Raw genomic sequence first — 57671 nt, forward strand, 5'->3', positions numbered from 1 at the left:
GGGGGGCTACTTTTGAGAATTGGTGTGAAATAGATGAAAATGAGGGGGCGTAATCAGAAAATTACGCCATTTTGAAAATTGTTAGGACAGGTGTGAGTTTCTCCTTTCAATGTAACCGCAACTTTCGCCGATTTCAAGGAGAGGGGCCGCAAGAACAGCCGATTTTGAAACCGCGCCGGATCTCCCGGGCGGCATGTCTTGCGGTTCTCTCACGGGAAGCCCGCCGCCTTAGAGCTTATCCCTAAATAAGCTCTTACTCCAGTGCAATGCTCTGAACCGTAAATTCCTGAGCGGGACGGAGGCGGCTGTCGCCGTCGAAGTTGCGGTAGAAGAAGAACAATTCTCCCCGCAGGTTTCGACTGGAGATATTGCCTGATTTCCGCAGTTCCTTCCCCAGGCGGAGCCGATAGGTATGCCACCGGCCGTCGCCGCGCAGCTTGATTTTCCCCGAATACTGTCCCGACCAGTCCTGCGAGGGCAAAAGCAGTTGAACCGAACCGGACTTCGCGCTCCGGATCCGCAAGACCAGATATTCCGGCGAACGTCCGATTTTTCCGGCATCGAAGGAAAGCATCGCCGCCGGGACATCGCGTTCTTTTGAGGCCGGAAAGACGACTTCCAGTGCAAGTTTCCCCCGGCGCCGGAGCAGGCGGGTTTTGCCGGGAAGGCTGGTGCCGCTCTCCTTCATATCGGAAAAGCCTCTGAATATATCGGGCGCCAGCAGGTCGGCCGCATCCGCCGGCAGCTCCTCGGCCGTCACCCCGATCAGAACCGGCACCGGCTCTTCGGCCGGAATATAATTCACCTTGCCGTCCCGCGCCGCCTGTGCAGAAAGAAAATCGAAGGAAGCGATCGGAACAAAAGGCCGCGGATTTTCCCACTCCATCACGAATGCGCCGACTTCGGCCATGATCGCGGACCGGCAGCGGATTCCCACCTTTGCCTCCGGCAGCTGGGAAACCGCCCACCAGTCGCCGATGTTGGTCTGGCCGCGCAACGGAACATCCACTTTCGTGCCGTCCGAGTAGTTGATCCGGTAGGCTCCGGCCGGACTGTTCGTCTTGCCCCAGCCTGCGGTATGCAGAAAGAAGAGCCGGGAGGCCCGTTTGCCGATTTTGATATCGCGGATTGCCGCCGGAAAACGCGGGCGGGCCGAACCGCGCAATACCAGGCAGGAACGTCCGGAGTTTTCGGCCGGATCAAGAATATCAAAGAGGATGCCGCCCGCCGTCTGCCGTCCGAGCGGAACCGTTCGGAAATCATTGCGTCCCTGGTCGAGCCAGCCGCCTTCGCCGTCATTGTCGACCTCATCGGCGAATCCCCGATTGGCGTATGGAGCCAGGTCGACAGGCGACAGGCGCGATTCGACCGCGGAATATTCGCGGTTCTCCGCTTCGACGAGCGGCCGCGCCTCCGCCCACAATACCGGAGTCGCCGTTGCGTATGCAATCAGGTTGCCGAGGTAGACCGCAGCCGCACTGTCGCTGTTCCGGCAGAGGACCGCATTCAGCTGCGACAGCACAATCCGGCCTTTTCCGCTGGTTCCTTCGACGATCGCGTTGGAGATCAGGTCGGTTTTATTCAGGCCCGGTCCCCGGACGGCGATGGCATTTATGGTATGCGGCGCGAAGGAGCCGCTGACCACATAACCGTGATCCGGGTTGTTCCAGGTATCGAATTCATCCCGCGAAAGCCCCCGGAACACCGGATGGCCGGGGACGACCAGATCAATGAAATTATTTCCCTTGCTGAATACTTTCTGCCCTCCGGGCATGGATGAATCCGGGTTCTTCTGCTCAAGAACCAGAAGTATGCCGCCGCGTTTCCTGACAAGGTCGTCCACTTCCGACGACAATCCGGGATTTACGGTCTGCGGTTCAGGGTATTCCGCCGGCACGATCAGGCAGCCGCCGTCGGGGACCGAGGAGGCGGATGCGACGACCTGATGCGTTATCCCGAAGCCGTTCAGGATATTCCGCAGCTCCGCCACATTGCGGGGAGCCCTGGTGTCGAGTACGCATACCGGCCGGACCGGGTCGATTTTCCGTGCCGATACGGCACGGGGCGCGACGAAAAGATCGAACCAGTTCTGTCCGGCCGTCTCCCCCCGGTCATTCAGGAGCGTCAACCGCAACTGGGCTTTGCCCTGCGGCAGTTCCGGCAAAGTAAGTTCATATGGCGTAACCGCCTTGGCCAACGGTGCAATTTCGGGAATTTCCGTTTCGCCGCAGGGATAACTTGTCCCATCCGGCAGCACGACCGAGAACTTGAGCTTCAGGCCGGCGGCCTTCTCCGGGGTGCCGTTTACGACCGAAAGATTCCACCGGCTGGAATCGCCGGAGAAGAGGTTCTGTGGAAAGAGCCCGTTGTCCGAATGCAGCACCGGCAGCAAAGGCTGCGTCCAGACCGTCGCGACCGGATTGGACTCGAACCAGGGCGCAAATCCGGCATAACGGTCGTCGAGCCGGTAGAGCGTAAAAACCCGTTTGCCGAACCGGGCCTGCGCCCAGGGGCCGAATCCCGGCGCCAGCGCCTGTTCCAGCGGGGCGCAGCCGATGAAGCCGATCCCTTGCGGATCTCCCCAGCTCGGCGAACGGCCCGCATATTGCATATATTGATCGACATCGCCGGGCCGGAATCCCGGTTCGGCCTTGATTCCCCAGCTGAAGCCGACCGTTTCCCAGCTGATCAGGGGATGTGCCAGACGTCCCCGGGGATTGCGTCCGTAAACTTTGCATTCGCCGTCATAGTGGTAATCGGCCCGGTCGCGCCAATGCACCCACGGCTCGTGCAGCGCGGTGTATTCGTGCCGGTCGTGCACATCGGTATCGAGCTTCGCATCGCCGAAGTCGTGCCACTGGGCAGCGCCGGAGAAAGTGCTCACCGGGCGGTTCTGCCAATCGTGCCGCCGCATGAGCCCGACCTGCCGATTCATGAACTCCTGCACTTTCGGGCGGCCGAAGTGGGTCACTTCATTGCCGAGACTCCACATCACCACCGACGGATGGTTGCCGGTGGCGTTCAAAAATTCCAGCAGCTCCGGGAAATTGTTTTTTTCAAACTCATCATTATCGAGAATATTGGTGAAGCACCAGGCCCATTCATTGTAGATCATCATGCCGAGTTCGTCGGCAATTTCGTAACCGGCCGGCAGCAGCGGCATATGCGCGGTGCGCACGATGTTGTAGCCTTCGGCTTTCAACTGCTTCAGATAGTTTTCGATTTGGCGCGGAGCATTCTCCAGGTCACCCGGAGCACCGCCGTAATTACGGGAAGTGATATTCTGGCCGAAAAGGTAAATCGGCTTCCCGTTCAGCAGGAATTTCCCGTCCGCAATCCGGAAGTCGCGGAAGCCGAACCGTTCCGTGGCGCAGGCGAGCGTTTTTCCGCCCGCGTTGACCCGGAAGGTCAGAAAATAAAGATACGGCTGATCCGGCGTCCAGCGGCGGGGTGCGTCAAGAGGAATCTCCAGACGGCCGGAATTCCGGCCGGGCTTCAGCAGCAGCGACAGAGGCGAATTTTCGCCGGTGCATTGCTTCTCGTCACCGCGAATTGCGGGCGAAACCCGTCCGGTCAGTTCTGCTTTCACGGTTTTTCCGGTATGGTTTTCGAGCTCATAGAGGACGATCAACCGGTCGGATTTCAAGTCGGGCGTCAGGCGAAAGCTGCGGATTCTGATTTCCGGTTCAAGCGACAGGGTGACGCTTTGCCATAGCCCTCCCTTGATGTCGCCCGGTCCCCACAACGAACCGTAAGCGTGAGTCGGTTTGTATCTGGAGCCCTCCTTATTGTGCCAGAGTCCGAGGTGGTCCGAAAGAACGCGGAGCGCAAGAACATTGCGTCCCGCCTTGGCGGCGGCGGTTCCGTCAACCTCGAACCCGGTGAAATCGCCATGGTGCGAGCCGATCGGAACGCCGTTCAGGAAAACCTCCGCCCGGTAACCCGCCACATCGAATTTCAGAATGACCCGCCGTTTTTTCAGGTCGTCGGGCGAGAGTTCGAAGCTTGTCCGGTAATACCCCTTTACGAACGGCTTTCCGGCGTCTTTCACATTCGGATATTGCCGGTACCAATCCAGGGGGACCGCGATGGCGTCCCATTGGGAATCGTCGAATTCAGGAGCCGAGAATTTACGGTCAAGCTCCGGCGACTCGGCAAAGGGGGCGTCGGAGGTTTCCAGCCCGGAACACTTCCAGGTTCCATTGAGCGAACGCCGTTCCGCGGCGGCCCGGCCTGCAAAGGCCGGACCATGTGGAATTTCCGAAACGGAAATCACTCCGATCCGATCCGCCGGACGGGGCGGAGGAGCATATGGCTCCATTGCGGACAAAGTCCGCGAAAAGGCACATAACACCCCTAAAAACAACAGACTGCGCATAACAGATATCTTTTCCTCAATCACTGGCGTCCCCAGTAGTTAATATCGCATTCCTGATCATAGGAACTCCGTGTCACGATTCCCGAATTCGCATCCATCGCGGACACATGACCATCCAGCCAGACGACATTGGTCTTCGTGCCGTGACGGAATGCCAGAGTGGACCATCCGCCGCCCTGCTTGAATCCCCAGCCGCCGGTTCCGAGCATCGGGGACCAGTGCTCATCGTCGTTGTAGCGGGGATCGTCCTTCCCGATATATTTGTCCCCGACAAAAACAACCGAGGAGGGCTTTTTGAAATGGCCATATTTGATATACTTATTATAGTCGTTCCTGTTGCCCAAATTCGGGTCTGTCTGAATGCTCAGGTATTGCGCGTTATGACCATAGCCGAATTCATCCCTGATGTTCGGACAGAACATGGGTTTATATTGCCTGGAACTCTCAATATAATAACCGGATGCGTCCGCCGATGTGGGCAGCCCGAGATAAGAGCGTAATTTTCCGGGCCACAGGTTGACGTGCCGCATTTTGTCTTCCGAACTCGACCCGGCATCAGTGGGGGCCATGGTGGGGACGGTGCAGCCCTCAAAATCATCGCCGTATAAAGTTCCGGCAGTACCGATCTGTTTCAAGTTTCCCGAACAACTGATCGCATACGCCTTTTACCGAGCCTGATTCAGGGCGGGCAGCAACATACCGGCCAGAATCGCAATAATCGCAATTACCACCAACAATTCAATTAATGTGAATTTTCTTTCCATAATGATCCTTTCCGACTGCTATTGAGCCTTGGTTGTTTTACGTTGAATCAGTTCCGCAGGAACTTCAAGCCGAACCCGGTAATCCGGCTGTTCAATCAATTTCTGAATGGCTTCGGCCGCAAGGCGGCCGATTTCAAAATCATCGACCACGATGGTGGAGACCCAGCCCTTTTCGCTTTGAAAGCTGTAACAGGAAACCACTTCCAGATTATCCGGCACCCGGTATCCCGCCGCCGCCAATACTCCGATCGCCTCCTCCGCCATCGCATAATTATAGCTTAAAATCGCGGTCGGCGGCAACGGCTGCCGGAAGCGTTCCACCGGTAAATCTTCACATTTCCGGCTGATATCCACCCATTCCAGTTTCAGGTCCGGCCTCTGTTGTTCCATTTCCCGCACCGCAAGATCCATCTGTTCGACCAGAAAGCGCGCCTTGCCGGTTTCGCGTAAATACATGATGCGCCGATGGCCGCGGTCGAGCAGCAATTGCAGCGCCCGCCGGGCGCCTTCGCGCGTCGCGTTGATCACATAGTTGAACGGCGCTTCCGGTTTGCCCGGCAGCGTGACGGCAAACACCACCGGCAGGCCGGCTTCGACCGGCTCGCGCCAGTACTCCTCATCCGGCTGCGCCCCCCAGACCAGCAGTCCGTCGATATCCTGGGAGCGGATCAGCGACATGTATTCCCGGTTCTCCTGAAACTGCTCGTCGTTGAAGATCAGCAGCAGCCGGTATTTGTTTTCTCCCAGCCCTTCTTCGATGCCGCTGATCAGCCGCCGCAGATGGCCGTCCTCGAAAATATGCATTTTCATCTGTCTGTAGGAGGGAACCAGCAGCCCGATGATCCCGGCCCGGTGGCTGAACACCCGGCGCGCATTCGCGTTCGGCACGTATTCCAACTGCCGGGCACACTCCTGTACCCGCTTATGCACCTCCGGCGGAATCGTTTTCGCTTTCTCGTGATTGTTCAAGATCCGCGACACCGTGCTGATCGACACGCCAGCCAGCGCTGCAACATCGCGGATCGAACATTTCTTCAAACTCATATTTTCCTCGCAGAGTTTAACTCGTTATGGAAACACGTTTCCTGCCTATATTATACCAAACTTTCCACTCAATGTCAATATGCGGAACAAAAAAAATTGAAAAAGAATCAAATTCCGATTTTTCCCGGAATCCCATTTGCAAAAACAGAATTTCCGGTCTATAGTTAACTTGTTATCCAACGATGTGAAACAAGAGGTTCCATGATGAAAACCATGCTCCCGGCCGTCGCCGCCGTGCTGTTTTTGCTCGCCGGATGCGCGACCGCCCCCCGATATCAGAAGATGCTCGTCGTGGGCGACAGCCTCACCGCCTGCGCCCCCCTGCCCGCCCTCGGCTGGAATCATGACTGGGGCCTCGCCGCCACCGCTCGCGAAAACGACTTCGTCCACCGGCTCCATGGGCAGCTCAAGAAACACTCCCCCGATCTCCGGCTCGCCGTCGACAGCATCATGTATCAGGACGAAATGACCGGCTGGGTCCACCTGATCCCCTGCGACGCCGACCTCGTCGTGATCCAGCTCTCCGAAAACTATCAGGGCGGCATCTCCCTTGAAGAATACCGTGACGCCTACGCCCAGATGATCGACGAACTCCGCGAAGGCTCCCCCAAAACCATCGTCTGCCTCGGTCCCTGGAAAAATACGCAACTCGAACCCGTGATCGCCGAAGCCGCCAAAAGCCGCAACGCGATTTTCGTCTCCCTGCGTGAAATTTACGACGATCCGGCCAACCACGCCGCCTCGGAAGGCGTTTATCCCAAAGCCGGAGATTTCCCCGGCGACCGCGGCATGGCCGCGATCGCCCGCGCCATTCTCGCGGCGCTGTAGCGCAGCAGGGACTTGCCTCCGGCGGCCGGGGGCGCTTCGCCCCCCGGTCCCCCCGACCGGCAAGGTGCCGGCGCCGGATACGGTTTCGAGCTTTTTGCTGCGCAAAAAGCTCAAAACCGGGGGATTAATAATAGGTAGCGAGAGGTCTGCCAGCAGTATACGCCACCGGGTGCTACCCGGTCGGGGTCAAGGGGCGAAGCGCCCTTGTCGTCGAAGACACTTGTGCGCTACAGCGCCCAGCTACCGGTGCCTGATTGAAAATCAGGCCGCGTAGCGCACAAGGTCTGCAAACCGCAGGGTTGCAGACCCGCCCGCCGCGAAAGCGGCAGGGCTTCCCCAACGGGAATTGGCCTCCGGTAACCGGGGTGAAGTTCCATAACACAACATAACTCAGGAAAGGTAAGAAAGATGAAACGGATTGCACTGCTTTTGACGGCGGTTCTGTTCTGCTGCGGAGCCCGCGCGGAAGAGATTCGCAAGGTGCTGGTGATCGGCAACAGCATTATGAAACACGGGGCGGCTCCGCAGCTCGGCTGGAACACGGACTGGGGCATGGCGGCGACAGCGGAAGAAAAGGATTACGCCCATTTGCTGCACAGGAAGATCAGCGAAACGGCAAAACAGGCCAAAGCGCCGGAACTGCAGCTCGCGCGGATTGCCGATGAGAAACACATGCTCGGCTGGGACAAACTGAAAAACAGCGGAGCCGACGTGATCGTGATTCAGGTTTCGGACAACTACCGGGGCAAACAGACCAGAGAGGTGTTTCAGAAAAACTACGAACAGATGATCCGCGATCTGCGCGGCGACGGAAATCCGATCATCGTCTGCGTGACCAACTGGGGCGGACCGACCAAACTGACGCAGATGATCCGCGAAGCGGCGGCGGCGAACAACGTGCTGTTCGCGGACATCGCCACGCCCGGTGCGCTCCCGGAGAACCGGGCGGGCAGCGAAGGGCACTTCACCAACGGCGGCGTGAACTGGCACCCCGGCGACCGCGGCATGGCGGTCATCGCGGACACGATCTACGCCGCAATCGAACCTGCGCTGAAGCAAAAACTGGCCAGATAAGATATTCCGCGCCGGCACGTTGCCGGTCGTGATCCAACGGCGAAAGCGTTGGCCGTCGGAGACACTTGTGCGCTATGCGCCCAGCTATTGGAGCCTGATGGAAAATCAGGCCGCGTAGCGCACAAGGTCTGCAACCCGCAGGGGGGCAGCCCCGCCAGCCTTCAAAACGGCAGGCTTCCCACGCGAATCGCCTCCGGCGGCCTGATAGATTGTTAGCGGCACAGAAAAGCGCCGAGAATGGCGGAAACCAGCAACAGATACATAAAGGAAATGCGGGTTTTCAGCATGACCACAGTCGTCGCCGCCGCAATCAGCAATGCGGAAATCCGCAGGTGAAAGCCGTGAAAATCCACCGTCGCCCCGGTCAGCCACTGCCAGATGCCATGCCACGGGATATCGGCGGAAAAGACCGACAGCTCCGCGAAGATCACCGCCGCCGACAGGATCAGCCCGAAGGAGGCCGGTTTCATCCCCGCCAGAAAGCCCTGCACCGGAAGGCTCTGTTCGTACCGTTTCAGGAGTTTGATCGCGAGAATCACCAGAATCAGCGCCGGAGTGATGATTCCGGCGGTCGCCAGAATCGAACCGATCACGCCATGCTGGGTGAAGCCGACATAAGTGGCGGTGTTGATTCCGATCGGCCCCGGCGTCGCCTGCGCGATCGAGACCAGGCTGGAAAACTCTTTGGGAGCGAGCGGCTTGCCCGGTCCCACCAGTTCGGCGGTCAGCAGCGGTACAAGCATATAGCCGCCGCCGAAGCAGAGAAGGCCGAATTTGGCGAACACCAGATAGAGCTGCAGAATCGTCATTGCGCCGCTTCCCCTTTCTCCGGATGGATTTTCTTCAGGGCGGAACCAACTCCGACCTTGATCAATCCCGCCGCGATCGCCGCGACGATCAGCCACGCCGGACTGATCCGGAACACCGAAAGCCCGACGAAGCAGCCGATTGCGACGCACCAGCCGAATACGTTCCTGGCCGCCTTTTTGCGCATTTTGAGCGCAGTCACGACCACCATGCCGACGATGCAGGCGATTACGCCGATAAACGCCCCCTGCACATAAGGAGTCTCGATCACGTGCCGGATCGAATCCACCCCCGCCGCGATCAGCATGATGATGACCAGCGACGGCAGCACCGATCCGGCCAGCGCCGAAAGCGCCCCGCTGTATCCGCCGATCCGCCAGCCGACGTAGATCGCGGAATTGCACGCGAGAATGCCCGGCACGGTCTGGGTGATCGTGATCATTTCAACCACGTCGTCGTCGGTCAGCCAGCCGCGGCGGCGGACGAACTCCTCCTGCGCGGCCGCGATGATCGCGTACCCTCCCCCCAGCACCAGGCTGGTGATTTTGATATAGCTCCAGAACAGAATCCAGTTGCGTTTCAGCAGCGATTCCTGCCGGAACGCCTCCAGCGATTGCGGCGGCCGATCAGACATTTCAGCGGTTTTCCAGTAAAAATTTCAGCCCGTATTGGATATGCAGATCCCAGAAGCTCCACTGGTGGGCGCCCGGAGCTTCGAGATATTCGTAGTTCGGGAAGTTCAGCTCCCGCATATGGTCGCGGAAACGCAGGTTATCCTGATACAGGAAATCCTCCGTCCCGCAGACCGTCAGGATGCGCGGCGTCTCCGGCGCGTTCACCGCTTTCGCGGCCAGCTCGAACAGGTCGTTGCCGCGCGGAATCAGGTCTGAAGCCGAACCGAAAATATTGTTCAGTTCCCGGCCCATCGTCTTCCAGTCCGCCGACTCCATCCGCGCCCGGATGTCCGTCACCGACGACAGCCCCACCGCCCCGGCGTACCGGTCCGGGCGGCGCAGCGCCAGCTTCAGCGCCCCGTAGCCGCCCATCGACAGCCCCGCCGCGAACGTATCCTCCCGCCGCGGACTCACCGGAAACAGGTTGCATACGATCTCCGGCAACTCCTCCGACAGCATCGTCCAGTAGCGGTATCCCTCGATCATATCCGTATAGAAGCCGCGCTCCCCATTCGGCATCACCACCGCGACCTCGTACTCCGCCGCATACCGTTCGATCGAACTGCGGCGGCTCCAGATCGTGTGATCGTCGCTCAGGCCGTGCAGCAGATACACCACCGGATAATCCTTCCGGCCCGATCCCGAACTGGCCATTCCGATCTGCGTTTTCACCTTCTGCGGCAGAATCACGTTCATCGCACAGGCCCGGCCCAACACATCCGAATGAAACCCACACTGAATAAATGCCATCTTCTATTCCTTTTCCTTTAGGAAATTCATGTCACAACTGCCGGAATATCCCGTCTTCAAGCCTATGCCCGGCAGACGGGCAACCTTGGAGTGCGGAGATTCATCTCCGCTTTCCAATCGCGCATCCCTCTGCGGAGGCAAGGAACAAATTCAAACTTCCACGCCAATTCCTCAGAAGCTTTCCGGGAAAGCCCTGCCGCATTCGCGGCGGGCGGGTCTTGCGGCCCTTGGCCGCCGACCGGGTGCCACCCGGTGGCGGATACTGCCGATAAAACAAATAAACTTATAGATACTCTCCCCGGTTTTGAATTTTTTGCGTTGCAAAAAATCCAAAACCGTACCCGGCGCCGGCACCTTGCCGGTCGGGGGGGACCGGGGGGCGAAGCGCACCCGGCCGCCGGAGGCTGCCTCCCGTCAGAACCCGAATTCGGGTTGGACGATGCCGAATTCGTCGTCACCGTCCGGCGGCGGAACCTGAATGCGCGGCTCTTTAGGCACAGATGGCGCCGCCGGTTTGTGACGCGGTTTGCGCGGCGGCTCCGGATCGGCGGTCAGCACCAGCGGTTCATCGAAATTCGGCGGCTGTTCGACGCCGAAGTCGACCGGATGAACTTCGGGAGGCGGCAGTTCGGAATGGGGTTTCGCCTCGCCGGCTTTCTTCTTCGGCTTCGCAGGTTCGGGAGCCGCCACTTCTTTTTCCATCACGACAGTGGCGCCGTCGGCGGTATCCCACGGCGGAGCATCCTCCGTCACTTCCGGGACTTTTTTTGAGGGTGCCTGAGCGGATTTTTCCACAGTTTCCGTTATTTTCGCCGTCACTTCCGACGCCGGTTTCTCAATTTTTTTCACAGGTTCGGAAAGCTCCGGCGGATCGACCGGTTCGGCAGCCTGCGGCACCGCAGCGGTTTCACCGGAAGCCGTCCCGGCATTTCCGTTTCCGCCGCCGTTCGCCGACTCGTCGTTTTCATCCGTTATTTCGTCGTCACTTTCCGTTTTCAAGCTCAATGCAGCCAATTCCTCCGGCGTCAAATAACGGTTATGGGTGATTTTGACGATCGGTTTGGAGGAGATCAGAATGCCGCGCGCCTTCGGGGAGCGGGCGGGCAGTTCCATCAAATTGAGTTCAGTCTGCTGTTGCTTGCCGCGCGCTCCGGCGACAGTCAGCATATAGACGGCATCGGCGCGGGGAGTCAGAAGTTCCAGCTTGCAGCCGACCGGACAGAGATTGTACTCCTTGTCCAGAATAAAACCGCCGATGGCGGTGCGCTTGCCGTAATATTTGCCGCTCTTGGTTTCCCGGTAGATCACGCCGAATTCGGTCGCCGCGTCGTACTTGCGGAAATCGTAGAGCTTGCCGATGAAAAGCTTCTCCGGCGGCAGCGCGATCACTTTGTACGAACCGGATTTTTCCACACACAGAAAGCGGTCGAATTCGTTGCAGGCAAGAATGTCGTCGCTCTTGATCGAAGTGCCGACGTAACCGTTCTTGCGGTCCCAGCCGACCTTGATGTTGTTCAAAGCGGCCTCGCGGCGGTCAATCTTCTCGAAATGCTCGATCTCGGTGCGGCGCGGGAAATCTTTGCCGTATTTGTCGAGCAGTTTCCGCAGGTAGTTGATCGCGTACTTCTTCAGCGAACCGAGATTCTTTTTGATCTCCTCCATTTTGGCAAGAACCTCGGCCAGTTCGCGCTGGTTCTTCTCGATGTCGAAACGGCTGATCCGGCGCACCGGCAGCGCGAGCAGCTTGTCGATATCCTGATCGGTCACGTCGCGGCGGAGCAGGTGGCGGAACGGAGCCAGCCCGGCATGCACCTCGGTATATTCCTCCTTTTCGCTCTTGCACTCCTCGATCTTCTTGTAGATGCGGTTCTCGAAGAAAATCTGGGCCAGCGTCTTGGCGTGGAACAGGTCCTCCTGCTTGGCGAGGTCGATTTCCAATTCGCGCTTCAGGTATTCCAGCAGCTTGTCGGCGTTGCGGCGCAACACTTCGGAGACGCTCATCTGCACCGGGCGGTTTTCACGGATCACGGTCATATTCACCGAGATCGACACCGAGCAGTCGGTGTACATGTAAAGCCCCTGCATCGTCTTTTCCGGATCGTAGCCGCGGGTCGGCACCACCTTGATTTCCACCTTGTCGGTGGTGTAGTCATTCACGCTCGAAATCTTGATTTTGTTCTTTTCGGCGGCTTTTTCGATCGATGCGACCAGTGTTTCGGTGGAGGTGGTCGCCGGAATTTCACGGATGATCAGGTCGCGGCCGACGATTTCGATCTTCGCGCGCAGCGTGATCTTGCCGTTGCCGTCGTTGTACTCGCGCACATCCATCAGCCCGCCCTGCTGGAAATCGGGATAAAGCTCGAACTCCTCTCCCCGCAGCACCGCGATTTCGGCTTCGAGCAACTCGTTGAAGTTGTGCGGCATGATCTTGGTCGCCATGCCGACCGCGATGCCGTCGCTGCCCAGCATCAGCAGAGACGGGACCTTCGCCGGCAGCGTTACCGGCTCCACGCCGCGCCCGTCGTAGGTGTCGACGAACTCGGTGATGTCGTTGTTGAACAGCACCTCATGGCCGAGCGGCGAAAGGCTGCACTCGATGTAACGCCCCGCCGCAGCCGGGCTGCCGGTCAGGATGTTGCCGAAATTGCCCTGCCGGGTGATGTAATACTCCTTGTTGGCCAGCACCACCAGCGCATCCTCGATCGAAGCGTTGCCGTGCGGATGATAGTGCATGGTGTTGCCGACCACGTTCGCGACCTTGTGGGTGCGTCCGTCGTAGACCTGATAGAGCGCCCAGAGCACACGGCGCTGCACCGGCTTCAGTCCGTCGTCCACATCGGGAATCGCGCGGTCCTTGATCACATAGCTGGCGTATTCAAGGAAGTTCCGGTCCATCATGGTCCGGAAATAGTCGTTATTGCCGCGGTAGCGCTCGGCGGCAACGCTGTTCGGATCGCCGTTTTCCGCCGTATCGTCGTTTTCGGAAACGACTTCGGCGTCGAGCGGAACCGGCGCGTCCAATTCGTTCTTTTCCGGTTCGTCACTCATATTTGTGCACTTCCAGGTTGTTCATGATGTATTCGCGCCGTTTCGGAGTGTTGTTGCCCATGAAGAAGCCGAGCAGTTCCGGCACGTTGCGCATGTTTTCAAGGGTGACCGGCTGCAGTTTGATGTCCTCGCCGATGAACTGGCCGAACTCCTTCGGCGAAATTTCGCCAAGCCCCTTGAACCGGGTGATCTCCGCCTTTTTGCCCAGCTTCGCGGCGGCCGCGTCACGTTCGGCGTCGCTGTAACAGTAAACCGGCTTCTCTTTCGGCTTCTGCACGCGGAAAAGCGGCGTTTCCAGCACATACAAGTGGCCGGAGAGCACCAGCTGCTCGAAGAAGCACAGGAAATAGGTGATCAGCAGATTGCGGATGTGCAGTCCGTCCACGTCGGCGTCGGTCGCGATCACCACCTTGTCGTAGCGGAGGTTTTCGATATCGTCCTCAATGCCGAGCGCCTGCATCAGGAAAGTCAGTTCTTCATTGCTGTAGATTTTGTCGAACTTCTCGCCGTAGCAGTTCATCGGCTTGCCGCGCAGTGCGAAGATCGCCTGACTGTTCACATCGCGGCAGACCTCCAGCGACCCCGCCGCCGAATCGCCCTCGGTCAGGAAGATCATCGTATCGGATTTTTCCAGGTTGCGCGGCCATTTGTCGCCGATGTGGAACTTGCAGTCCTTCAGCTTCGGAATGCGCAACCGCGTCTTCTGCTGGGTTTCGCGCCCCTTCTTCTTCACTTCCTGAATCTGGCGGTGCATCTGCTCATTGCGGGCGACCTTGTCGAGCAGTATTTCGGAGACGTCCTTATTTTTATGCAGATAGTCCACGATCGCGTCGCGCACCGCCGCGACGATCGGCCCGCGCACGTCGGTATTGCCGAGCTTGTTCTTGGTCTGGGATTCAAAGACCGGGTCCTTGATCTTGATCGCGACCGCGCCGATCATGCCGTCGCGGATTTCGTCGGCCTTGTAGTTCTTGCCCGAAAACTCGTTGATTCCCTTGAGCACCCCTTCCTTGAATGCGGAGAGATGGGTGCCGCCGTCGTTGGTGTACTGGCCGTTCACGAAACTGAAACTGGTTTCGCCGTAATTGTCGCTGTGGGTCAGCGCGAATTCGATGGTCTTGGAACGGTACGCGATCACATTGTAGAGCCGTTCCTCGCCGGTTTCGGATTCGAGCAGGTCCTGCAGGCCGTTGGCGGAGAGATAGCGCTGGCCGTTGAAATAGAGCGCGAGGCCGCTGTTCAGATACGCGTACATCCAGAGCCGTTTTTCAATATACTCCAGCTTGAACGCATAATTCGGAAACAGCGTCGGATCGGGGATGAAACGGACGAACGTGCCGTTCTTCTCGCCGCACTCTCCCTCGTTTTCACCGGTCAGCACACCGCGCTCGAAGGTCGCTTCGTGAAATCTGCCGTCGCGGACGGCCCGGACCAGGAAGAATTCCGAAAGCGCGTTGACCGCCTTGGTGCCGACGCCGTTGAGTCCGATCGAAAACTTGAACACATCGTCGTTGTACTTGCCGCCGGTGTTCATCACGGAGACGCATTCGACGACCTTGTCGAGCGGAATGCCGCGGCCGTAGTCGCGGATGGTCACTTCATTCCCCTCGATGGAAAGCTCGACCCGCTTGCCGTGGCCCATGATGAATTCGTCGATGCTGTTATCGATGATCTCCTTGATCAGGATATAGATACCGTCGTCCGGATGCGAACCGTCGCCCATGCGGCCGATATACATACCGGGCCGGAGCCTGATGTGCTCCAGAGCGGACAAGGTTTTGATGGCGCTGCCGTCATAAGCGACGCTGTTTTCTTCCGGCATAACAAAAAGCTCCGAACGCTGGTACAATTACATGGACAGATTAGGAAATGTACCATTTTTTTGCAAAATTTCAAGGTAAAATCCCCAAAAAATCTCCGGAAACGATTTGCACGCCGCCAAACACCGCACTATATTAAGGCGTATTTTCATGGGCTGCCGACTTAGCTCAGTTGGCTAGAGCGGTTGACTTGTAATCAGCAGGTCGTGGGTTCGATTCCCACAGTCGGCTCCATTCTCTTTTCCTGATTTAAGTTCATAGTTCTCCAAATCTGCTTCTCATACAGCTCAACAGATCATGCTTTTCGTTTTGGCATAGTTTCTTCGATATTATCATTTCTCTTCGGAAACCAGGGAAATACGGCCCAGGGATGCCATTTTTATAAAAAATTATAACATCCCGAGGCCAGTTCCCGACAGTTTGAGACTAAATCAGGCATCTCATCTCAATTATTTCACACAAAGATTTACAATAAACGGCGTCACCTGATATTCATCTGTCATAGTCTGCCGACCACATCCGTAAATCCCAATGATGTATTCAACTATAACCATACCAATTCCGGATGACAAACGGTCTATGGAGAAAAGCTGCTCTCCGTTTCATTGATAGTTTCGGAATATTGGGCATTTCCATTGCGTTCTCCAGAGGTGGCACCGGAATCAGAGACGTCGGGAATCACTGATTCCGGGCTGTCGACGTTCACGTTCACTTCAGCAACAGCCTCATTGTAGGCAGTAGCCTCATAATCCATGTCATAGGTGTTTTCCTCAATCTGTTCGACATCGTCCGCCCCGTTCGCCCGTGTGACCGTCACCTTTTTGATGTAGGTCACAGCTGTTGATTTATCCTGATTTACCCGGCCGTTCTCGTAAATCACCATTGCCGTGTGAGTGATTGTGATTTCCATGACCACGTTTTTCCAGGCAGAATCTTCCTGATGACGACCATCCGTGCTGGCTCTCAGGGAATTGGAGCGAGTTACCGTCCGGTAAGAAGGCAGCACAACACCTTCGCCCAAGATCCGGGCGGCAAAGCTGCCAGTTGCTCCGACAGTGGATTCCTCGGTCGTCGTTTCATCGGTCAATGTTTCACCATCAGAGATATATTTATCTGTTTTAGTTGTCCGGATTTTCCAACTGCCGCCGCCCTGTCCATTCCCAGTACTGTAGATTTGCACCTTTTCTCCGGCAGCCGGCCTGCCATAGCCCAGATAAAGCTGCAAATCCGAGGTAGCGCTCAACTGCTCGATAATTTCAGAACGTTCAGTCTTGTTCTCCGTCGTGGTAGATGAATAAGGTTCGCCATTGTAAACACCGTTGCTTTTCAGTGCAAAGTCATAATCGTAAGTTTTGTCAAGTTCGAAGTCACCAGAAGCCTCCGGATTGTATAGAAACAACCGTTGGAGCATGTCGCCATTACGGCTCGCACCGGACAGTGTTCCCGGTGAAATTGTGATTGTGTAATTATTTTTCCGTTCTTCTTTTAACGAAGCATTCACATGTTCCCAGGAATCACCGGACGCATAATACGTATATATATCCCCTCCCGATGCCGTTCGGGTCTCCTCACGATGCTTGATCCGGAAATGTCCGGAAACAGTCGGAGCAACTACTCCGTCGGTCCCGTTCGGCGGAGCGATCTGGCGGTGCAGCGGGTAGAACGGCCAGTAGCCGCCTGCCGTGCCGTTTGCACCGGTTGCGAAAGCGAGCTGCCCCGCATCGGGGAGCCGATTCAGATTGAGGCTTTCCAGCGCCAGATCCCGTACCGTGTGTTTTCCGACCTTTTCCGAAGTCGCCGGACTGTACGGCAGTGCCGTCCCGCCGGTGAGTTCCGCCGGAAAAACCGTCGCTCCGTCGATCTGCCAGCCGCCGTTTCCGTCAGCGATCAGGAACGAACCGTCCCAGCCCTGAAAGCACCCCTCCAATCCCTTGTTGTCGAAGAATCCCCGCCCTTCGACAAAATACCGGGTGTCGCCGACAAACGTGACGCCGTCCGACCATGTGCCGGAGGGCGGGATTTCCGAGCCCGGAATAGCCGATGCGGATGCCAGCACTTCAAATTCCAAAGGAGTTTCATCCGAAAAGTAACGCCTTCCCGACAGCTGCCAGATATCCCCGCTGCGCGCAACCTGATAATCAAATACCTCATACAAATTGAAGGAGGCATTGATCAGCTCACGGGCAGTCCGGCGCCATATGTCGCCGGAGCGGGTGAACGATCCGAGGGCCGAACCGGTGTAGCCGCCGGAGAGCAGCCGCAGAAAATCCGGATTCCTGAGATATTCCACTTCCGGGTCCTGCACAATCACGGTTCCCCTGTCGAATTTCTCATAGATCGAAACCACCACCGGCACCGATCCCGAACCAGCCGGAAACGACGACGGCAGATAATCGTACTGGCCGCCTTCATCCCATGTCTGCGCTTCGGTCAGGAACAAATAGGTCCCGACCTTCGCCGCCGTGCCGCGCAGATGCACATTGGTGATCGCCCCTCGGTCGGTTTTGTCACAGGCGATGTACAGTCCGGAATCCTCCAACGGCCCCTCGTGACGCACGTTGTAGTCGATCACCGGATTGACCACCCACGGTATCTGACTGATGTATTTTTCATTACGGAGCCTCCTTGTGGTTTAGGCAACCGTAATATACTATTACGGACAAGTTGGCTCCACTTTTTTCACCCCTTCAAAAGTTTGTTAGGACAGGTGTGAAATCACACGTGTATCCATAAGAAATTTCCTTTATCGCGGACTCCCTCCTGACAGAAGAACAGGGAGGAACATCCGCCGGTTAAATCGTAAACTCCACACCGGGTCAGAATCAGTGCCTGTTTTCAAAATTCCCTACTGTGAAACTGAAGCGTATACCACCGCGACCCGCTGCGGTTCTTCGCCTGATTTCAGGGAGATGTTCCGGATCAGGCCGGAAGCATCAAGCTCCTGTGCCGTGATCCGGTACTGGCGGCGCCGGTAAGTCACGCCCGACACCTCGCCGAGCTGCCGCCAGTCCGATTCGAGAAATCCGAGCCGGAATCCCTCCCCGCCGTCCGATTCCTCTCCGTTCCGGGAAACAACACAGGATACCCGGCGGTTGCCGACTTCGCACCATTCGGTGACATCAGGATTGCCGAACAGGTCTTGTGCAAAACAGTCGAAAACCCCAGGTCCCGGCTTCCGCGCGGAACTGCCCTTGATTGATTTGATCGCCATGATTCGATACTCCGTTTGAACTTGCGTGACCTATTCCCGGTTCGCCTGCGCCTGTTCGGCCGCCAGCTGCTCGCGGTAGTATTCCCGCCACTGTTTCAGCTCCGAAATCGGGGAATAGCCGATCGCCTTTCCGCCGACCGCCACCCAGCGCTGCTGAACCGTCGCCCGGTTCGCCAGCATTGCGTCGATCGCTTCAAGCGTGATCTCCGCAGTGCTTCGCGGATCGAAATCCTCCGCGGCGTGTTCGAGGTCCTGTTCCAGCCGGAAGCGGCCGGCTCCGGTCACCGCTCCCGCCGTCTTCTGCTGATAGACGTAAAGTCCCGGAAGCCAGTCGTCGGTGCGGAACACAAAATTGTCCGCTTCGACCGTATCGATCACCTTCACCTCATCCGCCACGGTTCCGGTCAGTTTCACCGCCAGCGAATCGGCGCCTGCGGCCGGAAGGCGTACTTCCGACCAATTGTAGAACTTCAAGTTTTCCATCGTGTCATGCTCCCAATTGTTATGGTTTGCTTCTCTTCCCTTTGCGGTTTCGTCAACCAAATCCGCCGTAAAAACAGGGAAACAAGCAGAACTTGCCGTAAACCGGCAATCGGGGGAGTTGACAAATTGCGTTCCGGTATACGGTCTGCATTCGCCGGACCTGTTTGTTCAACCGTTCGCAACGGAAAGGAAGAAAGATGTATCAACGCAAAACAACCGGAAAATGCGTCCGGTGCCGCCGGAACGACCCGATCGCCGGGGATACGCTGTGCCTCCAATGCCGGCTGGTCAGGGAAGCCCGGAAAAGAGTGCTGGCCGCACGGCAGCGCCGTTTCAGGGAGCTGGCCGGGCAAATCGACTGTACCGGCCGGAACGGTATTTTTGCCGGTGATCTGCCGGGCAGCGAACCCGCCGATTGCTTCGGCGCCGTCATCGAAGAACCGGAACAGTTTGAATTATGCCCCGTTATTCCAGGTAATCCGCATCCCGGCAGTTCCGGGAAGAAACGATAAGAGTTTATCCCTAAATAAGCTCTAAGGAGAACAAGATGCAGCAGAATTGGAAAGAACTCGCCGACCTGACCGGATATGAAGTCGAAAAACTCTATCAGTCCGTACGTCAGGAAGCGCTCCGCGAACTCGCCTTTCAGGAGCTTGCCGTCACCCGCATCCTGAAAGACCTGATCGAAATCCGGAAGCATTCCCCCAGACATGCCGATCTTCTCACCGACGCCGCCGGATTACCCTTTTCAAGCTATGAAGAGCTCGGCGACCGGCATCGGATCACCAAACAAGGAGTTTATTCCATCATGAAACGGTATGCGAAATCGTATGGCTGGATCGAAGGAATCATGCAGATTCGCGCCATCCGTAACACTCGCGGCGTCCCCGATCCCGAATCCCGCAGGCGCATCGCTTCATGGCGCGAAAAACGCCAGACTGAATTGCACAGGGGAAAATAAAAAACAGAAAAAAGAAACAATGGTACCGGAGATGGGACTTGAACCCATACACTCAGAGAGTACCAGATTTTGAGTCTAGCGCGTCTGCCATTCCGCCACTCCGGCTTGTGTTTATAACATAATCCGGTGTTCGCTCCTTGTCAAGCCGCGTTTGAAAAAAAGCGTCCGGTTTTCAGCTCGAAGCTTCAAACCGGACGCCGGGGAAGGAGCGGATCAATCCTTATCCGGATCGAGGAAATACTGGTCGAATCCGTACTCATTTTCGACCAGCAACTTATGCTTCAAACCGAAATTCGACAGCTTTTCGACCGTCTTTCCGGCTTCGTCGCGCAGCCTGGCGTCGACCGGAGTATCAGGCGTAACCGGAACCACCGTCAGCACGGCTACGATCTGCGTCTTTTTCACCGACTCCGACTCCCCGGCAAACACCCAGCCGAGAAACGGGATATCTCCGAGAAACGGCACCTTGCTCACGCTCCGCACCAGCGCCGACTTTTCCAGCCCGCCGATATAAAATACACCGCCGTCGTTCGCCATCTGCAGACTTGTATTCAGCACCGTCTCGCTGGTGCGCGGTTCGCCGTTGCCCTTGAAACCGAGCAGATTGGTGTTGCTCATCGCAACTTTGATCTGCGATGCTTCGGTATTCACTTCCGGCGTCAGTTCCAGTGTGAAACCGAACTCCGCCTGTTTCGTAACCCGTTTCTTATCCTTCCGGATGATGTAGGAATAGGCGCTCGTCCAGTCGTCCACATCCGTCGTGACCGGCGGCGTCACGGTGTTGTCGGTCAATGTCACGGAAACATCGTAGGCTTTGCAGGTCCGCCCGAGGTTCTTGCCGTCCGCCCGGGTCAGATACGCGCCGGATTTGTCCAGTGAAATATTGTAGTAGGTGCGGGTGTTGATCTTCGTGCGGGTAATCACCACTTCCCCTGTATAGCCCGCCGGCCGGATATTGATTGCAAGCCCCTTCTCCTGATCGACCGCATTCAGCGTGTAGTCCGTGTTCCACGCCGGAATCAGCAATGCGTCGCTCAACGTCACCGGACCGGAATCGCCGGCGGTTTCCTCTCCGGCCTCAATCACCGGAATCCGGGTCACGCTTGAAATCGTGCCGGTGCAGCGGTTCATGATCGAGGTCCGGCCGGAGGTGATCACCTTCGCCTTGCTTTTCGCGACCAGGAAATCCAGATATTTGGAGTTCCATTTCGGATTGAAGTTGAAGGCGCTGGTGTGTGAACTTTTGATCAGGTTGGAGGCGACGTTGTTGTTCAGGAAGTCCCAGCCGCTCGCGTAGCGCGCCCCCGCCGCGAAGAGGTCCGCGCCCGGACCGTTCTTCCACGCCTGAAAGTCGACGCCGAGGTTGCCGTCGTTTTCGCTGTCGATCTCGTAGATTTTATAATCGACCAATGCCTCGGTAACCGGCGCGTCGTACTCCTTGAGAATCCGTTCGATCGCCTTCTGGCTGAACGGGCTGGTATGGAACATCAGCGCATTCAGCCCGACATCCGCCCGGACGGTGTCGATGCCGCCCTGCAATTCCACATCATCGTCGGCTTCAGTCATGCCGACCCGCCGCACCAGAGCAGCCAGCGTCGCCGAATCCCAATATTTCGGATAATAAAGGAAGAATTTCCGGCCGGTCTCCGAGGCCAGCCCTGGTTTGTCGAGCATCGCGACGATCTGGTCGATGCTCATGCCGTTTTCGACCGGTTCAAAGCGGTATTGTTCCGCGGAAACAATCAACATTCCGGTGCCGTCCATATAGCGGATCGCCTCAACCTTGGTGTCGTTGGTGTCGACCCGCCGCGACCGCACCGCCGCCATGATGAACGGGCGGATCTCATACGGATCGGCGTGCTTGAGCACATAGACCCGGGTGTAGACGAACGGGTCGTTGTTGGTGTTCACAAAGGTGATCGCGTCGGTTTCGCGATTTACCTCGACGTTCAGCAGCGGCAGCACCTGCGTCGGCAGCGGCGAAGGCGTCGGTTTGTCCCATTCGGCGGCGGCGCGGAGGCCCGGCAGAAGGGCCGCAAATGCAAATACGGCGGCGATGATTTTTCTGTTCGTTTTCATAATCGCGGTTTTCTCCATTTAAAATCCGGTTTTGTTCGCGGCCGCCAGTTCGGCGGCTTCGATCACTTTGCCCGCAGCCGGATTCGGGATATTCTTCGTTTCGACCGGTACGGCGCTCATCGTCACGAACACCCTCATTTTGCTGTCCACCTTGCTTTCGGCGCCGAAAAGGTATTTCAGCACCGGAATTTCGCCGAGAAACGGCATGCCGTTGTACTGCTCGGTTACCACGTGCTTGTCGTAGACCGCCAGCAGTTTTTCCGTGCCGGCCTCAAGGGTCAGGTTCGAGCTGAAACTGTTGCTGTCAATGGTCGCCACGCCCTGATTGTCGGTTTCGACCAGCGAATTGACTTCGAGATTCCAGTTGCACATCAGCGTCAGCGCCTTTTTGGCCGGATCATCGCCGAAGCAGATCACCGGCGAACTCAAATAAAACGAAAATTCACTGCCGTCGAGCGCGTCAAGCGAAGTGGTCTGATTTTCATCCTTCACGATATTCTGCAGTTGCGGCGTGAATTTGAAGCGGTAGGAGGCATCCTCCCACGAAGTCGCCGCCGGAGTGGTGAAGTCATTGGTCAGCGTCAGCATCGCGGAGGCGGCGGTCCACGCCTTGCCTTTCTGCGCAAGCATCCGCAGGAAGGTCGCGTCGAAGTTCGGGGCGACCAGAATGCCGCCCAGCCCGGTCGCATCCCAGATTGGTCCGCTCGACAGGATATTCGTGAAATCCTGCAGATGCTCGACCGAGTAGAAGTTCGAGAAATCGAATCCGGTTGCGAAAATTTCCGCCCCCGGGCCATTTTTCCACGCCAGATAATCGATGCCCAGTTCGCGGAAATTGTTATCGCTGATCACATAGATGTTCAGTTGAACCTGAAGCTGCGGCAGCGGGCGGTCGAGCGCGGTCAAAAACTTCAAATATGCTTCCCCCTGCGACTTTGAACTTTTCCAGTAGAACATATTCGAACCGACATCGAAATAGCTTGCGCCGGAGCCGAATCCGTCGATGAAGGTCTGCGACACGACATGGTTCATATTTTCGCTGGTGCGGTACTTCCCGCAATAAACGAACCGGGTCACGCCGTCGCCTTCGATGGCCGAACCGTTTTCATCGATTTTGGGAGATGGATAGTCCAGCTTGGCGACCATGTCGTCGATGTAGGGGAGCAGCTGACTGCCGGTGGAGACCACCAGATATTGTTTTTTCCCCGCCGCGTAGTCCAGGCTCTGGATCGTCGACTGATCGTCGAACCGTTTGATCGCGCCTTTGATGAACGGCAGGATGTCATGCGCCCTGACATGTCTGAGTTCATAGGTTTTCGTGGTCATGTAGTGCTGGTTACGGTCCTCGTTGAATACGATGGTGCGCTCTTTGCTTTCGGCCGCGAATGCGGCGGCGGACATGGCACCCGCCAGAAGCAGGGCCGTGATCCGTTTTATACCGCCTGACTGATAGTTCATGATGTATCTCCTGTAACTGACCGGTTGTTTTTCTGGCCGCCCCATCGGCGGATTTTCCGGACGCACCATAGAGAAGCACTTCACGTGCCAAGTCTCACGGCATATCTCATATCGTACTTATAATAAAATAATTACGTTTGAATTCAGGACAATGGTTTATTTTCAATTCCTTACAATTATGTAAACCGGAACCTTGCGTTTTACAAAACCGGGAGAGTACGGCGATAAAGCGACACCGATCACTGAAGACGAGTTGCAAGGAAAGTCTGCCGTTTTGAAGGCAGGCGGGTCTGTCCGCCCTGCCGGGCGGCAGGGCTTGTGCGCTACACGGCCTGATTTGCAATCGCATCTCCGGCAGCTGGGCGCTGTAGCGCACAAGTGTCTCCGACGGCCAACGGTTTCACCGTTGGATCACGACCGGCAACGTGCCGGAGCGGAGTATCGCCGATAGATCATAACGCGCCCCGGTCCCGGGCAAAGACAAAAAAACACGCCGGATCATCGAAGGGGGGGATTTCGAACGACCCGGCGCGCAAAAGGGACTGAATAACTCAAACCAGCCAGGCGACTGCAATTGAAGCCGCCGCTATGAAAATTACCTCGCAGGTAAATTTACTCATCCATCAGACTCCTGTACTTCCTCATACTCCGGAGGAATCATCCTGTTGATCCCTCTTTCTGTTATATAGTATACCCGTCTGGAATGGCCGGAATATTGCCGCAAGATTGCAAATCGGCAATCTTCGCGAAAAATCAGCAATTTTTCGGAAGTTCGACGGTAAAACAACTGCCTTCGCCCAGTTTGCTGGCGGCGGTAATCTCGCCGTGATGGGCGCGCACGATCGCCCGGACCAGTGCCAGCCCGAGGCCGTTGCCGGGACGGGTACGGCTCGCGTCACTGCGGAAGAAGCGTTCAAAGATATGTTCCAGGTCCTCTTCACGGATGCCGCAGCCGGTATCCGCAACCCGGAACAGGATCGTATTCTCCTTCACCGTCAGCGAAAGCGTGATCGTTCCGCCGGGCGGCGTGAATTTCAGCGCATTGTCGATCAGGTTGGAGACCACCCGCTGCAGCTTGATCCGGTCTCCCCGGAACGGCACCGCCGCATCCGGCAGTTCCGCAGCCAGTCGCACATCGCCGTCTTCGGCCAGCGGCTGGAAAAGCTCGGCCGCGCGCGCGATCATTTCGCGCAGGTCCAGCAGTTCGGCTTCTGGAGTTTCGATATTGGACTCGGTCTTGGTAATCTCAAGCATCGTATTGATGATCTGGATCATCTGGCTGCATTCGTCGGCCACCACGCCGGCCAGCTCCCGGTAACGGCCCAGCTCGGGGGGCCCCTCGACGGTCACTTCGGCAAGGCCCCGCATCCGGGTCAGCGGAGTGCGCAGATCGTGCGCGACATTGTCGGTGACCATCTTCAATTCATTGAACAGTTTTTCCGTATTGGAATTCATTAAATTGAAAGTGCAGACCAGTTCATTGATTTCAGCGCCGCCATCCCCTTCCGGAACCCGCCGGCTGAAATCTCCGCCCGCCGTCTCGCGTGCCGCATCACTGACGCGCAGCACGCCGTTCACGAATTTGCGGGCGATCAGCCACCCGACCACCGTGCCGACAATCAGGAAAAAACTGAAAATGCCGACATGGAGCAGGGTATATTCCTCAATCAGTTGCTGGACCGGCTTCAGGCTCTGCCCGACTTCCAGCGTGGCGCCGTCGAACAGCCGCAGCCGCATGATCCGGAAATCGGAACGGGCGCTCCCGCGGACGCTGAATCCCGGCGTCAGTTCCCCGGCGTCGGCAAGTTCCGCACTATTCGGGGATGATGCGACCAGTTTGCCGTCGGCGCTGTACAGCGCGTACCAGACGTTGCGGATCCCTTCCAGCCGGGCGCGATTTTCAAAGCTGCTTTCCAGCATCTCCAGATGGTTGGCGGGACGCAGTTCGCGCGAATAGACGCCGCCGGAACTTTCCTGCCTCAATTCATAGAGTTTTCCGTGCTGCACGCCGAAGAAGGTCTGATAGCGTTCGTCGCCGCCGCTCTTTTCAAAACCGAGCAGCAGCACGACGCCCGGCAGTTTTTTGCGGAATGCATCGAATTCGCCGCGCGTTACCGCGCTGACCGGAATTTCCCGGTCGAACTGGCGGTAACGCTGCCCGGTCAGATATTCATAGAGAAACTGGCGGGCGCCGGCTTCCAGCTGCCGGTCGAAGCCGTTCAGCAGCCCGCGCCGGATCGTCAGGTGCGCGATCAGCACGCAAAGGGCCGACGAGAGGGCGAACAACAGCGCGTAGCGCAGCGCGATCCTGAATTTAACGGTGTCGAAAATCCGCTTCCGGCTCAAGGACATAGCCAAACCCCCGCACCGTATGGAGCAGTTTTTCTTTGAACGGTTTATCAAGTTTTTCGCGGAGCCGGCACATCCGGGTCTCCACAATATTGGTCTGCGGGTCGAAATTGTACTCCCACACGTGTTCCATGATCATCGTTTTGGAGACCACCCGGCCCGCATTCCGCGCGAGGTATTCCAGAAGCGTGAACTCCAGCGGCTGGATATCGATCCGGGTGGAACCGCGGTACACCTTGCGCGACAAAAGATCGATCGACAAATCGCCGACCGTCAATGTGGAAGGCTCCGCCGTCGCGCTGGCCCGGCGCAGCAGCGCCTGAATTCGTGCGATCAGCTCCGAAAAACTGAAAGGCTTGACCAGATAGTCGTCGCCGCCGGTCTGCAGCGCCCGGATCTTGTCATCGACCGAACTGCGCGCGCTCAACACGATCACCGGTAATTTGATTCCGGCAGCCCGCAGCTTTTCGATCAGAGTGAAACCGTCCAGGCCGGGCAGCATGATATCGACCACGGCGAGGTCGCAGGATTCAGTGGTCGCCTTGAACAGGCCGTCCCGTCCGTCCGCCGCGTGGACCGTGGTGTAGCCGGACTGCTGCAACCCCTTCAGTATGAAATCGGCGGTTCTGGCATCATCCTCCACCAAAAGAATCTTCATAATCGCTCTCCGGCTGGCTCCTTCGTCTTTTCTCTGGGTTATACTGTACAATATTCACCGGACGTTGTCAAGCATCATTGCCGAAATGCAATCCGCACGCTCACGAACCGGTCGCGGCGGGTGTAATCCGCAAGCACGTCGATCTCATCGAACCCGCCGAGCTTGACGAAAAGTTCCGCCAGGCGGGGCGCCTGCGGCGGCGAAAGCTCAAAGATCGCCCGTCCGCCCGGATTCAAATGATCCGCAAGTTCGCGGGCGGCGCGTTCGATCAACCGGAAACCGCCGTCCGGGGCAGTCAGGGCGAGCTGCGGTTCAAAAAGCCGGACCTCCGGCTCAAGCGCCGGGTACTCTTCCTGCGTCACATACGGCAGATTCGCTCCGACCAGATCGAAGCGTTCCCCCGGCAATTCCGAAAAGAGATCCGACTGCAGGAAGCGCACTTCACCGCCGCAGCGGACGCGATTGCGCCGCGCAACCTCCAGCGCGTCGGAGCTGACGTCCACCGCCGTAATCCGCACGTCGGGGCGTTCCGCCGCAACCGCCAGCGCGATCGCTCCCGAACCGGTGCCGAGATCCAGCATCGAACCGCCCTCCGGCAGATGTTTGACCGCATATTCCGCCAGCAGTTCCGTCTCCGGGCGCGGAATCAGCACGGCAGGCGTCACCTCAAGTTCCAGATCCATGAAATAGGCGACGCCGAGCAGATACTGCAGAGGTTCGCGGTTCGCGCGGCGGCGGGCCAGCTCCCGGATATGCCGCTCCAGCTCCGCCGGAACCGGTTCGCCGGCGCACAAAAAAAGTTCCGGCCGCGAAATCCCGGCCAGCTCCGTAATCAGAAGGTCGCTGTCCACCGCCGCCGAAGCGATTCCGGCATCGGCGAACATCCCGACCAGTTCGCGGCGTAGTTCCGAATAGGTAATCATTCCTGCGGTATTCCCCCGTTATTATCATTTTTCATAATATAGCGGCAGAGGAATATTTTGCCAACCCGAACCTCCGGCAATCCCGCAATAGATAATAATTCCGGCCGCCGGAGGCATTCACAAACGGCGCAGGCTTTCGCGTTCGGTCAATTCCACATCGAGCAGCATTACCCTTGACCCGACTTCCCCGGGAGTGAAGATAATCTTCATTGCGGCGTCAATCATCACTTCAGCGGTGGAACCGGAAACGGCGGTCAGGCGCGGGCAGGTGAATTCCGCCTGCACCGTGTCAGAAAATGCCGTCACAATGCTGACATCCTCCGGGCACCGCAGCTTCAAGTCGGCCAAAGCCCGCAACGCCCCCGCCGCTCCCGATGCGGTATCGACCACCAGGGCGGTCACTTCCGGGTGATTCCGCATCACTTCAAGCGTCTGGTCGTAGGCGCATTTCATGGAACTGCCCCAGTTCTCCATGATTTTGACCGGTTTGGCGATATCGCTCCAGCGCATCTTACGGCGGCGGACCGCATCCTTCATTCCCCTGAGGCAACTGCGCGACGCGATGGTGGTGGGCAGCTCGTTCGGAATAATGCCGATATGGCGGTGGCCGGCGGCGATCACCGCATCCATTTTCAGGAACCCGGACTGCACATGGTTGCGCCGGATGCAGAAAATATTCCGGTAAGAATCGATATCCTCGATCTCTCCGGCCACCACCACCGGCACACCGATTTCGTCCAGCCGCCGGATCACGTTCGGCGTGAAACTGGTGCAACTGGCCAGAATGATCCCTTCGAGTTTCCGGCATTCCCGCACCAGCTCGAACAGCAGTTCGTAGTCGGAATCCGGCTGCATTTTCAGATTCAGCAGCAGCCGGTTGGAGCGCATCGCGGCGATTTCGGCACAATGCACTTTGCTCCAGATATCGAAACTGAAGAAATCGGGATAGACGATGATCACTTCACCGCGGACGCGGCGGCTTGCCGGAGAGCTTTTCATCATCTGGTTGCGCGGCAATACAAAACTGCCCACTCCGATCTTCCGGGAGACATATCCTTCGACGGCAAGATCCGCCAACACGCGCGTCATCGTCGAACGGCACACTCCGAATTCTTCGGCCAGCATCCGTTCCGGCGGCAGCTTCGCGCCGACCTCCAGTGCGACGATGCGGTCGAGCAGGGCCTGTTTTACCTGATGACGGTTCAATGGAACGGTTCTCCCGGTTGCCGGAATTGCGATTTGATCATTGTATACCATACCGGCGGAACCGTCATTTTTCAAGGAGTCCGACCGCCTTTCCGGCGTCGTTCCGGAGCCTCCGGCCGCCGACTGCGCCGAAGGTGTTGCCGTCAAGCGTGACCTTGCCCCGGACATTGCCCAGAATCCGCACGCCGTCGCCGGTGGTGCTCTGAATGCGGTTGTTCCGGCACACCAGTTCGATTTCCGATTTGCCGCCCTGCAGCTTCACTGCGTCGTTCAGTCCGTTCCGGATGGTGTTGTTTTCAATCACCGCGCCGGCGATCGGAGCTCCGGGAGAGTGAACCCAGATCGAACCGAACTTCTGGTTCCAGTTCACGCCGCCGCAATCGACGATCCGGTTGCCGCGGACGGTCACCCCGTCGAACGGCCACGCACTGTGTCCGGTCGAAACCTGAATGCCCGCCACCGGCTGCGCCCCCCGGACGAGGTTGTTTTCGGCTGCAATATTCACTCCGCCGTACAACCCGATCCCGTTGCCCCACCAGTTCGACTCGGAGGTGTTGCGGCGAAACAGGATGTCGCTGTTGCTCCCGACGAGTCCTCCGCCCTTGTCGGTATTGGAAAACGCGGCGAAGGAGTCGTCGCCGTTGCCGCGCGCATGGCAGTTTTCGATCAGTACCCGGTGAGAATTGTTGTTGACGTTGATCCCGTCGGCCTTGTTGTTGCGGAACCGGCAGTTGCGGATCACTCCATCCCGGCAGTTCCCGATCCAGATGCCGACGCCGCACCGCTCAATCCAGAGATTCCGCAACTCAAAGTTCTCGCCGGAACCGACCACGCCGCGCTGGAACGGCTTTCCGCGCCGCCGGCTGAAACCGATCACGTGCAGGTCGCTGACCCTGATATTCCTGCCCGCCAGCCGGAAACCGAGGTTGCCGTTCCACGGCCCCTTGTCGGAAGGCAGCACATGGGTCATCAGCGTGGAGTGCCACATGCCCGCGCCGCACACCGTGACGTTGTCCAATTCGAGGATGCCGTCCTGCCGGAACACGCCGCGCGGAATGTAGACTTTTTTCCCCTGTTTTTTCGCTTCCGCCACACACTTGCGCAACGCGGCGGTATCATCGGCGCCGTCGTCGGCCGTCGCGCCGAATTCAGTGACCGGCAGCGCATCCGGCGGGCAGGGCAACGGCGGCGGAACAAGTTCAAAATCGACCAGATCGATCACATAAAAAGGCGCATCGTCACCGGCGCTTTTCCGCAGCGTCAACACTGTTCCGGCCGGAAATTCCCGGTCCAGCAGCAGCCGCGCCTCATCGAAGAAATTGCGTGCGAAACCGCCCGGCTTCTGCGCAACCGCCGGATCTTCCAGCAGTCCGCCGTCGGAATCGGCATACAGCCAGGTATACCGGGAGTGAAGCGGAAGTTTCGCCGCCGGTCCGCCGTCGGCCAGCACGCTCAACGTCGCATCGATCCCGCCGCCCTGCGGCGCATCCGGGATGCAGCAGCGCACCACGATTGAATTGAACGGTTTTTCGGCTTTGAATGAGATCCGGTCGCCCTCCCGTTCCAGCCGGACCGCCCGGCGGGTCACCGCTTCCGCGGCGATATCACCGCGTTTTACCGATTGGAGCAGCGTGCCGGTGTATTCGGCATCCGCCGCAAAACAGGTGATGAAAGGCACGTCGGCCCCGGCCGCACCGGATGCCGCAGATGTATCCGCGCTTTGCACACAACAACTCAACAGCAGCGCAACCCCCGCAGTCAGGTACTGTTTCATTTTGCTTTCTCTCTCCCTGTTATTCAGCCAGTTCATATCTCTGATCATCCTTGTTGCAGCGGCCGTACCGGAAAACTCCATACTTCTGCCGGCCGCTCTCCACATGCCCGTCATACATCAGCACATTGGCCTGCAGCTTGTGAACGAGGCCGAGCGTGTCGAACGCCGCCTTGTAAAACTGCGAATACCCCTTTTCGCCGATATAATACCAGCTGTCGAACGTAGTCACGAACCGTGACGGAGAAACCGACTTTCCATCGGTCGTATCGTCGGTCCGGGCCGTCGAAGCCGCTTCGATGTCCACCGCCGTAAAACGGTTTCCGGAATTTTTCCAATAGCAGTTGAAATTTTTTGAGGTGTTGTCTTTGGTCCGGGCGCCCCGCTTTGCATAGCTCCAGTTCTCATGCTGAAAGAAGAACGGAGAACTGGCGGGACAGACCGCGATCCACGCATGTCCTTTCTTTTTCGTATTATATTTCGGCAGATAACCGAGATTCGCCATGCTGATCGCCCACCTTGCCTGATTCAAAGCTCCCGGAAACGACGGCGAAGCGGCCGCCTGCAGTCCCGGCCCGTACAGAAATTCATCGTAGTCGGAAATGTACTGAAAATCGGCCAGACCGATCTGCTTCAGATTTCCCGAACACTGCACCGCCCTCGCCCGGTCCCGCGCCGAATTCAACGCCGGCAGCAGCAGCGATGCGAGAATTGCAATGATCGCTATCACGATGAGCAGCTCAATAAGCGTGAAATTACACGGCAATGATCTCCGGCCGACCTGTTTTTCTTCCATACCGCCTCTGTGCATCCGATCCTCCAAAATAAGAACCAAAATATTTTTTCAAAAATTGGATTACACATATATTATGACAAAAAGTATCCCTGATGTCAAGTCCTGCGGAAAAGATATTCGTTTTTTTACCGGCTGCGGGCAGAATTGCGAATCTGCCGGGCGGACGCCTATTTGCCGGAAGCCTCACGAACGATTTCGGCAAATTCCTGCGGAGAAAGCTCGGAAAGATGCTTGCCTTTGCGCGCCAGCTTCTCATTGACCTTGATCGCCGTTTCCGTCATCCGTTCATGCGTCTCCTCGGAGCCGCCGACCAGATAGAAATTGTCTCCTTTGGTCACCCGTTTGTGACCGTCCTGATTATCCAGGCCAACGCCCAGCATCAGGCCGTCCGGAGATGGTTTCGGGGTATTCTCCATTATACTCCTTTACTTCAGGGTTTGACCAGGATATCCGCGAAATCGCCGTTGTAACCGATCTTTCGCAACAGCCAGATATGCGGCTGCAGGAAGCCGAAGTTCGCGAGATTATGCGAATCCGTCCCGAAGCTCAGCTTCAAGCCTGCTTCAATCGCCCGGCGGGTGAATTCGGGATTCGCGGAATTCTGGTGAAAGTTGACTTCCGCCGCCATATTGTATTGTTTCAGCACTGCGATAATCCGGTCGAACCACGGTTCTTCATCGAAACCGCGCGCCGCCAGAATCCGGGTCGGATGCGCGAGCACGTTGATTCCCGCTTTGCCGTGGGCTTCGATCAGAGAGAGCAACTGCAATCCGCTCTCTTCCGCACTCAACCCCTGATCGATATAGTGGGTCGCCCCGATCTTGAACGGCAGCGATTTCAGAATTTCCGGTTCCAGAACCGGCTCTCCCGCGCGGGAAACATCCACTTCAAAACTGACCCGGAATCGCGGGTCGGCCGTCGTCACATACTGTCGGAACAGCTTCATGCGCGGTTGAACCGCGGGCGAATCGAGTCCCTCATCGAACCAGCGGTGTCCCCAGAAATCCCGGTTGGTGTAATACAACTGGCCGGAGTGTTCGGTAATCACCGCACCGGTCAGGTTCAACTGATCCATCAGGTCCGCCTCGATTCCGATGTCCATATTTTCACTGCAATAGGCGAACGGCGTATGGGTGTGGCAGTCGAACCACTCAAAACCGCCGGGCAGCCGGAACGATTCCACTTCAGTACGGACCGTGCCGTCGTCGCCCAGCTCGACCATCGCATAGCGGAACGGACTTTCACACAGCGCCGGAACCGTCACATACGTACATTTACCATCGCTGAACTGCGGAACTCCCCGGTGACAGTGGGCGCCGACCGACAGCACACAGCCGGTCTCGTGCATCTTGCGGATCACCGCGTCATGATTCACATAGTTGTAAGGACAGTCAGCACCGGACGGCAGCACCGGAACATGCTGGAATGCCACCAGATTTCCCGAAAAATTCCGACGCGCCCGATCGAAACGTTCCAGCTCCTGCGGCAGGCGTTCGGAATTGTAGCCGGGACGCTCCGGATCAGCCCAAAACGGAAGAATCCGGGCGTTTCCGATTTCCAGATAATCGGGCGGCTGCGGAAATACCTGATAGAACATTTCCGGCGCCGGATCGTGATTGCCGGGCAGAACCAGCACCGGAACCGGAATTTTTTTCAACAGTTCCGCAATCTCCTGCAACCTCCCGAATGCCGCATGGTCACATGCTCCGGCCGGATCGATCAGATCGCCTCCGATCAGCACCGCGTCCGGCCAGCCTGTAATCATCAGCATCTTCACAAAGCGGTGCAGAAAAAAGTACGCGTACTCACCTTTGCGCTCCGGATGTTTCCAATTCGCCGTTTTCTGATAGTGCAAATCGGCGGCGACAGCAAGTTTCAGGCTCATTTTTCCACTCTTTCCAGTAATTTTTTGCAGCCGTGTTCATCGACCGCCACAAAAGTGCATTCCGCCCGGACTGCGACCTCATTTCCAACCCGTCCGGTCAGTTCAAAAGTCACACTGCTGCGCCCAAACCGAGATTCTCCACCAGAAAAATCGATGATCTCTCCCGCCCGGACCGGTCTTGAAAGCACAATCTCCCCGAACCGGTATCCGACCATATGCGGTTCACCGGTGCATTTCATGGCATGGATCGCAGCATGTTCCGCAACGAAATCAAGCATCCGGCCGCCGTAAAGCACACCGCCGAGGCTCAGGTCGAGCGTCTTTACCAGCCTGCTGCCAAGATGAGTTTCCATCGTCGTTCTGTCTCCGCAATTCTTTTGCGGTTTAATATACTATATCTCCGCAATTCCTGCAACCCGGCATTCCCTGCAAACAGGGGGATTTCAGAGTAGTTGATTTTGGCTGAAATAAAAAATAAAAAAATATCGATGTTTTTATATCGAATGGGTTGAAATTTCCGTTTTTCCTCTTATATTATATGGCAACGCAAGATGATAGAGGTTGATGTAAAAAAAATTGTAATTTCCGGTTTCAAGCCGGTTTAATATATTTCCCTGTTCCCTTTTCCCTTCTCCCGGCCGGGTGCCTCCCTGTACCCGGCCACTTTTTTGTCCGGATTCCGGTATGAAATGAATAGCGTGGCGCAGATCAATAAGGGCGGGTATAGCACGCCCCGTTGCCGGCGGCGCCGTAACTGACCCACATCAGTTCGCGTGGATTCGCGCGCAGGAAAAGGTCGCCGTTTCCCTGAATCGACGGATCGGCTTCATTTCCGGCCGCCTGCCAGCCGCGTGACCGCAGGAAATCGGAGGTGTTGCGCAACAGTTGCTCCGGGGAATTTCCGCTGTTTTCAAAGGAGCCGTAAACTGCTTTGCGTCCGGGAAACTCCACAACCTGAACGGCCTTCGCCCCAACCGGCAGCGGCGGCAGCGATGCGGGCCATTCCCCCGGCCCCGGCAGCTTCAATGGAGAAGTGATGCAGAACATCGTCAGCGGTTTCCCGTCTCCCGAATTCACGATCAGCCACCGTTCCACTTGTTTTTCACCGGTTTTGTAAGCGACCCGGATGGTATCGCCGGCGGCGCGAAGCTCTTTCGGATCAAAGTTCCCCTTCAAAAAAAGAATCAGGTTGTCGAACGTCGAATCGATGCGCCGGACTTCCAGTTTCAGGCGCACCCCGTTCACGATCATCGGTTCGATAAGCAGTATTTCCCGGTCGATTCCTGGAATCGAATCCACTTTGGAACTCAACACCGATCCGCCGCCGGAATACGGCCACAGGGTAAATACTTCCGCGCGAACGGCAAAAAAGAAGAGGAACATTATGAAGACGAATATGCTTTTTCGCATCATAATCATTCCTTTACAATGAAAACGTTTCCTGATCGCCAACTCCCGGCAATGCTTTATGCTTTTACCTTTTAAGTGTCGCGAGAAAATGCTCCATGCGGTTTACCGCTTCGATGATATCCTCGGCGCTTGCCGCGTAGCAGCACCGCACGAATCCTTCGCCGCACGCGCCGAACGCCGAGCCCGGCACGACCGCCACTTTTTCAGCTTTCAACAACTCTTCCGCAAACTCTGTCGAACTCAATCCCGTCGACCTGATCGACGGAAATGCGTAAAACGCCCCTTTCGGCATCAGGCACTCCAGCCCGATCCGGTTGAAGCCGTTGACCATCAGGTCGCGGCGTTCATGATAGCTGTCCCGCATCTGCTGCATCGACTTCGTGCCGTTGCGCAACGCTTCCAGCGCCGCTTCCTGCGCCATCGTCGACGCGCACATGATCGAATACTGGTGAACCTTCATCATCGCGTCGATGATCTCCCGCGGCCCGCAGGCGTAACCCACCCGCCATCCGGTCATCGCGAACGCCTTCGAAAAACCGTGCAGGAAAATCGTCCGCTCCCGCATTCCCGGCAGCGACGCGATCGAAACATGTTCGCCTTCATACAGCAGTTCGGAGTAGATTTCGTCGGTCAGTACGATCAGGTCGTGTTCAACCGCAATCTCGGCGACCTTTTCCAGATTTTCGCGGGACATCACCGCGCCGGTCGGATTGCACGGGAAATTCAGCAGCAGCGCCCGGCTTTTCGGCGTGATCTTACGAAGCAGAATCTCCGGGTCGAGTGCAAAACCGTCCTTCGCATAAGTTTCGACCACCACGGGCACGCCGTGCGCCATGCGGATTTCAGCCGGATACGACACAAAACACGGCTCAGTGTAAATCACTTCATCGCCCGGATTCACCAGTGCGCGCATCGCGATATCCAGCGCCTCGCTGACGCCGATGGTGACGATGCACTCGTTTTTCGGATCGTATTTGACGTGGTAATTCTCCTCCACATAGCGGCAGATTTCCCGGCGCAGCGCCGGAGTGCCGAGGTTGGAGGTGTAGCTGGTATGCCCTTTTTCCAGCGAAAAAATCCCGGTTTCCCGGATGGTCCACGGCGTGGTGAAATCGGGTTCCCCGACGCCGAGGCTGATCACATCGTCCATCGTATTGACCAGATCGAAAAAGCGGCGGATGCCGCTCTTGGGCAGACTTTGGATATGGTCGGCAACCAACGGCCTACGGACACACTTTGAGTCGTTCATATTCTTCATCACTTTGCATAATCCTGCCGGATTCTTTGTATTTCTTCAGCATAAACGAGGTAGAAGTCGAGAGCACGCCCTCGATCGTCGAGAGCTTGGCCGAAACGAACGAGGCCACTTCCTGAAGCGAATTCCCCTCAATCGTCAACAACAGATCGAATCCCCCGGAGACCAGCGAAAGATCGATGACCTCCGGGTATCGCGCAATACGCCGCGCCACCTGGTCGAAACCGCCTTCGCGACTGGGTGTGACCTTCACCTCGATAATCGCCTTGACTTTGTTGTCTTCCAATTCCGATTCGTTCAGAATCGCGGTATAACCGCGAATCACGCCGCGTTTTTCCAAATCCGTAATCGCAGCCTCGACGGCCGCGGCATCCAGTCCGGCCCGCAAAGCGATTTCAGATGCGCTCATGCGCGCATTTTCGCTGAGCAGGTTCAAAATTTTCGATTCCATGATACGCTTCTCCGAAATAGTTGAAAACCTGTTCCGATTAATATAGACCCGTTTTAAATGATTACCAGCGCAACGCTCCGAGAACCCAGAAAATCACGCCGTTGTAAATAAAGCTGTCCATCACGTCAAAGACGCCGCCCATCCCCGGAATGATGTGCCCGGAATCCTTCACGTCGCAGGCCCGTTTCAACGCCGACTCCGTCAGATCCCCCGCCAGGCTGCCGATCGCCAGCAGGATTCCGGCGGCGACATACCACGAAAGCGAAGTGCCGAGATTCTGCATCGGGAGCCGGCAGAACGGCGCTTCCGCATAGATATGCCAGAAAATCAGGCTGACGCCGACGGACATCGCCATGCCGCCGATGGTTCCCTCCCACGATTTTTTCGGACTGACGGAAGGGCAGATTTTATGATTGCCGCCGGGCAGATAGCCGGAAAGCTTTCCGAAAATATACCCGCCGGTATCCATCGCCTTGGTCACCAGAATCAGGAACAGAAGCTGCCGGGCGCCGATGTTCAGCGGAACCGGCCCGACCGGCAGATTGCGGTTGAAGTAGACCAGTGCGACCAGAACCAGCGGAAATCCGGTCAAGATCAACACCCCGATGGAAGTCAGCACCTTTTCAATCGCCGCCTTGCGGTCTCTGCTGAAAAGCAATATCAGCCAGCCTCCGATTCCCGCAACCGCGATCGTTGCGGGCAGCACCGCCGCCATCACTTTCGCCGCCTCGGATTTTTCAAACAGAATCAGCACATTGAAGAGCATCAGCACGAAAAACAGCACGCCGCCGGCCATCGCCGCCAATCGCGGATAACTTTTCACGCCGAGCCTGCCGACCATTTCGCAGACTTCATACACCACTGCGGCAAATACCAGCGGCACGATCAGCGCATACAAATACGGTCCGCCTGCGGACCAGTAGATGATCGCCGCAAGCAGCGCGAGCAACAACGGAAAACTGATGGCGCGGTATTTAAGCACTTTTCTGAAATTCCTTTTTTAAAAAAATTCTATCAATAAACGATCCGTTACAACTCCGTCACTTTTCCGCCACTTTACTGTCTTGAGCGTAAAAACGGCAAAAATAACCCTGCGCCAGCACGTTATCGGTCGGGGCCGAACGTCGGCTTCGACGACCGGGTGAAAGCACCTTGGCCGTCGAACATTCTATCACAACCGGCGCCAAAAGCTCCCGCACCTGTCCGGGCCGCATCCGCAATAACTTGCCGATATCGCCGCCCCTCGCAGCGGCTCCGCGCTCCGAACCGGCTGTTTCAAATCCGCTTCGCTTATTTGCAACAACCACGCGCTCCGCCGGGTGGTACTGCTGCTCCGATTGCGGTCGGCACTTGCCGACCTTACATTTCGCCCGGTTCCGGACCCGCGCCTGCGCGGTCCTGCACCGGGCGACCAGCGTTCCGCCGCTGGACCGCGTCCGGCAACGTACCGGTGCGAAGTGCCGCTTTGCGGTTTTTATTTTTATTTGCGGCCTCCGAAGCGCCGATCCCTCTGCCCATACGCTTCCAGCGCTTCCCCAAACTCTTTTTTTCCGAAATCCGGCCACAGCGTATCCGTCACATACATTTCCGAATATGACAGTTCCCACAACAGAAAGTTACTCAGCCGCAGTTCACCGCTGGTGCGGATCAGCAGATCCGGGTCCGGAATGTCCGACGCGTACAGATAATTACGGAAACTCTCCTCCGTCACTTTCGGAAATCTGCCGCCTTTTTCCGTCATTTCCGCCGCCATTTTATTCACGGCATCCACAATTTCCGCGCGTCCCCCGTAATTCAACGCCAGATTCAAGGTGCCGCCGTTATTTTTTTCCGTCATTTCAATCGCATGCAGCAGCTTTTTGCGCGCCCCCGGAAACAGGTCCTCTGTCCGCCCGATCGTCCGAAGCCGGATTCCGTTCTTCATCAATTCCGGCAGTTTGTCGTCGATGAACTCCTCCAGCAATCCCATCAGCGCCGTCACTTCCGCAACCGGCCGTTTCCAGTTCTCGGTGCTGAATGCGTAAAGCGTCAGAAATTCGACGCCGTATTCCTGAGCCGCCTTCAGCACCTCCGTAACCTGCCGCGCCCCCTGCCGGTGCCCTTCCACCTTCGGCAGGCCGCGGCGCTCGGCCCAGCGGCCGTTTCCATCCATGATGATCGCGACATGCCGTACTTTCACGTTTTTCAAAGCGACACCCCGCCGAACATATTCTCCTCCACCGCCAGGCAGATCGCATGGTAAACCGGCAGATGCAGTTCCTGAATCCTGTAGGTCTCCGTCTCCGGCACCGCAATCACGATATCGGCGTACCGTTCGCACGCGCCATGCTTTGAACCGGTGAGCAGAATGGTTTTGATTTTTTTCAGCTTCGCCGCCATCATTGCGTAACGGACATTCACCGCGCCGCCGCCGGTGGAAATTCCGAGCAGGATATCTCCGGGCGTTCCCAGCGCGTAAAGCTGCTGCGCGAAAACCAGGTTCGGATCGACGTCATTGCAGAACGCGCTGGTAAAACCGGGATGGGAGAGCAGTGAAATCGCCCGCAACCCGCGCTGCAGCCGTTCCCCGAGCAGCACACCGTCCTCGCCGAACAGCTCCTCCAGCTTCGCCTGTTCGTGCTCCGGCAGTTCCCGGCGCAGCACGAATCCCTTCAGGAATTCGCCGCAGATATGGTCGCAGTCCGCCGCGCTGCCGCCGTTGCCGCAGGTGAAGAACGTGCCGTTGGAACGGAACAGGCCGGTCAGCTCCTCCACGGTTTTTTCGATCGCCGCCGAACAGCTTTCCAGAACCGGATACCGGTTCAAAAGTTTTTCAATTTGATTTTTCATAAGATTTGCAATTCCCCCTTCTCCGATATATCTTATTACAATAAAATAGTTGTCGAAGGGAGCTTTTTCAATCCCGTTTCCGCAAAAAACCAGGGTGGATTTCATCTCCGGTGCAGCGGTTGAAGGATTGACAATAAGCCGGTCAACAGGTTGTTAATAGATTGTGCAGCAATTGTGAACGGCGTTATAGCCAACATTGGTTCAACCGTTTATCAATAGAGTTGTCAACAGAGGAACGGCCCTGTAATCGGTTGCAAATTCGAGATTTGTGAGGTTATTAACAAAAAAGTCCGCCCTCTGCTGTTACTTATTTATATTTTAAAAATTAAGATATAAGTAGGAAAAAGAGGCGGCCCGGCCTGGCGGACGGGGCACTGCATTTTGATGGTTTATGTTCTGTAAAATGAATTGAGATATGGAGGATCAGAAACGATGAAATTTACGGTCAATCGGGAAAAACTGCAGAAAGCACTGCAGAGAGTGGGCAGCATCATCGGCTCGCGGTCGATGCTTCCCGTGCTGGGCAATGTGATGATTCAGGCGGAGGAAGGCGTTCTGACGCTGACCACGACCGACCTTGAAATCCGTATTTCGACGAAGGTGGATGCGGTGGTGGAGGAAGCCGGCGTGACCACCGCCCCGGCGCGCAAGCTCGCCTCGCTGGTCGGCTGCTTCGTCGGCACCGACGTCGTGTTCGAGGTCGACGACAAGGATCACATCAAAATCAAGTGCGGCACCAGCCATTTCACTTTGCTCGGACTGCCCGCCGCCGATTTCCCGGCCGCGGTCGAATTTGAAGCGCAGCGTGAAATCAAGATCAAGGAGAGCGACTTCAAGCGCATGATCGGTTCGATCTCCTATGCGGTCAGCGCGGACGATTCCCGGAAAGTGCTGACCGGCGTGCTGCTGAGCGCCCGTGAATCGACCGTCACGCTGGTGGCGACCGACGGCAAGCGCCTGGCGATGCAGGAAAAGACGCCGGAGGCGATCGAAGGCGGCGACGGCGATGCGATCATTCCGTTGAAGGCGGCTTCCGAAGCGCGCCGCCTGCTCGAAGGCGATGCGGTGATGACGATCCGGCTCGGCGACAAACAGTGCACCTTCGTCGCGGGCGGCTTTGAACTGACGACCAAGCTGATCGAGGGGACCTATCCGAACTACCGCCAGGTGGTGCCGGCTTCGTTCGCGCGGACGGTGGAAGTGCCGACTTCGGTGTTTCTGGCCAAGATCGAGACGGTTTCGCTGGTGCTGTCGGATTCGAGTTCCTACATCATCCTGCGTTTCGAGAACAACCAGTTGAATCTGCAGGCTTCCAGCGCGGAGGTCGGCGAGGGCAGCGACATGGTCGAAATCGCGTTTGAGGGTGAACCCTTTGAAGTGTCGTTCAACCCGGCTTATCTGGCCGATCCGCTCCGCAACGCGGATGCGGACAAGATCCGCATGAAGATCAACGACCCGCTGAACCCGGTCGCGATCGAGGGCAGCGAAGGCTTCCTGTACGTGATCATGCCGATCCGCAAGAAGTAAGCGCGTCCGAAACTTGTGGCTCTGATCGAACAACTGGAACTGGCGAATTTCCGCAGCTATGCGGCCGGCCGGTTCCGGTTTTCTTCTTCCCGGGTGGTGTTCACCGGCCCGAACGGGGCGGGAAAGACCAATCTTCTGGAAAGCATCTATTTCCTGAGCATCCTGCGTTCGTTCCGCACGGTTTCCGGCCGGGAGCTGGTGCGGATCGGCGAGCGCGGCTTTGAGTTGAAGGCGCGGGTTGACAAAGGTGCGTACCATGAGGAACTGCGCCTGGCGCAGACTCTGGCGGGGAAGCGGGAGACCTGGATCGGCGCGAACCGCATCCGCCGTTCCAGCGAGTTCATCCGGGAGTTCCGCGCGGTGGTGTTCGTGCCGGAGGACCGGAATATTTCCGGTGGAAGTTCATCGTTCCGCCGCCGTTTTTTCGATATGATGATTTCGACGCTGGACGGCGGTTATCTGACGGCGCTGAACAACTACTACCGGGCGCTGAGCCAGCGGAACCGGGCGTTGAAGCAGAAAGAGCAGGCGGCGGTGGCGGCGGCATTCGAGCCGGAGATGGCGGTGAATGCGCCGCTGATCGCGCGGCAGCGCCGGATTTATGCGAAGCTGATTGAGGAAGAGGTGAGCCGGATGCTGGCGGAGGACGGCAATCTGGAGTTCCGCATCGTATGCCGGACGGATTATCCGGAAAACGCGGCGGAGTACCGGGAGATGCTGGAGCGGAACCGCCCGAAAGAGCAACTGCGGTCCTGCACGCTGTCGGGGCCGCAACTGGACGAATTTGATTTTCTGCTGAACGGGAAGCTGCTGCGGTATTACGGATCGACGGGGCAGATCCGGATTATTTCGCTGCTGCTGAAACTGGCGGAGTTCAATCTGGTCAAACGGGCGGCGAAGGAGCCGGTGGCGGTGCTGGTGGATGACGTGACCGGTGAGCTGGATGAGTTGAACAAGGCGCGGTTTTTCCGGACGATTTCGGGGGCGGATCAACAGTTTTTTACGTTTACGGAATTGCCGGAGCTGGAGATTTTCCGCGACGCCGAAGAAATAAAAATAGAAAAAAATAAAAACTAAAAACCGCGAAGCGGCACTCCGCACCGGGCGAAATGTAAGGTCGGCAAGTGCCGACCGCAATTGGAGCAATACCGCCCGGCGGAGCCGCTGCGAGGGGCGGCGACATCGGCAGGTTGTTGCGGATGCGGCCCGGACAGGGGCGGGAGCTTTGTGCCGGCGCGAAGTACGTATTGGATTTTATGGAGCTATTCGATATGGTCAGGCATTATGTGTTCGGTCCGGTCGCCTCGCGGCGGCTCGGCGTTTCCCTTGGAGTCGATCTCGTTCCGGCGAAAACCTGTTCGCTGGACTGCATCTATTGCGAGGCGCGGCAGACCACCTGTCTTACTCTGGAACGCAAAGAGTATGTTCCGGTTGATGCTGTCATCCGGGAACTCGACGAGGTGCTTTCCGGAAAGCCGGAATTGGATTTCATCACCTTTTCCGGTTCCGGCGAACCTACCCTCAACTCCGGCATCGGCCGGGTCGTCGATTTTCTGAAAACGCGGTATCCGCAGTATCCGGTCTGTCTGCTGACCAACGGTTTTGCGCTCGGCGATCCTGAAGTCCGGCGTGAAATCGCCCGGATCGACCGGGTGGTGCCGTCTCTGGACGCATCGAATACGGAGGAGTTCATCAGGATCAACCGTCCAGCTCCCGGGCTTGAATTCGGCCGGTTTGTGAAGGAACTGACCGCCTACACGCAGACCGCGTCAAGTGAAATCTATCTGGAACTTTTCATCGTTCCCGGCGTCAACGATTCAGATGAGTCGATCCGTCGTTTCGTCGAGATTGTGCGCGGCATGAAGCTGGTGATGGTGCAGCTCAACACATTGGATCGTCCCGGCGTGGTCGACTGGGTGCGCCCGTCGACGCCGGAAAACACGCGGCGCTTTATCCGGGCGCTGGAACCGGTGGTTCCGGTTGAAGCGGTGGGAGCGTTCCGTTACCGGACGCGGGTGCACGAAACGGCGGAAAACCTCTGCACCGATGTCGAACGGCGAATTCTGGAACTGGTGACCCGCCGTCCTGCCACCGTGCCGGATCTGGTCGTGGCGCTCGGAATCCCGGAGGAGGAGGTGCGGCTGCTGCTGGACAGCCTCTTTAAGTTCGGGCTGATCGAGATTGAAAAACAGCAGCGCGGCACCTTTTACGCCGCTGCGCAAAAGATGGAAAAATAGGTTGCGTTTCCCGGTTCGGCATACTATATTACCGGATGCGGTTCAATCATTAAAACGGAAATTCAACGGATGCGGACGGAACTTTTTCTCGCATGGCGCTATCTGAAGCCCAAGCGCAATGCGGTCTCTCTGATTACGGTGTCGAGCATTCTCGGCGTCACGCTCGGCGTGGCGGTGCTGATGGTGGTGCTCGCGGTGATGACCGGTTTCACCGACCTGATGAAGCAGAAGCTGGTCGAAACCCAGGCGCATTTCCAGATTCGCGACAAGTGGCGGCGGGTGATTTCCGATCCGGCTCCGATCATTCAGGCGGTGGAGGCGGCAGGCGGCGAAGCGGCCGCGGTGATTCAGTCGCCGGTGCTGGTGCAGTATGACCGACGCCGGCTCGATATGCAGGTGCTGATGTTCGGGGCTGCGGAACAGGATTTGCGGAACCGTCTCGATTTCAATGTGGCATTGCGTGCCGGAAAGCTTTCACTCGGCAAAAACGAGGTGGTGATCAGCCAGAACATGGCGCTGCGTTGGAATGTGAATGTCGGCGATAAGCTCCTGTTTCACTCCGCAGGGCGGTTGACCGGTCTGGTGAAGTTCAAGCCGGAGGGTGGAGTTGAATTGAATTCGACCGCATCCGCCTATCTGCCCGCCGAATTTACGGTTGCGGGAATCTATTCGATCGGCAAGTACGATTTCGACCGCAGCGTACTGTTTGTGGGGTTGGATGACGCCGCCGACCTGCTCGACTTGCCGTGGGGATGCGCCACTTCGGTGTTCGGCTGGGGGCCGGATCCGTTCGACCAGAAAGCGTTGATCGAAGCGATCCGCAAGGCGCTGCCGCAATACACTGTCGCAACCTGGGAAGAGGACAACCAGCAGTTGCTCGGCGTGCTGGCGGTCGAAAAACGCATGATGTTCTTTCTGCTGATCTTCATCGTACTGGTGGCGGCGTTCAGCATCACCAATACGCTGATCACCTCAGTTTACCAGAAAACCCGCGAAATCGGCGTATTGAAGGCGATTGGAGCCGGAGACGGCAGCGTGACGCTGATTTTCGTGTTGCAGGGCTTCCTGATCGGAGTGGTCGGCAGCGGCGTCGGAACTCTGCTGGGCTGGCTGGTGATTACTTTCCGCAATGACATCATGCACAAGGTTTCAGAGTGGACGCATATGGAGTTGTTTCCGAAGGAACTCTATTTTTTCAATGAGCTTCCGGCGCACATCGTGCCGGGAGATGTCGCATTCATCGTGATTTCGTCGGTGCTGCTGTGCACGCTCGGAGCATTGCTTCCGGCGAGCCGGGCGGCCCGGCTTGACCCTGCAAAGGCGCTGCGCTATGAGTAATCCGGAATTGATCATCGAAGCGGCGGGAGTGACCCGGACCTATCGCGTCGGAACTGCGGAACTGAACGTGCTGCGCGGCGTGGATTATCAGGTTCAACGCGGCAGATGGGCCTGTCTGCTCGGAGCTTCCGGCAGCGGCAAGACGACACTGCTGAATATTCTGGGGGCGTTGGAAAAGCCGACCGCCGGCACGATCCGGGTGGGCGGGGTGGACCTTTCGGCGCTTTCGCGCCGGAGCGCCGCGCATTTTCGCAACCGCTCCCTTGGGTTCGTGTTTCAGGCGTACCACCTGCTGCCGGAGCTTTCGATGCTGGAAAATGTGATGCTGCCGGGGTTATTGGCCGGGAACTCCAGATCTGCGGTCCGCGGGAAAGCGGAGGAGTTGCTGGCGAGAGTCGGACTCTCCGGCCGGTTGAAACACCGCCCGTCGGAACTTTCCGGCGGTGAACAGCAGCGCGCTTCGATCGCGCGCGCTCTGATCAATGACCCGGAACTGCTGCTGGCCGACGAACCGACCGGAAACCTCGATTCCGCGACCGGAAACGGGATTCTGGAGCTGTTCCGCGAGCTTCGCGCCGACCATCCGCAGCGTTCGATCGTGATGATTACGCACAACCGGGACATCGCCGCGCTGGCGGATCAGGTGGACGAGCTGGCCGACGGCGTCCTGCGCCGCCTTTAATTTGAAGATATCGCCTATTTGAGGCGGCGGCGTTCTTCGGAGGACGACAGCTCACGGGCGGCGCGGTTCAGCGACCGGTTTAGCTGCGCGATCATTTCATCGGCGGGATCGGGGATGAATTCGACCGGTTTTCCGACGAAACAGTCGCGGACGCGGCTCCAGACCGGACGAAGGCGGCGGCGGAGCTGGTCCATTTCCTTGCGGACGCCGAGCAGAAGCTGTTGGGGACGGCGGCGCGCGCCGAACTGCAGCGCCAGTTTGTAGTGGTATACTGACGGCCAGTAACGGTCGCTCCGGGCGATAACCCGGGCGAGGTAGACCCGGAATACGATGTTCTGCGGGGCCCGGGCGACGATGAAGCGGAAGCACTCCTCAGCCGCTTCGTTGCGGCGGTGGTCCAGATGGTCGCGCCCTTCCCGGTATTTCATGAAAATTTCGGTCTTTTCCAGATCGGCCAGCAAAGTGGCGAGGGAGGTTTCGGGCGGCGCGTCATTGCCGACGATCAGCTCTTCGAGAATATCGTCGGCTTCGGAGTCCATCACCGGCTGCTGTTTGCGAAGCTGCCGGGTACGCAGTTGTTCTTCCTCATCCAGCCGGGAGATGTCATAACGGCGGCGTTTGAGGCCGTCCGAAAGCGTATCGAATGCCTCGACCAGAATCTGGAATTCGCGGGTTTTGACCGGAGAGTTCTGAAACCGGTCGGGATGGCACTCCTTGGCCCGCCGGTAATAGGCGCGTTTGATCGCCGCAAAATCCGCGGTGGAAGGTACGCCGAGTATCTGGTAAAGGTCGCCAGTCATGAAAATTCTCCCGGAAAATGGTTCAAACGCTTGCCATCGGTTCGAAAATCGAGTATAATATATACGAGGCAAGTGAAGAACGCCAGCGAAGAGGAAAATATTTTAAAATGAGCGATACCATAAAAACCCTTCCGACCGGTTCGGAAACCATCCTGATCGTGGATGATCACGAAACGATCTGGGATTTTCTGATTGAAGCGCTGCAGCAGCTGGGCTATTCGGTTCTTTTGGCCGAAAACGGACTGGACGCCGTGGAAATTTACGAGGCGAATCCGAAGGAGATCGATCTGGTGCTGCTGGATATGATCATGCCCAAGGCGGGCGGCCATCAGACTTTTTATAAAATCCGGTCGCTTGACCCGGAAGCGAAAATCCTGCTGTCGAGCGGATTTGTTTCGGAGGCGGAGGTGCATGACCTGCTTCAGCAGGGGGCGTGCGGTTTCCTGCCCAAGCCCCATCGTCTTCCCGCTGTGGCCCGCGCGATCCGGCAGGTGCTGGATACGGGCCGGATCGCCGGATAAGTTTGAGATGGATGACTGGATTGAGATCAACCGCGACGAGCGGCATATCAAACGGGAGCGTGCCAGGGCGCGCGAATTGCGCAATACTCCTTACTATCAGAATTTGTTCCGGCAGGGAATTTGTCACTACTGCGGTAAAAAATTTTCACGGGAAGAATTGACGCTGGATCACATCGTACCGGTGGCGCGGGGCGGAAAAAGCACGCGCGGCAATCTGGTGGTCTGTTGCCGGGGTTGTAATCAGGCTAAAAAATATCTGACTCCGGCCGAACTGCTCCTGCGGCAGCTGGAACAGCGGAAACCGGCCGATACGGAGGATGAAAACGGCTGAATCGCCGGTTCCGGAGCTTTCCGGCGTAAAAAAATCCGATTTTTTTTGGTTTTGGATGAGCATTTTGGCAAAAATGGGTTAAATTACATACGCAAGTGACATTCTGTATCACCAACGTATTGAAAGAGAGTGCAACATGGGCAACCTGAAAAAGAAACGTCGCAAGAAGATCGCGAAGCACAAACGGAAAAAGCAGCTCAAACTGCTGCGGCACAAGAAGAAGTAAGCCGCAGGGAGCGTTTTCCCGAATTGCGACGCCCGCTTCCGGTTTCTTCGCTGATGCGAACCGCTGGAAACGGGCGCGTTTTTTTTACCGGATACCAGATCAGGGAGATGAGGATCGTGACTGAAAAAGCATGGCTGTTGATGTTGACCGGAATCTGTTGCTGTTCTACCATCTGCGCCGTTCCTCCCGGAGCGGCAATCGCAGCGGACCATCTGCCTGCGGAAGAGGCGGCGACAGCGGCATTTCCCGGGTCGGAACGGGGTCATAAATTGCTGGCGCTGGAAAGTTACCTGCAAAGCTTCCGCTACCCGCCGAACAGTGAGAAGCGGATCGAACTTCTGTTGAACGTTCTCGATCAGGACCCGTCCGCCCGGATGCCTCGGCTGATGCTCGGCAAGGCACTGCTCAGCCGGAAACAGGCGGAAACTTACGCGCCGCGGCTGCTGCTGATCGCCTCCAAACATGCCGGTTCGCTGGAGCTGGTCAACTTCGCGCTGCAGGTCGCGCGGCGCAGCGGAAAGTTCGAGAATGCCGAGTATAAGCTGGTGAATCAGGCGTTGAGATCAGTCGGCGATCCGGCTTCGCTCCCGGATTCGGAGCGGTATCTTTATTTGCGGCTGGCGGATGAAAAACTCGCGGAATACAAAAGAGAGCGCAATTTTGAAGCGGCGGAACAGCTTCTCGACGGACTGCTGAAGAACGAGCGGTTTCCGGAACAGGACCTGATCCGGGAATCCGCCGGGCGTTTCTACCGCTACGCCGCCGACTTTTCCCCGTCGGAACGTCGCTTTCTCGGCCTGCTCCCCTCGCTTCGGAGTGTGTATCAGGATAAATTCGACCGGATTGCGGCCGAGTTGGCCGAATCGGAGGTCAAGTTGCAGACGGTTCCGGAACTTCGTCGTCGGCTGGCTCTCTATCAGAGGATGGGATTGTTCGACGATGCGATGCGGATCGCCCGCAGAATCTATGTGATGCAGCCGAATGAATCCAATCTGGCACAGGAGGTCGATTGCGCAATGAGCGCCGGTCGGTATGACGCGGCTCTGGTGTTGGCGGAGGAGCTGCGCAAGAAATATCCGGCGCTTTCGCGGATCGCGGATATGATCGTCTGCCGTGCGCTGGCCGACTCCGGCCGGATTGAGGAAGCGGTGAAATTTCTGGATCAGCTGCCGCCGGGAAAGTTCCGGACTGAGCAGGAGCTCTATCTCTATTTTCAGGGAAGGGATTACAAAAAATTCCGCAAGGCGTTCCTGGCTTACGACCATAAAACTCCGTGCAAGAGCCCGGAGCTGCTGACATTCGTGCTGGTTGCGGCGGAAAAACTGCGCGATCCCTCGCTGCTGCGGCTGGCGGTGGAACGGCTGAAGAAGATCGACCGGCTGGAGGACCCGCTCTTTGCGAATTCGGTCGGATATATCAGCGCCGAATTGAATATCGACCTGCCGGAAGCGGAACGGCTGATCCGTCTTGCCGTCGCGGTGGACAGCCGCAACAGTGCGTTTCTGGACAGTCTTGCGTGGGTGCAGTTCCGCCGCGGCAACCTGAAGGAAGCGCGGAAGAACATCGAACTTGCGCTGAGCTGCCTGGAATCCCCGGAAGACGCCGGAACGATCCTGTTTCATGCCGGGGAGATTGCGCTTGCCCAGGGAGAACCTGCCGCTGCGCTGGACTATTTCAGGCGGGCGCTCGCTTCGCCGGAGGATATCGAACTCGACCCGGAGGCTGTCCGGGCCCGGATTGATGAATTGGAGAAAACGCAGCAATGAGCCGCCCTTTTCTTGTTGGAACGTCGCCCGCTGTGTTGCGCGAATGGGCGAAATCCCATGATCTGCCTGCCTTCCGCGGCACTCAAATCGCCGACTGGGTGTATAAAAAAGGGATCGTCGAACCGGAACGGATGAACAATTTGCCGCTGCCGGTGCGGGAATTGATCGGAAATGAATTTCTCGCTCCCGGAACCGCGGTGACCGAAACGGCCGGCTCCGGGGACGGTACAGAAAAGCTGCTGCTGACTTTGCAGGACGGCGAAACGATTGAAATGGTGTTGATTCCGGCGGAGGAGCGGTTGACCTTCTGTTTGTCCACGCAGGTGGGGTGTCCGGTGCAGTGCCGCTTCTGCGCCAGCGGCCGCGACGGACTGATCCGCAATCTCGCCGCCGGTGAAATTCTGGAGGAGTTCCTGCTCGGCTGCAGTCGGGCGGGCCGCCGCCCGGACAATCTGGTTTTCATGGGGATCGGTGAGGGACTGCTCAATTTCAGGGAGCTGGCCGCCACGTTGGAGGTGTTGAGTTCCCCGGAGGGATTCGGGATGTCGCCGCGGCGCATTACCGTTTCGACCAGCGGCTATGTGCCGGGAATGCTTAAATTCGCGGAACTGGAGCGGGAATTTACTTTGGCGATTTCACTTCATGCGCCGGATGACGAAACCCGTTCCCGGCTGATCCCGGATAAGCTGCGGTACCCGGTCGCGGAGATTATGGCCGCCGCCGATCTCTATTTGCGCAAAGCGGGGCGGATGGTCACTCTTGAATATACCTTGCTGGAGGGATTCAACGATACTCCGCCCCATGCCCGCGCCCTCGGCGCCCTCGCGGTGCGCCACCGTTGCAAGGTGAACCTGATTCCGTACAATTCCACCGGCGGGGAGTTCCGGCGTCCTTCCCGGCAGGCGATCCGGGAGTTCGAGGAAACCGTGGCGGCCGCCGGCGCGCATGTGACCGTGCGGGTCGAGCGCGGCGCGAAGTCGGTCGCTGCCTGCGGCCAGCTCCGCACCCGTGCGAAGCACCCGGATTCGTGAAAAAATCGGGCAACCCTCTTGCAGTTGAATAAAAACAGGTTATAGTAAACGGTTCAGGCTTTGAGCCGGAACTTTTAATTTTTAACGTTGTGTTGAGAAAATGAACATCTACCAGGAACTGAAGGCTCGCGGCTTCTGCTACCAGCAGACCGATGAGGAAGCGATCGAAAAACTCCTGACCACGGAACAGGTCAAGTTTTACGTCGGCTTCGATCCGACCGGCAACAGCCTCCACGTCGGCCACCTGCTTCCGGTCATGGCGATGCGCCTGATGCAGAAGGCCGGACATATTCCGATCGTTCTGGTCGGCGGCGCGACGGCGCAGATCGGCGATCCCTCGGGACGGATTTCGGCTCGTCCGATGATGACGCTCGAAACCATCGAAGAAAATGTCCGCTGTCTGCGCAACCAGTTGAAGCGATTCATCGACGACGGCGACGGCAAGGCCCATTTCGTGAACAACGCCGACTGGCTGTGCAAGATCGGTTATATCGAAATGCTCCGCGAAGTCGGCAGCATTTTCAGCGTGAACCGGATGCTGGCCCAGGAATCGGTGAAATCCCGTCTGGAAAACGGCCTCTCCTTTCTGGAATTCAATTACTCGATCCTGCAGGGATATGATTTTTACATCCTGAACCGCGACTTCGGCTGCAAGCTGGAAATGGGCGGACAGGACCAGTGGGGCAATATGGTGGCGGGTACCGAACTCGTCCGCCGCAAGAGCGGCAACGAGGTCCAGTGCATGACGATTCCGCTGCTGATGAACAGCAACGGGCAGAAGTTCGGCAAAACCTCCGGCGGCACCAACGTCTGGCTGGATGTGAACCGCACCAGCGTATTCGACTACTACCAGTTCTGGCGCAATTCGGACGACGCCCAGGTGGAAAAGCTGATGCTCTATTTCAGCCCGCTGCCGATCGACGAGATCAAGCGGATCTGCGATCCGGCCGGCAATATCAACCGTGCCAAGGAGATTCTCGCCTACGAGGCGACCTGTCTCGCCCACGGCGAAGCGGCGGCGCGGGAAGCTTTCGTGACCGCCGGCACCCGGTTCGGATTCGCGGACCCGGAGAAAAAAGTGGCCACCACCAGTTCCATTCTGACGGTGGATACCGCGAATGTCCAGGCCGAGCTGCCGACCGCGGAAATCGACGGCGCCGTGTTCGACGATCCGGCCGGAGTGACGGTGGCGAAGCTGCTGGTTCTGGCGGGGCTGTGCAAAAGCAACAGCGACGGACGGCGGCTGATTCAGGGAGGAGCTGTTTCGATCGACGACGAAAAGGTGGCCGATCCGGTCGCCGCGGTAACCCGCGACAGCTTCAAGGCGGGCAGTCTGACGCTGCGCGCCGGCAAGAAAAACTTCCGCCGCGTGATTTTGAAATAACCGCTTTTTCAATCGAATTCGGTATCCGGGGATTTTTTCCCCGGATTTTTTTTGCCGGTGAAATTCACCTCGCCGCCGCGGTGCGGCTTGAGATTGCCGCGGAATGGCTTATTGTAATGGAAAGCAGCAAGGAGGAAAGGTGTATGGACTACCGCGGAAAATTCATGGTGAAGCCGGGCGAAGAGGTGAAGCTCTCTAAAATCGATCCGGACGAAACATTCAAAACCGACAAAGACGCGGAAACGCTGGAGTTGACCGCGAAATACACAAAGGAGCTGACGGAACTTCAGAATCATCTCTATGCGGAAAACCGTCATTCCCTGTTGATCGTACTGCAGGGAATGGATGCCGCCGGCAAGGACGGCGTGATCAACCATGTGCTTGCTCCGTTAAATCCGCAGGGATGTCGCTGTCAGCCGTTCAAGGCTCCGACTGAACTGGAATTGGCGCACGACTTCCTGTGGCGGGTTCACCGCGCGGCGCCGCGCAAAGGAGAAATCGTGATTTTCAACCGCTCCCATTACGAGGATGTGCTGGTGCAGCGGGTGCACAATCTTGTGCCGAAGGAGGTCTGGAGCGAGCGGTACGAATTGATCAACGATTTTGAAAAGCTGTTGTGGAAAAGTGGAACCACGATTGTGAAATTCTTCCTGCACATCAGTGAGGAAGAGCAGCTGAAGCGGTTCAAACAGCGGTTGGAGGATCCGGAGCGCAACTGGAAAATCAGCCAGAGCGATTACTCCGAACGGACCTATTGGGATGAGTATCGGAAAGCTTTCGAAGAAGCGCTTTCCCGCTGCAGCTTCAATCACGCCCCGTGGTATGTGATTCCGTCGAATCATAAATATTTCCGCAATCTGGCGATTTCGCAGATTCTGGCCGATACCTTGCGGGACCTGGATATGCAGATGCCGCCGTGTAAAGTGGACCTGGAAAAAATCCGGCAGGAGTACGAACAGGCCGCCGAGACAATCAGACGGAAAAAGCAGTCCGGCCATTTATGAAAAATGCGGTTTCAGTGATTTTTCAAGGGAAAAAGGTCAAAAAACTGAAAAAAGATGCTAAAAAGAGGGAAAAACTATTTGAATTTTCCTGATTCGATTATACCGTAACAAACAGGGAATGAAAGATGGAAAGTCGCCATCGATCAAAGAATCATCAAAAATAAGGGGATTTTATAGAAAATGGCAGTAGTGTATGGTGCCCTGATGGTATTGGCGTTGATCGGTATGATCATCTGCAGCAAAAAACAGAAGACCAATCCGGCAATGCAGCCTGTCGCGTTCGTGTTGTTCATCGTCGTGGTGATCGGCGCGATCATGCTTCTGCGTGAAATGAATGTGTTCGGCGGCAATGATTCGCTGCTGAGCAACGAACTGAAGTTCTACACTTCGCAGGGTAACGAAGTCGGCAAATTCCTGGCCAAGGAAAACGGCGGCAAAAAGGTTCTCTTTGTGGCCGATCCGGGGTTCGAAACCTCCGACAACATCAAGAGCCTCGTGGATGCGTTCAAAAAGGGGTATGGTTCGGAGAATGTGGTCGTCGACACCATTGCTCTGCCGGACGATCAGAAGGACGCTCCGATGCCGCTGTACATGATCATGAAGGCGAAGGATTTCGATGCGCTGCTTGAAAAGCACGCCGATTGCCAGGTGGTCGTCACCTCCATCGGTCTGCCGGGCGATGTGAACAAAATGAAGTTCTGGAGAATGGCTGCGGACAAGCGCCCGGCGCTCTTCCTGCTGGGCCTTCCCTCCGGCCGCATCGACGGTCTGGCCGACCAGATCAAGAAGGGTGTGGTTGCCGGCGTGGTTGTCTCCAATCCGCAGGCCAAGTACGATGTGCCCGCTCCGAGCGATCCGGCGGAAGCGTTTGCGATCCGCTACATTCTGGTCGACAAGAGCAACGTCGATGCGAATGCGGCCAGCCTGAACAACTGATCCGACGCATTCCGATTGAAAAGCCGAAGGCAAGCGCCTTCGGCTTTTTTCGTATCCGGAAAGGGAGCGGATTCCTTATTCAGGCCGTATAAACCGGAAAAATCAACCGGAGCGTACCTTGTAATGCTACCGGTTCGGGTGTATATTTTAGTGAATATAGAAATTGAAAAGTCCCCAAACCATAATTATCGGAGGAATCAAAAAATCATGTCCAAGCAGCTTAATGCTACCCCGACCAAGAATGAAAAACTGGTCAAGTGGGTCAATGAGTGGGTTGCGATCTGCAAGCCCGACGCGGTTTACTGGTGCGACGGCTCCAAGGAAGAGTACGATCGTCTCTGCAACGAACTGGTCGAATCCGGCCTCGCCATCCGTCTGAATCCCGCGAAGCGCCCGAACAGCCTGCTGTTCCGCTCCGACCCGTCCGACGTCGCCCGCGTTGAAGCCCGTACTTTCATCGCTTCCGAAAAGAAGGAAGACGCTGGTCCGACCAACAACTGGATTGACCCCAAAGAGCTGAAGAAGACTATGCTCGGGCTGTACGACGGCTGCATGAAGGGCCGTACCATGTACGTTATCCCGTTCTCGATGGGTCCGGTCGGCTCCAACATCGCCAAGATCGGCGTTGAAATCACCGATTCCGCGTATGTCGTGATCAACATGGAAGTGATGACCCGTGTCGGCACCAAGGTGCTCGATGTCCTCGGCGACAACGGCGAATTCGTCCCGTGCGTGCATTCGGTCGGCAAACCGCTGGCTCCCGGCGAATCCGACAACGGCATCTGGCCGTGCGCGCCGATGGACAAGAAGTATATCGCCCACTTCCCGGAAACCCGTGAAATCTGGTCGTTCGGCTCCGGTTACGGCGGCAACGCGCTGCTCGGCAAGAAGTGCCTTGCGCTGCGTATCGCCAGCGTCCAGGCCCGCGACGAGGGCTGGATGGCCGAGCACATGCTCATCCTGAAGCTGACCAATCCGAAGGGTGAAGTCAAGTACGTCACCGGCGCTTTCCCGTCGGCCTGCGGCAAGACCAACCTCGCGATGCTGATTCCGACCATTCCGGGCTGGAAAGTCGAGACCGTCGGCGACGACATCGCCTGGATGAAGTTCGACAACGAGGGCAACCTCCGCGCGATCAACCCGGAAGCCGGTTTCTTCGGTGTCGCTCCGGGCACCAGCATGAAGTCCAACAAGAACGCGATGCTCTCCTGCGCCAAGGACACCATCTTCACCAACGTCGCGCTGACCGACGACGGTGACGTCTGGTGGGAAGGCATCGGCTACGACGCCCCGGATCACCTGATCGACTGGAAGGGCAAGGATTGGAAACCCGGCCAGGTCGATGCGGAAGGCAAGCCGGTCAAGGCCGCCCATCCGAACGCCCGTTTCACCGCCCGCGCCTGCAATTGCCCGGCGATCGCCGCCGAGTGGGAAGATCCTGCCGGCGTGCCGATTGCGGCGTTCCTGTTCGGCGGCCGTCGTCCCTCGACCCTGCCGCTGATCTATCAGGCGAAGAGCTGGGAACACGGCGTGTTCATCGGTTCGACCGTCGGCTCCGAAGTGACCGCCGCCGCGCTCGACGTGAAGGCCGGCACCGTCCGTCGCGACCCGTTCGCGATGCTGCCGTTCTGCGGCTACAACATGGGCGACTACTTCAAGCACTGGCTGGAAATCGGCAAGAAGGGCGCCGCCCAGGGCAATCTGCCGAAGATTTTCTGCGTGAACTGGTTCCGCAAGAGTGTGGAAGGCAAGTTCATGTGGCCGGGCTTCGGCGATAACAGCCGCGTGCTGGCCTGGGTCTTCGACCGCTGCAACGGCGACGGCGCCGCGAAGGAAACCGAAATCGGCGCGATGCCGACTGAGGATGCGATCGATCTCAAGGGAATCGAGGACGAAGTCAGCAAGGCTGACCTCGCCGAGCTTCTGAAGGTCGACGTCGAAGGCTGGAAGAACGAGCTTGCGATGATCAAGGAACACTACAAGAAGTTCGAAGGTCATCTGCCTGCCGAGCTTTCCAAGCAGCTCGAGGAACTCGAAGCGCGCCTGAAGTAATTCAGTCACGGTTTGACTCAAGACGGCCGGGATTTTTCCCGGCCGTTTTTCTTTTTACCCTCACTTTCCGCATCCCGCTTGAAATAAGGAAAACCGAACGATATATTACAATATGTTCTGATGATGAAAGATTTTGGAGGAGAACATGAATCGTTTTTCGGGAGTACGCCGCAATGCCGCAAAATCGCGGAAAATCCGGCTGGGACTGTGGTTGCCGGCTCTCTGCGTGTTGCTGTGGACGGCCGGATGCGCGACCGCGCGGACTGCCCCGGATGAAACCGGTGCAGTTGCCGCCCATACGGGGCCGTGGACGCTGACGGAGTTGACCGATGAATTGGGCGGGCCTGATCCGATAGAGGGATTCAACCGGGCGATGTTCAGCGTCACCGATTTCGTGATGGTCTGGATTGCGGACCCGGTGGGGCGGGTTTATACGACGATTCTGCCTCGTCCGGTGATCGAACATTTCGACAATGTCTGCAAAAATCTGGAATTTCCCGCCCATGCGTTCAGCAGCCTCGGCCGCGCCGAATGGAAGGGAGCGTGGGATGAGACTGCCCGTTTCCTGCTCAATACCACCGTCGGCATCGCGGGGATTTTCGATCCCGCCGCCCATTGGTTCGATATTTATCCGACGGATTCGGATTTCGGGCTGATGTTCTGCGACTGGGGGATCGGGCCGGGTTGCACGTTCATGCTGCCGCTCGTACCTACGGTCAATGTGCGCGATACGGTCGGATATCTTTTCGATACGGCTTTCGACCTTAAAACCTACATTCCCTATGCCGGTTATGCAACGGCTTTGAACCGGATGACGATAGCGGAACGCGATTACTCCAAATTGCGGGCAGGCAGCTCGGACCCCTATAAGTCCTATCGCGAAATGATGCTGGCACGCCGGGAATTGCAGCGGCGCATGTGGTTCTACCGTGCGAAAAACGCCGCTGCCGAACAGCGGCGGAAACTGGAAAAGGAACCGGTTCCGGTTGAGGAGCCGCATGTTGACGCTCCGGCTCCGCGCCCGGCGTGGGTGACGGCCGGGTGGAAGCAGATTCCCGGTTACCGGCCGCAGAGCCCGGTGCTGGATACCATGCGGGTCGCCCGGTTCAATGCGCAGAATGACGATGACCCGTGGTATATGCGCCTTTCCTTCCTGAACGGCGATTTCAGCCGGCAGTGCGAAGACGGCGAACTGGAACTTGCACCGGATACTCCGCCGCTGCATTACGGTTTCTGGGCCGCTCCGGAGCCGGAAAAGGATCAGAAGGGGGAACCGGTTCCGCTGCCGGAAAAGCTGGCGATCCTGATTCCCGGCATCGGCGGCAACTATTTCGGCATGACCTCGACCGCGCTGGCGGAGCTGCTGCATCTGCATGGATATGCGGTGCTTTCGCTGGACAGTCCCTTTGCGTGGCAGTTCATGGTGGCGACCGGCAACAGGCGGCTGCCGGGGTTTCTGCCTGACGATGCCGCTGAAATCCGTGCCGTATTGCCCGGAATCCTCGGCAACCTGAAAAAAGACGGGCTGATTCGTGATCCGCAGATTGTGATGCTCGGTTATTCGATGGGGGCTTTGGAAACATTGAAGATTTCGGAACTGGAGGAGAAGGACAACACCCTGAATATCAAACGGTATCTCGCGATCAATCCGCCGGTCGAACTCTCCAACGCGATCGACCGGGCCGATGCGCTGGCGCAGACCGGTTCCGGCTGGAGCAGCGCCGAAGCGATCGATCAGTTGAGCGATGTGGCGGGAAAGGGATTGTCGGTCCTGTCGCGGACCGCTCCGCCGTATGATCCCGCCGCCGGTGGGGAACCGGGATTCGATTACCGTTTGCCGGTTTCGCAGGAGCAGGCCGAGTATGTCGCGGCGCTCTATTTCAAAACCTGCCTGCGCCATCTGCTGCTTTTTGCTCACAAGGAGCGCACGCTTCCTCAATTTCAGAATGAGTACCGCTGGGGAAAACGCAATGCGCTTTACCATGAGATCGACAAGATCGGTTTCAGGGAATACGCTGAAGAGTTTCTGGCTCCTGAATACCCCGATATTCCGTTGGCCGAGCTTTACCGGCAGTCCGGCATGCGCTCTTTCGCGGAGTCACTCAAGCGCAACCCGGAAGTGCGCGTGATCCAGAGCTTCGACGATTTCCTGCTGACCGAAGAGGACCGCAAATGGCTTGACGCCACATTCGGCAAGCGGCTGACCTGGTTCGACCACGGCGCCCACCTCGGCAACCTTTACACCCTCCCCGTGCAACAGCAAATTATCGCCGATCTCGAACTTCCCGCCGAATAATGTGGGATTTCGCCTTCGGCGAGCAGGGCGCTTCGCCCCTGCACCCCGACCGGCAAGGTGCCGGCGCCGGGTACTTAGATCCGGGAAAGGCGAAACGCCTTTCCCTCCGGGCGGGGGAGGCTCCGCTGTGGACAGGCAAGCGAGTACCTGAGCGGCACACTGCTCCGGTCGGCGCAAAGCCTGCTTTTTTGCAGGCTTTAGGCACTCCCTGCACCTGCTGCCGCCGGAGGTCACGCGCGGAACGGCCAGATGCTGACCGGGTAATAGAAAGATACCCTGATGGAGGCTGATAAGAGTTTATCTGCCGATATACGCAAAGCGAGGTCAGGCAACAATACAATTGCCATATCACAGGCAAGCATCTTGGAATACGAACCTTACTGAACCTTGCCTGTATTATGAGGATAGGCAGAGTTCAGCCTCCATGAGTGTAATTTCACATCAGATGGTCAGCATCTGGAGGTTCCGCGCGTGACCTCCGGCGGCAGCAGGCGCAGGGAGTGCCCGGCGTCGGCAAAAAAGCCGACGCGGTCGCCGACCGGAGCGGTGTGCCGCTCCTGTACAACCATGCCTGTCTCTACCGGGGCCTCCCCCACCCGGAGGGAAAGGCGTTTCGCCTTTCCCGGAT

At 57.4% G+C, this 57671-nt stretch carries 49 protein-coding genes and 2 tRNA genes; 20 read left to right on the plus strand and 31 right to left on the minus strand.

Annotated features, from left to right (window positions below):
- Positions 1-253: 253 nt before the first annotated feature.
- The 4 genes from C8D82_RS07260 to C8D82_RS07275 all read right to left on the minus strand — a co-directional run bounded on the left by C8D82_RS07260 (position 254) and on the right by C8D82_RS07275 (position 6186).
- The gene (locus C8D82_RS07260; RefSeq protein WP_187144136.1) at positions 254-4276 is read right to left on the minus strand and encodes a glycoside hydrolase family 2 protein; all 4023 of its coding nucleotides are present in this window, start codon (positions 4274-4276) and stop codon (positions 254-256) included.
- A gap of 122 nt (positions 4277-4398) precedes the next feature.
- Positions 4399-5013 (minus strand): hypothetical protein, encoded by a 615-nt coding sequence (locus C8D82_RS07265; RefSeq protein ID WP_116883613.1) that lies wholly within the window; start codon positions 5011-5013, stop codon positions 4399-4401.
- A gap of 30 nt (positions 5014-5043) precedes the next feature.
- Entirely contained in the window at positions 5044-5142 is a 99-nt protein-coding gene (locus C8D82_RS07270) for a type II secretion system protein (protein WP_116883614.1), read from the minus strand.
- Positions 5143-5160: 18 nt separating this feature from the next.
- Positions 5161-6186, minus strand: a complete 1026-nt coding sequence (locus C8D82_RS07275) for a LacI family DNA-binding transcriptional regulator (RefSeq protein ID WP_116883615.1) — start codon at positions 6184-6186, stop codon at positions 5161-5163.
- A gap of 201 nt (positions 6187-6387) precedes the next feature.
- On the opposite strand from C8D82_RS07275, the gene C8D82_RS07280 reads away from it, so the two are divergent.
- The gene (locus C8D82_RS07280) at positions 6388-7014 is read left to right on the plus strand and encodes an SGNH/GDSL hydrolase family protein (protein ID WP_116883616.1); all 627 of its coding nucleotides are present in this window, start codon (positions 6388-6390) and stop codon (positions 7012-7014) included.
- 408 nt (positions 7015-7422) lie between these two features.
- A complete protein-coding gene (locus C8D82_RS07285; RefSeq protein ID WP_116883617.1) occupies positions 7423-8088 on the plus strand; it encodes an SGNH/GDSL hydrolase family protein in 666 nt (221 codons plus the stop codon).
- Between the two features lie 212 nt (positions 8089-8300).
- Here the strand turns inward: C8D82_RS07285 and C8D82_RS07290 are convergent, their stop codons facing one another.
- The 5 genes from C8D82_RS07290 to C8D82_RS07310 form a co-directional block, all read right to left on the minus strand.
- Positions 8301-8897 carry a chromate transporter gene (locus C8D82_RS07290; RefSeq protein ID WP_116883618.1) on the minus strand — a complete coding sequence of 199 codons (597 nt, stop codon included), beginning with the start codon at positions 8895-8897 and terminating at the stop codon, positions 8301-8303.
- On the minus strand, positions 8894-9529 hold the full coding sequence (locus C8D82_RS07295) for a chromate transporter (protein ID WP_116883619.1): 636 nt from the start codon (positions 9527-9529) through the stop codon (positions 8894-8896). Before C8D82_RS07295 ends, C8D82_RS07290 begins: the two co-directional genes overlap by 4 nt.
- Position 9530: 1 nt before the next feature.
- A complete protein-coding gene (locus C8D82_RS07300; protein WP_116883620.1) occupies positions 9531-10319 on the minus strand; it encodes an alpha/beta hydrolase in 789 nt (262 codons plus the stop codon).
- A 414-nt stretch (positions 10320-10733) separates the two neighbouring features.
- Positions 10734-13367, minus strand: a complete 2634-nt coding sequence (locus C8D82_RS07305; protein WP_116883621.1) for a DNA topoisomerase IV subunit A — start codon at positions 13365-13367, stop codon at positions 10734-10736.
- Entirely contained in the window at positions 13360-15189 is a 1830-nt protein-coding gene (locus C8D82_RS07310) for a DNA topoisomerase IV subunit B (RefSeq protein ID WP_116883622.1), read from the minus strand. The genes C8D82_RS07305 and C8D82_RS07310 overlap by 8 nt, the downstream gene beginning before the upstream one ends.
- A 155-nt stretch (positions 15190-15344) precedes the next feature.
- On the opposite strand from C8D82_RS07310, the gene C8D82_RS07315 reads away from it, so the two are divergent.
- A tRNA-Thr gene (locus C8D82_RS07315) sits at positions 15345-15421 on the plus strand.
- Positions 15422-15764: 343 nt separating this feature from the next.
- Here the strand turns inward: C8D82_RS07315 and C8D82_RS07320 are convergent.
- From C8D82_RS07320 to C8D82_RS07330, 3 genes are all read right to left on the minus strand, one after another.
- The gene (locus C8D82_RS07320; protein ID WP_133245101.1) at positions 15765-17759 is read right to left on the minus strand and encodes a hypothetical protein; all 1995 of its coding nucleotides are present in this window, start codon (positions 17757-17759) and stop codon (positions 15765-15767) included.
- Between the two features lie 273 nt (positions 17760-18032).
- Positions 18033-18398 (minus strand): hypothetical protein, encoded by a 366-nt coding sequence (locus C8D82_RS07325; protein ID WP_116883624.1) that lies wholly within the window; start codon positions 18396-18398, stop codon positions 18033-18035.
- A 30-nt stretch (positions 18399-18428) separates the two neighbouring features.
- On the minus strand, positions 18429-18881 hold the full coding sequence (locus C8D82_RS07330) for a hypothetical protein (RefSeq protein ID WP_116883625.1): 453 nt from the start codon (positions 18879-18881) through the stop codon (positions 18429-18431).
- 197 nt (positions 18882-19078) lie between these two features.
- Here C8D82_RS07330 and C8D82_RS07335 point away from each other — a divergent pair, with 197 nt between their 5' ends.
- Positions 19079-19393 (plus strand): hypothetical protein, encoded by a 315-nt coding sequence (locus C8D82_RS07335; protein WP_116883626.1) that lies wholly within the window; start codon positions 19079-19081, stop codon positions 19391-19393.
- A gap of 35 nt (positions 19394-19428) precedes the next feature.
- Positions 19429-19842, plus strand: coding sequence for a hypothetical protein (locus C8D82_RS07340; RefSeq protein ID WP_116883627.1), 414 nt, complete (start codon positions 19429-19431; stop codon positions 19840-19842).
- A gap of 20 nt (positions 19843-19862) precedes the next feature.
- Here the strand turns inward: C8D82_RS07340 and C8D82_RS07345 are convergent.
- The 18 genes from C8D82_RS07345 to C8D82_RS07430 all read right to left on the minus strand — a co-directional run bounded on the left by C8D82_RS07345 (position 19863) and on the right by C8D82_RS07430 (position 38912).
- Positions 19863-19947: transfer RNA gene (locus tag C8D82_RS07345), tRNA-Leu, on the minus strand.
- A gap of 108 nt (positions 19948-20055) precedes the next feature.
- Positions 20056-21921, minus strand: coding sequence for a hypothetical protein (locus C8D82_RS07350; RefSeq protein ID WP_165832904.1), 1866 nt, complete (start codon positions 21919-21921; stop codon positions 20056-20058).
- A gap of 18 nt (positions 21922-21939) precedes the next feature.
- Positions 21940-23379: a hypothetical protein gene (locus tag C8D82_RS07355; protein WP_165832905.1), complete on the minus strand. Its 1440-nt coding sequence runs from the start codon at positions 23377-23379 to the stop codon at positions 21940-21942.
- A 753-nt stretch (positions 23380-24132) separates the two neighbouring features.
- Positions 24133-25731 carry a sensor histidine kinase gene (locus C8D82_RS07360; protein ID WP_116883630.1) on the minus strand — a complete coding sequence of 533 codons (1599 nt, stop codon included), beginning with the start codon at positions 25729-25731 and terminating at the stop codon, positions 24133-24135.
- The gene (locus tag C8D82_RS07365; RefSeq protein ID WP_116883631.1) at positions 25694-26386 is read right to left on the minus strand and encodes a response regulator; all 693 of its coding nucleotides are present in this window, start codon (positions 26384-26386) and stop codon (positions 25694-25696) included. The genes C8D82_RS07360 and C8D82_RS07365 overlap by 38 nt, the downstream gene beginning before the upstream one ends.
- 74 nt (positions 26387-26460) lie before the next feature.
- The gene (prmC, locus tag C8D82_RS07370) at positions 26461-27309 is read right to left on the minus strand and encodes a peptide chain release factor N(5)-glutamine methyltransferase (protein ID WP_116883632.1); all 849 of its coding nucleotides are present in this window, start codon (positions 27307-27309) and stop codon (positions 26461-26463) included.
- Between the two features lie 117 nt (positions 27310-27426).
- Positions 27427-28515: a substrate-binding domain-containing protein gene (locus C8D82_RS07375; RefSeq protein ID WP_165832906.1), complete on the minus strand. Its 1089-nt coding sequence runs from the start codon at positions 28513-28515 to the stop codon at positions 27427-27429.
- A 64-nt stretch (positions 28516-28579) separates the two neighbouring features.
- Positions 28580-30289, minus strand: coding sequence for a right-handed parallel beta-helix repeat-containing protein (locus C8D82_RS07380; protein WP_165832907.1), 1710 nt, complete (start codon positions 30287-30289; stop codon positions 28580-28582).
- Positions 30290-30308: 19 nt separating this feature from the next.
- Positions 30309-31082 carry a DUF1559 family PulG-like putative transporter gene (locus C8D82_RS07385; protein ID WP_116883635.1) on the minus strand — a complete coding sequence of 258 codons (774 nt, stop codon included), beginning with the start codon at positions 31080-31082 and terminating at the stop codon, positions 30309-30311.
- A gap of 167 nt (positions 31083-31249) precedes the next feature.
- Complete coding sequence (locus C8D82_RS07390) at positions 31250-31498, minus strand: hypothetical protein (protein WP_116883636.1); 249 nt, start codon at positions 31496-31498, stop codon at positions 31250-31252.
- A 14-nt stretch (positions 31499-31512) separates the two neighbouring features.
- Positions 31513-32967 (minus strand): metallophosphoesterase, encoded by a 1455-nt coding sequence (locus C8D82_RS07395; protein WP_116883637.1) that lies wholly within the window; start codon positions 32965-32967, stop codon positions 31513-31515.
- Positions 32964-33320, minus strand: a complete 357-nt coding sequence (locus C8D82_RS07400; RefSeq protein WP_116883638.1) for a hotdog domain-containing protein — start codon at positions 33318-33320, stop codon at positions 32964-32966. The genes C8D82_RS07395 and C8D82_RS07400 overlap by 4 nt, the downstream gene beginning before the upstream one ends.
- Before the next feature lie 355 nt (positions 33321-33675).
- Entirely contained in the window at positions 33676-34281 is a 606-nt protein-coding gene (locus tag C8D82_RS07405) for a hypothetical protein (RefSeq protein ID WP_133245103.1), read from the minus strand.
- Between the two features lie 160 nt (positions 34282-34441).
- Positions 34442-35635 (minus strand): aminotransferase class I/II-fold pyridoxal phosphate-dependent enzyme, encoded by a 1194-nt coding sequence (locus C8D82_RS07410; protein WP_243402512.1) that lies wholly within the window; start codon positions 35633-35635, stop codon positions 34442-34444.
- Complete coding sequence (locus tag C8D82_RS07415) at positions 35601-36083, minus strand: Lrp/AsnC family transcriptional regulator (protein WP_116883640.1); 483 nt, start codon at positions 36081-36083, stop codon at positions 35601-35603. Before C8D82_RS07415 ends, C8D82_RS07410 begins: the two co-directional genes overlap by 35 nt.
- A 61-nt stretch (positions 36084-36144) precedes the next feature.
- Entirely contained in the window at positions 36145-37065 is a 921-nt protein-coding gene (locus C8D82_RS07420) for a phosphatidate cytidylyltransferase (RefSeq protein ID WP_116883641.1), read from the minus strand.
- Positions 37066-37563: 498 nt separating this feature from the next.
- Positions 37564-38262 (minus strand): isoprenyl transferase, encoded by a 699-nt coding sequence (locus C8D82_RS07425; RefSeq protein ID WP_243402513.1) that lies wholly within the window; start codon positions 38260-38262, stop codon positions 37564-37566.
- A 5-nt stretch (positions 38263-38267) separates the two neighbouring features.
- Positions 38268-38912: a D-sedoheptulose-7-phosphate isomerase gene (locus tag C8D82_RS07430; protein WP_116883739.1), complete on the minus strand. Its 645-nt coding sequence runs from the start codon at positions 38910-38912 to the stop codon at positions 38268-38270.
- A gap of 432 nt (positions 38913-39344) precedes the next feature.
- Here C8D82_RS07430 and dnaN point away from each other — a divergent pair, with 432 nt between their 5' ends.
- The 5 genes from dnaN to C8D82_RS07455 all read left to right on the plus strand — a co-directional run bounded on the left by dnaN (position 39345) and on the right by C8D82_RS07455 (position 44696).
- On the plus strand, positions 39345-40439 hold the full coding sequence (dnaN, locus tag C8D82_RS07435; RefSeq protein WP_116883642.1) for a DNA polymerase III subunit beta: 1095 nt from the start codon (positions 39345-39347) through the stop codon (positions 40437-40439).
- 15 nt (positions 40440-40454) lie between these two features.
- Positions 40455-41516, plus strand: coding sequence for a DNA replication/repair protein RecF (recF, locus tag C8D82_RS07440; protein ID WP_116883643.1), 1062 nt, complete (start codon positions 40455-40457; stop codon positions 41514-41516).
- Between the two features lie 194 nt (positions 41517-41710).
- Positions 41711-42676, plus strand: coding sequence for a radical SAM protein (locus C8D82_RS07445; protein ID WP_165832908.1), 966 nt, complete (start codon positions 41711-41713; stop codon positions 42674-42676).
- A 69-nt stretch (positions 42677-42745) separates the two neighbouring features.
- A complete protein-coding gene (locus tag C8D82_RS07450; RefSeq protein ID WP_116883645.1) occupies positions 42746-44014 on the plus strand; it encodes an ABC transporter permease in 1269 nt (422 codons plus the stop codon).
- Positions 44007-44696 (plus strand): ABC transporter ATP-binding protein, encoded by a 690-nt coding sequence (locus C8D82_RS07455; protein WP_116883646.1) that lies wholly within the window; start codon positions 44007-44009, stop codon positions 44694-44696. The genes C8D82_RS07450 and C8D82_RS07455 overlap by 8 nt, the downstream gene beginning before the upstream one ends.
- 14 nt (positions 44697-44710) lie before the next feature.
- On the opposite strand, the gene C8D82_RS07460 is transcribed toward C8D82_RS07455, so the two are convergent.
- Positions 44711-45496, minus strand: a complete 786-nt coding sequence (locus tag C8D82_RS07460) for a J domain-containing protein (protein WP_116883647.1) — start codon at positions 45494-45496, stop codon at positions 44711-44713.
- A 107-nt stretch (positions 45497-45603) separates the two neighbouring features.
- Between C8D82_RS07460 and C8D82_RS07465 the strand changes: the two genes are divergently transcribed.
- The 10 genes from C8D82_RS07465 to C8D82_RS07510 all read left to right on the plus strand — a co-directional run bounded on the left by C8D82_RS07465 (position 45604) and on the right by C8D82_RS07510 (position 57043).
- A complete protein-coding gene (locus tag C8D82_RS07465) occupies positions 45604-46017 on the plus strand; it encodes a response regulator (protein WP_165832909.1) in 414 nt (137 codons plus the stop codon).
- Between the two features lie 7 nt (positions 46018-46024).
- Positions 46025-46348, plus strand: coding sequence for an HNH endonuclease (locus C8D82_RS07470; RefSeq protein WP_116883649.1), 324 nt, complete (start codon positions 46025-46027; stop codon positions 46346-46348).
- A gap of 136 nt (positions 46349-46484) precedes the next feature.
- Positions 46485-46574, plus strand: a complete 90-nt coding sequence (locus C8D82_RS22285) for an AURKAIP1/COX24 domain-containing protein (RefSeq protein WP_106053758.1) — start codon at positions 46485-46487, stop codon at positions 46572-46574.
- A gap of 116 nt (positions 46575-46690) precedes the next feature.
- Positions 46691-48340, plus strand: a complete 1650-nt coding sequence (locus C8D82_RS07480) for a tetratricopeptide repeat protein (protein ID WP_165832910.1) — start codon at positions 46691-46693, stop codon at positions 48338-48340.
- The gene (gene rlmN / locus C8D82_RS07485; protein ID WP_116883651.1) at positions 48337-49371 is read left to right on the plus strand and encodes a dual-specificity RNA methyltransferase RlmN; all 1035 of its coding nucleotides are present in this window, start codon (positions 48337-48339) and stop codon (positions 49369-49371) included. Before C8D82_RS07480 ends, rlmN begins: the two co-directional genes overlap by 4 nt.
- A 100-nt stretch (positions 49372-49471) precedes the next feature.
- The gene (gene tyrS, locus C8D82_RS07490) at positions 49472-50755 is read left to right on the plus strand and encodes a tyrosine--tRNA ligase (RefSeq protein ID WP_116883652.1); all 1284 of its coding nucleotides are present in this window, start codon (positions 49472-49474) and stop codon (positions 50753-50755) included.
- A gap of 143 nt (positions 50756-50898) precedes the next feature.
- Positions 50899-51759: a polyphosphate kinase 2 family protein gene (locus C8D82_RS07495; RefSeq protein WP_116883653.1), complete on the plus strand. Its 861-nt coding sequence runs from the start codon at positions 50899-50901 to the stop codon at positions 51757-51759.
- A gap of 180 nt (positions 51760-51939) precedes the next feature.
- On the plus strand, positions 51940-52695 hold the full coding sequence (locus tag C8D82_RS07500) for a hypothetical protein (protein WP_133245106.1): 756 nt from the start codon (positions 51940-51942) through the stop codon (positions 52693-52695).
- 207 nt (positions 52696-52902) lie between these two features.
- Positions 52903-54747: a phosphoenolpyruvate carboxykinase (GTP) gene (locus C8D82_RS07505; RefSeq protein WP_116883655.1), complete on the plus strand. Its 1845-nt coding sequence runs from the start codon at positions 52903-52905 to the stop codon at positions 54745-54747.
- A gap of 145 nt (positions 54748-54892) precedes the next feature.
- Positions 54893-57043 (plus strand): MlaA family lipoprotein, encoded by a 2151-nt coding sequence (locus C8D82_RS07510; protein WP_116883656.1) that lies wholly within the window; start codon positions 54893-54895, stop codon positions 57041-57043.
- Positions 57044-57671 lie beyond the last annotated feature (628 nt).

It is taken from the genome of Victivallis vadensis, assembly GCF_003096415.1.
In the GTDB taxonomy this organism is placed as follows: domain Bacteria; phylum Verrucomicrobiota; class Lentisphaeria; order Victivallales; family Victivallaceae; genus Victivallis; species Victivallis vadensis.

Excerpts from the sequence above, each read along its gene's own strand:
- C8D82_RS07270 (WP_116883614.1), bottom strand. The coding sequence starts at position 5,142 with ATGGAAAGAAAATTCACATTAATTGAATTGTTGGTGGTAATTGCGATT.
- C8D82_RS07275 (WP_116883615.1), bottom strand. The coding sequence starts at position 6,186 with ATGAGTTTGAAGAAATGTTCGATCCGCGATGTTGCAGCGCTGGCTGGC.
- C8D82_RS07280 (WP_116883616.1), top strand. The coding sequence starts at position 6,388 with ATGATGAAAACCATGCTCCCGGCCGTCGCCGCCGTGCTGTTTTTGCTC.
- C8D82_RS07285 (WP_116883617.1), top strand. The coding sequence starts at position 7,423 with ATGAAACGGATTGCACTGCTTTTGACGGCGGTTCTGTTCTGCTGCGGA.
- C8D82_RS07290 (WP_116883618.1), bottom strand. The coding sequence starts at position 8,897 with ATGACGATTCTGCAGCTCTATCTGGTGTTCGCCAAATTCGGCCTTCTC.
- C8D82_RS07295 (WP_116883619.1), bottom strand. The coding sequence starts at position 9,529 with ATGTCTGATCGGCCGCCGCAATCGCTGGAGGCGTTCCGGCAGGAATCG.
- C8D82_RS07300 (WP_116883620.1), bottom strand. The coding sequence starts at position 10,319 with ATGGCATTTATTCAGTGTGGGTTTCATTCGGATGTGTTGGGCCGGGCC.
- C8D82_RS07305 (WP_116883621.1), bottom strand. The coding sequence starts at position 13,367 with ATGAGTGACGAACCGGAAAAGAACGAATTGGACGCGCCGGTTCCGCTC.
- C8D82_RS07310 (WP_116883622.1), bottom strand. The coding sequence starts at position 15,189 with ATGCCGGAAGAAAACAGCGTCGCTTATGACGGCAGCGCCATCAAAACC.
- C8D82_RS07325 (WP_116883624.1), bottom strand. The coding sequence starts at position 18,398 with ATGGCGATCAAATCAATCAAGGGCAGTTCCGCGCGGAAGCCGGGACCT.
- C8D82_RS07330 (WP_116883625.1), bottom strand. The coding sequence starts at position 18,881 with ATGGAAAACTTGAAGTTCTACAATTGGTCGGAAGTACGCCTTCCGGCC.
- C8D82_RS07335 (WP_116883626.1), top strand. The coding sequence starts at position 19,079 with ATGTATCAACGCAAAACAACCGGAAAATGCGTCCGGTGCCGCCGGAAC.
- C8D82_RS07340 (WP_116883627.1), top strand. The coding sequence starts at position 19,429 with ATGCAGCAGAATTGGAAAGAACTCGCCGACCTGACCGGATATGAAGTC.
- C8D82_RS07350 (WP_165832904.1), bottom strand. The coding sequence starts at position 21,921 with ATGAAAACGAACAGAAAAATCATCGCCGCCGTATTTGCATTTGCGGCC.
- C8D82_RS07355 (WP_165832905.1), bottom strand. The coding sequence starts at position 23,379 with ATGAACTATCAGTCAGGCGGTATAAAACGGATCACGGCCCTGCTTCTG.
- C8D82_RS07360 (WP_116883630.1), bottom strand. The coding sequence starts at position 25,731 with ATGTCCTTGAGCCGGAAGCGGATTTTCGACACCGTTAAATTCAGGATC.
- C8D82_RS07365 (WP_116883631.1), bottom strand. The coding sequence starts at position 26,386 with ATGAAGATTCTTTTGGTGGAGGATGATGCCAGAACCGCCGATTTCATA.
- prmC (WP_116883632.1), bottom strand. The coding sequence starts at position 27,309 with ATGATTACCTATTCGGAACTACGCCGCGAACTGGTCGGGATGTTCGCC.
- C8D82_RS07380 (WP_165832907.1), bottom strand. The coding sequence starts at position 30,289 with ATGAAACAGTACCTGACTGCGGGGGTTGCGCTGCTGTTGAGTTGTTGT.
- C8D82_RS07385 (WP_116883635.1), bottom strand. The coding sequence starts at position 31,082 with ATGGAAGAAAAACAGGTCGGCCGGAGATCATTGCCGTGTAATTTCACG.
- C8D82_RS07390 (WP_116883636.1), bottom strand. The coding sequence starts at position 31,498 with ATGGAGAATACCCCGAAACCATCTCCGGACGGCCTGATGCTGGGCGTT.
- C8D82_RS07395 (WP_116883637.1), bottom strand. The coding sequence starts at position 32,967 with ATGAGCCTGAAACTTGCTGTCGCCGCCGATTTGCACTATCAGAAAACG.
- C8D82_RS07400 (WP_116883638.1), bottom strand. The coding sequence starts at position 33,320 with ATGGAAACTCATCTTGGCAGCAGGCTGGTAAAGACGCTCGACCTGAGC.
- C8D82_RS07410 (WP_243402512.1), bottom strand. The coding sequence starts at position 35,635 with ATGAAGAATATGAACGACTCAAAGTGTGTCCGTAGGCCGTTGGTTGCC.
- C8D82_RS07415 (WP_116883640.1), bottom strand. The coding sequence starts at position 36,083 with ATGGAATCGAAAATTTTGAACCTGCTCAGCGAAAATGCGCGCATGAGC.
- C8D82_RS07430 (WP_116883739.1), bottom strand. The coding sequence starts at position 38,912 with ATGAAAAATCAAATTGAAAAACTTTTGAACCGGTATCCGGTTCTGGAA.
- dnaN (WP_116883642.1), top strand. The coding sequence starts at position 39,345 with ATGAAATTTACGGTCAATCGGGAAAAACTGCAGAAAGCACTGCAGAGA.
- C8D82_RS07445 (WP_165832908.1), top strand. The coding sequence starts at position 41,711 with ATGGTCAGGCATTATGTGTTCGGTCCGGTCGCCTCGCGGCGGCTCGGC.
- C8D82_RS07450 (WP_116883645.1), top strand. The coding sequence starts at position 42,746 with ATGCGGACGGAACTTTTTCTCGCATGGCGCTATCTGAAGCCCAAGCGC.
- C8D82_RS07455 (WP_116883646.1), top strand. The coding sequence starts at position 44,007 with ATGAGTAATCCGGAATTGATCATCGAAGCGGCGGGAGTGACCCGGACC.
- C8D82_RS07460 (WP_116883647.1), bottom strand. The coding sequence starts at position 45,496 with ATGACTGGCGACCTTTACCAGATACTCGGCGTACCTTCCACCGCGGAT.
- C8D82_RS07465 (WP_165832909.1), top strand. The coding sequence starts at position 45,604 with ATGAGCGATACCATAAAAACCCTTCCGACCGGTTCGGAAACCATCCTG.
- C8D82_RS07470 (WP_116883649.1), top strand. The coding sequence starts at position 46,025 with ATGGATGACTGGATTGAGATCAACCGCGACGAGCGGCATATCAAACGG.
- C8D82_RS22285 (WP_106053758.1), top strand. The coding sequence starts at position 46,485 with ATGGGCAACCTGAAAAAGAAACGTCGCAAGAAGATCGCGAAGCACAAA.
- rlmN (WP_116883651.1), top strand. The coding sequence starts at position 48,337 with ATGAGCCGCCCTTTTCTTGTTGGAACGTCGCCCGCTGTGTTGCGCGAA.
- tyrS (WP_116883652.1), top strand. The coding sequence starts at position 49,472 with ATGAACATCTACCAGGAACTGAAGGCTCGCGGCTTCTGCTACCAGCAG.
- C8D82_RS07495 (WP_116883653.1), top strand. The coding sequence starts at position 50,899 with ATGGACTACCGCGGAAAATTCATGGTGAAGCCGGGCGAAGAGGTGAAG.
- C8D82_RS07500 (WP_133245106.1), top strand. The coding sequence starts at position 51,940 with ATGGCAGTAGTGTATGGTGCCCTGATGGTATTGGCGTTGATCGGTATG.
- C8D82_RS07505 (WP_116883655.1), top strand. The coding sequence starts at position 52,903 with ATGTCCAAGCAGCTTAATGCTACCCCGACCAAGAATGAAAAACTGGTC.
- C8D82_RS07510 (WP_116883656.1), top strand. The coding sequence starts at position 54,893 with ATGAATCGTTTTTCGGGAGTACGCCGCAATGCCGCAAAATCGCGGAAA.